The sequence below is a fragment of the Agromyces sp. NPDC056523 genome (assembly GCF_042794545.1).
Classification (GTDB): domain Bacteria; phylum Actinomycetota; class Actinomycetes; order Actinomycetales; family Microbacteriaceae; genus Agromyces.
In genome coordinates this window covers 396,017-452,339 of record NZ_JBHTTM010000003.1, presented here as the reverse complement: position 1 = coordinate 452,339, position 56,323 = coordinate 396,017, and the positions used below count along the sequence as shown (strand labels likewise).

General features: G+C 72.5%; 50 protein-coding genes and 1 pseudogene (2 of these 51 cut by a window edge). 18 read left to right on the top strand and 33 right to left on the bottom strand.

From position 1 onward, the window contains the following. The 4 genes from ACFQ58_RS12950 to ACFQ58_RS12935 form a co-directional block, all read right to left on the bottom strand. A protein-coding gene (locus tag ACFQ58_RS12950; RefSeq protein WP_376951535.1) for an MFS transporter crosses the window boundary here: on the bottom strand, positions 1–1,019 show its 5' portion. Its footprint begins 256 nt before the window's first position; 1,019 of the gene's 1,275 nt are visible here — the first part of the coding sequence; it begins with the start codon at positions 1,017–1,019; its stop codon lies beyond the left edge, outside the window. 83 nt (positions 1,020–1,102) lie between these two features. Next, positions 1,103–1,411, bottom strand: a complete 309-nt coding sequence (locus tag ACFQ58_RS12945) for an MTH1187 family thiamine-binding protein (RefSeq protein ID WP_376951534.1) — start codon at positions 1,409–1,411, stop codon at positions 1,103–1,105. Between the two features lie 33 nt (positions 1,412–1,444). Further along, complete coding sequence (locus ACFQ58_RS12940; protein ID WP_376951533.1) at positions 1,445–2,722, bottom strand: glycosyltransferase 87 family protein; 1,278 nt, start codon at positions 2,720–2,722, stop codon at positions 1,445–1,447. 31 nt (positions 2,723–2,753) lie between these two features. Continuing rightward, the gene (locus tag ACFQ58_RS12935; protein WP_376951532.1) at positions 2,754–3,605 is read right to left on the bottom strand and encodes an NAD(P)H-hydrate dehydratase; all 852 of its coding nucleotides are present in this window, start codon (positions 3,603–3,605) and stop codon (positions 2,754–2,756) included. Positions 3,606–3,628: 23 nt separating this feature from the next. On the opposite strand from ACFQ58_RS12935, the gene ACFQ58_RS12930 reads away from it, so the two are divergent. Both ACFQ58_RS12930 and ACFQ58_RS12925 read left to right on the top strand, forming a co-directional pair. Continuing rightward, positions 3,629–4,264, top strand: a complete 636-nt coding sequence (locus tag ACFQ58_RS12930; RefSeq protein WP_376951531.1) for an HAD family hydrolase — start codon at positions 3,629–3,631, stop codon at positions 4,262–4,264. Between the two features lie 44 nt (positions 4,265–4,308). Beyond that, positions 4,309–5,404 (top strand): annotated as a pseudogene (locus ACFQ58_RS12925) (NADH:flavin oxidoreductase/NADH oxidase). Positions 5,405–5,413: 9 nt separating this feature from the next. Here the strand turns inward: ACFQ58_RS12925 and ACFQ58_RS12920 are convergent. From ACFQ58_RS12920 to ACFQ58_RS12900, 5 genes are all read right to left on the bottom strand, one after another. Further along, positions 5,414–5,836 carry a VOC family protein gene (locus tag ACFQ58_RS12920; protein ID WP_376951530.1) on the bottom strand — a complete coding sequence of 141 codons (423 nt, stop codon included), beginning with the start codon at positions 5,834–5,836 and terminating at the stop codon, positions 5,414–5,416. Between the two features lie 95 nt (positions 5,837–5,931). Then, positions 5,932–6,969 carry a hemolysin family protein gene (locus ACFQ58_RS12915; RefSeq protein ID WP_376951529.1) on the bottom strand — a complete coding sequence of 346 codons (1,038 nt, stop codon included), beginning with the start codon at positions 6,967–6,969 and terminating at the stop codon, positions 5,932–5,934. Next, positions 6,966–8,297, bottom strand: a complete 1,332-nt coding sequence (locus ACFQ58_RS12910; RefSeq protein ID WP_376951528.1) for a hemolysin family protein — start codon at positions 8,295–8,297, stop codon at positions 6,966–6,968. Before ACFQ58_RS12910 ends, ACFQ58_RS12915 begins: the two co-directional genes overlap by 4 nt. Before the next feature lie 528 nt (positions 8,298–8,825). Continuing rightward, the gene (locus tag ACFQ58_RS12905; RefSeq protein WP_376951527.1) at positions 8,826–9,311 is read right to left on the bottom strand and encodes an ArsR/SmtB family transcription factor; all 486 of its coding nucleotides are present in this window, start codon (positions 9,309–9,311) and stop codon (positions 8,826–8,828) included. A gap of 62 nt (positions 9,312–9,373) precedes the next feature. Continuing rightward, positions 9,374–10,813, bottom strand: a complete 1,440-nt coding sequence (locus ACFQ58_RS12900; RefSeq protein ID WP_376951526.1) for a GuaB1 family IMP dehydrogenase-related protein — start codon at positions 10,811–10,813, stop codon at positions 9,374–9,376. 131 nt (positions 10,814–10,944) lie between these two features. Between ACFQ58_RS12900 and ACFQ58_RS12895 the strand changes: the two genes are divergently transcribed. Beyond that, entirely contained in the window at positions 10,945–14,802 is a 3,858-nt protein-coding gene (locus tag ACFQ58_RS12895) for a multifunctional oxoglutarate decarboxylase/oxoglutarate dehydrogenase thiamine pyrophosphate-binding subunit/dihydrolipoyllysine-residue succinyltransferase subunit (RefSeq protein ID WP_376951525.1), read from the top strand. 100 nt (positions 14,803–14,902) lie between these two features. Here the strand turns inward: ACFQ58_RS12895 and ACFQ58_RS12890 are convergent, their stop codons facing one another. From ACFQ58_RS12890 to ACFQ58_RS12880, 3 genes are all read right to left on the bottom strand, one after another. Next, a complete protein-coding gene (locus ACFQ58_RS12890) occupies positions 14,903–17,275 on the bottom strand; it encodes an MMPL family transporter (RefSeq protein WP_376951524.1) in 2,373 nt (790 codons plus the stop codon). A gap of 93 nt (positions 17,276–17,368) precedes the next feature. Beyond that, on the bottom strand, positions 17,369–17,626 hold the full coding sequence (locus ACFQ58_RS12885) for a zf-HC2 domain-containing protein (RefSeq protein WP_376951523.1): 258 nt from the start codon (positions 17,624–17,626) through the stop codon (positions 17,369–17,371). Next, the gene (locus tag ACFQ58_RS12880; protein ID WP_376951522.1) at positions 17,623–18,267 is read right to left on the bottom strand and encodes a sigma-70 family RNA polymerase sigma factor; all 645 of its coding nucleotides are present in this window, start codon (positions 18,265–18,267) and stop codon (positions 17,623–17,625) included. The genes ACFQ58_RS12885 and ACFQ58_RS12880 overlap by 4 nt, the downstream gene beginning before the upstream one ends. Positions 18,268–18,377: 110 nt before the next feature. On the opposite strand from ACFQ58_RS12880, the gene aroA reads away from it, so the two are divergent. Genes aroA through bcp form a run of 3 tightly spaced genes read left to right on the top strand, consistent with a single transcriptional unit; the run spans position 18,378 to position 21,303 of the window. Further along, a complete protein-coding gene (gene aroA / locus ACFQ58_RS12875; RefSeq protein ID WP_376951521.1) occupies positions 18,378–19,748 on the top strand; it encodes a 3-phosphoshikimate 1-carboxyvinyltransferase in 1,371 nt (456 codons plus the stop codon). Beyond that, a complete protein-coding gene (rsgA, locus tag ACFQ58_RS12870; protein WP_376951520.1) occupies positions 19,745–20,782 on the top strand; it encodes a ribosome small subunit-dependent GTPase A in 1,038 nt (345 codons plus the stop codon). Before aroA ends, rsgA begins: the two co-directional genes overlap by 4 nt. A gap of 44 nt (positions 20,783–20,826) precedes the next feature. Continuing rightward, positions 20,827–21,303 carry a thioredoxin-dependent thiol peroxidase gene (gene bcp, locus ACFQ58_RS12865; protein ID WP_376951519.1) on the top strand — a complete coding sequence of 159 codons (477 nt, stop codon included), beginning with the start codon at positions 20,827–20,829 and terminating at the stop codon, positions 21,301–21,303. A 3-nt stretch (positions 21,304–21,306) separates the two neighbouring features. Here bcp and ACFQ58_RS12860 read toward each other — a convergent pair whose 3' ends face one another. Next, positions 21,307–21,768 (bottom strand): hypothetical protein, encoded by a 462-nt coding sequence (locus ACFQ58_RS12860; protein ID WP_376951518.1) that lies wholly within the window; start codon positions 21,766–21,768, stop codon positions 21,307–21,309. Positions 21,769–21,973: 205 nt separating this feature from the next. Between ACFQ58_RS12860 and ACFQ58_RS12855 the strand changes: the two genes are divergently transcribed. Further along, positions 21,974–22,222 (top strand): WhiB family transcriptional regulator, encoded by a 249-nt coding sequence (locus ACFQ58_RS12855; protein ID WP_092671046.1) that lies wholly within the window; start codon positions 21,974–21,976, stop codon positions 22,220–22,222. Between the two features lie 161 nt (positions 22,223–22,383). Here the strand turns inward: ACFQ58_RS12855 and ACFQ58_RS12850 are convergent, their stop codons facing one another. From ACFQ58_RS12850 to ACFQ58_RS12840, 3 genes are all read right to left on the bottom strand, one after another. Further along, on the bottom strand, positions 22,384–23,877 hold the full coding sequence (locus ACFQ58_RS12850; protein WP_376951517.1) for a sensor histidine kinase: 1,494 nt from the start codon (positions 23,875–23,877) through the stop codon (positions 22,384–22,386). A 69-nt stretch (positions 23,878–23,946) separates the two neighbouring features. Next, positions 23,947–25,200 carry a CpaE family protein gene (locus tag ACFQ58_RS12845; RefSeq protein WP_376951516.1) on the bottom strand — a complete coding sequence of 418 codons (1,254 nt, stop codon included), beginning with the start codon at positions 25,198–25,200 and terminating at the stop codon, positions 23,947–23,949. Next, positions 25,200–25,832 carry an SAF domain-containing protein gene (locus tag ACFQ58_RS12840; protein ID WP_376951515.1) on the bottom strand — a complete coding sequence of 211 codons (633 nt, stop codon included), beginning with the start codon at positions 25,830–25,832 and terminating at the stop codon, positions 25,200–25,202. Before ACFQ58_RS12840 ends, ACFQ58_RS12845 begins: the two co-directional genes overlap by 1 nt. 115 nt (positions 25,833–25,947) lie before the next feature. On the opposite strand from ACFQ58_RS12840, the gene ACFQ58_RS12835 reads away from it, so the two are divergent. Then, positions 25,948–26,241, top strand: a complete 294-nt coding sequence (locus ACFQ58_RS12835; RefSeq protein WP_376951513.1) for a helix-turn-helix domain-containing protein — start codon at positions 25,948–25,950, stop codon at positions 26,239–26,241. Positions 26,242–26,248: 7 nt separating this feature from the next. Here ACFQ58_RS12835 and ACFQ58_RS12830 read toward each other — a convergent pair whose 3' ends face one another. Next, positions 26,249–26,908 carry a hypothetical protein gene (locus ACFQ58_RS12830; protein ID WP_376951512.1) on the bottom strand — a complete coding sequence of 220 codons (660 nt, stop codon included), beginning with the start codon at positions 26,906–26,908 and terminating at the stop codon, positions 26,249–26,251. A 173-nt stretch (positions 26,909–27,081) separates the two neighbouring features. Here ACFQ58_RS12830 and ACFQ58_RS12825 point away from each other — a divergent pair, with 173 nt between their 5' ends. Next, complete coding sequence (locus ACFQ58_RS12825; protein WP_376951511.1) at positions 27,082–27,531, top strand: Rv3235 family protein; 450 nt, start codon at positions 27,082–27,084, stop codon at positions 27,529–27,531. Between the two features lie 54 nt (positions 27,532–27,585). Here ACFQ58_RS12825 and secA read toward each other — a convergent pair whose 3' ends face one another. The 6 genes from secA to mtrA all read right to left on the bottom strand — a co-directional run bounded on the left by secA (position 27,586) and on the right by mtrA (position 36,284). Next, entirely contained in the window at positions 27,586–30,402 is a 2,817-nt protein-coding gene (gene secA / locus ACFQ58_RS12820; protein ID WP_376951510.1) for a preprotein translocase subunit SecA, read from the bottom strand. A 193-nt stretch (positions 30,403–30,595) separates the two neighbouring features. Continuing rightward, complete coding sequence (hpf, locus tag ACFQ58_RS12815; protein WP_376951509.1) at positions 30,596–31,306, bottom strand: ribosome hibernation-promoting factor, HPF/YfiA family; 711 nt, start codon at positions 31,304–31,306, stop codon at positions 30,596–30,598. A 105-nt stretch (positions 31,307–31,411) separates the two neighbouring features. Continuing rightward, on the bottom strand, positions 31,412–32,116 hold the full coding sequence (locus ACFQ58_RS12810; protein ID WP_376951508.1) for a ComF family protein: 705 nt from the start codon (positions 32,114–32,116) through the stop codon (positions 31,412–31,414). Between the two features lie 101 nt (positions 32,117–32,217). After that, positions 32,218–33,927, bottom strand: coding sequence for a GerMN domain-containing protein (locus tag ACFQ58_RS12805; protein WP_376951507.1), 1,710 nt, complete (start codon positions 33,925–33,927; stop codon positions 32,218–32,220). After that, positions 33,920–35,590, bottom strand: coding sequence for an MtrAB system histidine kinase MtrB (gene mtrB / locus ACFQ58_RS12800; RefSeq protein ID WP_376951506.1), 1,671 nt, complete (start codon positions 35,588–35,590; stop codon positions 33,920–33,922). The genes ACFQ58_RS12805 and mtrB overlap by 8 nt, the downstream gene beginning before the upstream one ends. A 13-nt stretch (positions 35,591–35,603) precedes the next feature. Continuing rightward, complete coding sequence (gene mtrA, locus ACFQ58_RS12795) at positions 35,604–36,284, bottom strand: MtrAB system response regulator MtrA (RefSeq protein ID WP_376951505.1); 681 nt, start codon at positions 36,282–36,284, stop codon at positions 35,604–35,606. 342 nt (positions 36,285–36,626) lie between these two features. On the opposite strand from mtrA, the gene ACFQ58_RS12790 reads away from it, so the two are divergent. From ACFQ58_RS12790 to ACFQ58_RS12770, 5 genes are read left to right on the top strand one after another with little or no spacing between them, the layout of a single operon-like run. Then, on the top strand, positions 36,627–37,625 hold the full coding sequence (locus ACFQ58_RS12790; protein ID WP_376951504.1) for a hypothetical protein: 999 nt from the start codon (positions 36,627–36,629) through the stop codon (positions 37,623–37,625). Further along, positions 37,616–38,296, top strand: coding sequence for a DUF4129 domain-containing protein (locus ACFQ58_RS12785; protein ID WP_376951503.1), 681 nt, complete (start codon positions 37,616–37,618; stop codon positions 38,294–38,296). The genes ACFQ58_RS12790 and ACFQ58_RS12785 overlap by 10 nt, the downstream gene beginning before the upstream one ends. Beyond that, the gene (locus ACFQ58_RS12780; protein WP_376951502.1) at positions 38,293–39,519 is read left to right on the top strand and encodes a DUF4350 domain-containing protein; all 1,227 of its coding nucleotides are present in this window, start codon (positions 38,293–38,295) and stop codon (positions 39,517–39,519) included. The genes ACFQ58_RS12785 and ACFQ58_RS12780 overlap by 4 nt, the downstream gene beginning before the upstream one ends. Further along, positions 39,516–40,487, top strand: a complete 972-nt coding sequence (locus ACFQ58_RS12775; RefSeq protein ID WP_376951501.1) for an AAA family ATPase — start codon at positions 39,516–39,518, stop codon at positions 40,485–40,487. Before ACFQ58_RS12780 ends, ACFQ58_RS12775 begins: the two co-directional genes overlap by 4 nt. 2 nt (positions 40,488–40,489) lie before the next feature. Further along, positions 40,490–41,824, top strand: coding sequence for a DUF58 domain-containing protein (locus ACFQ58_RS12770; RefSeq protein ID WP_376951500.1), 1,335 nt, complete (start codon positions 40,490–40,492; stop codon positions 41,822–41,824). A gap of 18 nt (positions 41,825–41,842) precedes the next feature. Here ACFQ58_RS12770 and ACFQ58_RS12765 read toward each other — a convergent pair whose 3' ends face one another. After that, positions 41,843–42,838 (bottom strand): stage II sporulation protein M, encoded by a 996-nt coding sequence (locus ACFQ58_RS12765; protein WP_376951499.1) that lies wholly within the window; start codon positions 42,836–42,838, stop codon positions 41,843–41,845. Positions 42,839–42,855: 17 nt separating this feature from the next. Between ACFQ58_RS12765 and ACFQ58_RS12760 the strand changes: the two genes are divergently transcribed. Beyond that, positions 42,856–43,698, top strand: coding sequence for an RDD family protein (locus ACFQ58_RS12760; protein WP_376951497.1), 843 nt, complete (start codon positions 42,856–42,858; stop codon positions 43,696–43,698). A 51-nt stretch (positions 43,699–43,749) separates the two neighbouring features. Here ACFQ58_RS12760 and ahcY read toward each other — a convergent pair whose 3' ends face one another. The 3 genes from ahcY to ACFQ58_RS12745 are packed head-to-tail and all read right to left on the bottom strand — an operon-like array spanning position 43,750 to position 46,919. Then, positions 43,750–45,237 carry an adenosylhomocysteinase gene (gene ahcY / locus ACFQ58_RS12755; protein ID WP_376951496.1) on the bottom strand — a complete coding sequence of 496 codons (1,488 nt, stop codon included), beginning with the start codon at positions 45,235–45,237 and terminating at the stop codon, positions 43,750–43,752. A 36-nt stretch (positions 45,238–45,273) separates the two neighbouring features. Next, positions 45,274–46,707: a phosphomannomutase/phosphoglucomutase gene (locus ACFQ58_RS12750; protein ID WP_376951495.1), complete on the bottom strand. Its 1,434-nt coding sequence runs from the start codon at positions 46,705–46,707 to the stop codon at positions 45,274–45,276. Further along, positions 46,704–46,919, bottom strand: a complete 216-nt coding sequence (locus tag ACFQ58_RS12745) for a DUF3499 family protein (protein WP_376951494.1) — start codon at positions 46,917–46,919, stop codon at positions 46,704–46,706. The genes ACFQ58_RS12750 and ACFQ58_RS12745 overlap by 4 nt, the downstream gene beginning before the upstream one ends. 120 nt (positions 46,920–47,039) lie before the next feature. Between ACFQ58_RS12745 and ACFQ58_RS12740 the strand changes: the two genes are divergently transcribed. Beyond that, complete coding sequence (locus tag ACFQ58_RS12740; RefSeq protein WP_376951493.1) at positions 47,040–47,408, top strand: metallopeptidase family protein; 369 nt, start codon at positions 47,040–47,042, stop codon at positions 47,406–47,408. A 19-nt stretch (positions 47,409–47,427) separates the two neighbouring features. On the opposite strand, the gene ACFQ58_RS12735 is transcribed toward ACFQ58_RS12740, so the two are convergent. The 5 genes from ACFQ58_RS12735 to ACFQ58_RS12715 all read right to left on the bottom strand — a co-directional run bounded on the left by ACFQ58_RS12735 (position 47,428) and on the right by ACFQ58_RS12715 (position 53,687). Next, entirely contained in the window at positions 47,428–48,864 is a 1,437-nt protein-coding gene (locus tag ACFQ58_RS12735) for a DUF5719 family protein (RefSeq protein ID WP_376951492.1), read from the bottom strand. Then, complete coding sequence (locus ACFQ58_RS12730) at positions 48,848–51,913, bottom strand: glycosyltransferase (protein WP_376951491.1); 3,066 nt, start codon at positions 51,911–51,913, stop codon at positions 48,848–48,850. The genes ACFQ58_RS12735 and ACFQ58_RS12730 overlap by 17 nt, the downstream gene beginning before the upstream one ends. Before the next feature lie 92 nt (positions 51,914–52,005). After that, positions 52,006–52,326 (bottom strand): WhiB family transcriptional regulator, encoded by a 321-nt coding sequence (locus tag ACFQ58_RS12725; protein WP_376951490.1) that lies wholly within the window; start codon positions 52,324–52,326, stop codon positions 52,006–52,008. 160 nt (positions 52,327–52,486) lie between these two features. Then, a complete protein-coding gene (gene galE / locus ACFQ58_RS12720; protein ID WP_376951489.1) occupies positions 52,487–53,461 on the bottom strand; it encodes a UDP-glucose 4-epimerase GalE in 975 nt (324 codons plus the stop codon). A 76-nt stretch (positions 53,462–53,537) separates the two neighbouring features. Further along, entirely contained in the window at positions 53,538–53,687 is a 150-nt protein-coding gene (locus tag ACFQ58_RS12715; protein WP_376951487.1) for a hypothetical protein, read from the bottom strand. 102 nt (positions 53,688–53,789) lie between these two features. Here ACFQ58_RS12715 and ACFQ58_RS12710 point away from each other — a divergent pair, with 102 nt between their 5' ends. Further along, complete coding sequence (locus ACFQ58_RS12710; protein WP_376951486.1) at positions 53,790–54,746, top strand: GlxA family transcriptional regulator; 957 nt, start codon at positions 53,790–53,792, stop codon at positions 54,744–54,746. Positions 54,747–54,771: 25 nt separating this feature from the next. Here ACFQ58_RS12710 and manA read toward each other — a convergent pair whose 3' ends face one another. Then, the gene (gene manA / locus ACFQ58_RS12705) at positions 54,772–56,016 is read right to left on the bottom strand and encodes a mannose-6-phosphate isomerase, class I (RefSeq protein ID WP_376951485.1); all 1,245 of its coding nucleotides are present in this window, start codon (positions 56,014–56,016) and stop codon (positions 54,772–54,774) included. Between the two features lie 104 nt (positions 56,017–56,120). Between manA and ACFQ58_RS12700 the strand changes: the two genes are divergently transcribed. Next, positions 56,121–56,323: the 5' portion of an acyl-CoA dehydrogenase family protein gene (locus ACFQ58_RS12700; protein ID WP_376951484.1), read on the top strand. 976 nt of this gene lie beyond the right edge of the window; 203 of the gene's 1,179 nt are visible here — the first part of the coding sequence; its start codon is at positions 56,121–56,123; its stop codon lies off the right edge, out of view.

Here is a 56,323-nt window from a genome sequence, read left to right as displayed (position 1 = left end):
ATGTCCATCAGGCGCGCCTGGATCGTCGGCGAGAGCGCCGCGGCCGACGCCCCGACGAGGAAGACCCCTGCTCCGAGCCCGAGCGGATGCCACGCGGTGAGCGCCGTCAGCACGAGCGAGCCGGCGAGCGTGGCGAAGAACAGGTACATCGAGCGTCGCACGCTCCAGTCGGCGAGGCGCCCGCCGACGAGGTTGCCGATCGTCATGCCGAGGCCGAACACCACGAGCACGACCGGGACGAACGAAGCGGGCAGCCCGGTCACCTCGGTCGCGAGCGGCGCGACGTAGCTGTAGACCGCGAACAGTCCGCCGAACCCGATGGCGCCGATCGCGAGCGCGAACCACGCCTGGACGCGCGTGAAGACCCGGAGCTCGCGCACGATCGTGGCGGACGGGTCGCCGGCCTGCCACGGCACGGCCGCCGCGACGGCGATGAAGGTCGCCACGAAGATGGCCGCGACGGCGACGTAGGCCACGCGCCATCCGGCCTGCTGGCCGAGCCAGGTGATCAGCGGGACGCCGACGACGTTGGAGATCGTGAGGCCCGAGAGGACGAGGGCGACGCCGCGGGCGCGCTTGCCCGGCCCCATGAGACCGGCCGCGACGAGCGACGCGATGCCGAAGTAGGCACCGTGCGGCAGCGCCGCGGCGAACCGCGCGGCGACGACGAGCTCGAAGGTCGGCAGCAGCGCCGAGGCGAGCGTGCCGATGCTGAACGCGGCGAGCAGGACCAGCAGCAATCGCTTGCGCGGCCAGCGGGCGGCCGCGGCGGCGATCGTGGGCGCGCCGACGACCACGCCGAGCGCGTAGGCGGAGATGATCCATCCGGCCGCGGCGTTGGCCGCATCGGTCGAGGTCGCGGCCAGGCCGGGCAGGAGGTCGGCGGCCATCTCGGGCAGCAGGCCCATCGCGACGAACTCGGTCGCGCCGATGCCGAAGCCGCCCATCGCGAGGGCGAGGAGGGCGAAACGGATACGGGCCGGCGACAACGTCGTCGGCCCGTCGGAAGCGTGGGTCACCCGTCGATCATGCCACGGATCGAATCGATTCGACAAACGGGCGGCACGCGCGGACGACCCGCGCCGTCATACGCCGTCGGCCGTCAGCCGTCGTTGTCGATGGCCGCCTCGAGGCGGTCCAGCTTCGCCTCGATCTCGCCGGTGAACCCGGGCCGGATGTCGGCCTTCAGCACCAGCGAGACCCGCGAGCCGTAGTCGGCGACCGCGTCGCACGCGTCGCGGATCACCCGGAAGACCTCGTCCCACTCCCCCTCGATCTCGGTGAACATCGAGGTCGTGCGGTTCGGCAGCCCGGACTCGCGCACGATGCGCACCGCCTCGGCGACCGCATCGTGCACCGAACCGTCGCTGCGGCCGGTGCCGCTCGGAGCGACGGAGAACGCGACGAGCATGGGTCCTCCTCCCACCCGCGCGCCGGCAGCCCCTCAGTCGATGGGGCCAATCGACGGCGCACGCGCGGACCCAGCCTGCCACACCGCTCGCACCGCCCAGACGAGGAGCACGAGCAGGAGCAGCACCTTCACCGTCAGCAGCAGCACGAACCCGGGATTGGCGATGAGGAGCCATCCGTACCAGTACGGGTAGATCACCTGCGTCAGCACCGCGATCGCCGCCGCCAGCGCGGCCGGCACGACGTATCGCGAACCGCCCAGCACGAGGCCGAGCACCACGGGTGCGGCGAGCCACGTGGCGAACTGCGGCGACCCGACCTTGTTCGCGACGATCAGCACGGTCGTGAACGCGACCGCGAGCGGGGGCAGCAGCGCCACGAGCGGGGCGCCGCGCCGCACCGCCCGGATGCCCGCCGCGAGCACGACGGCCACGCCCACCGCCATCAGGGGCGTGGTGAGTGCGGCCGCGACATCCGCCCCCGGACCGGCGATCTGGAACGTCAGGATGTCGCGGTCGTACACGATCGTCGCCTCGGACGTCCCCGCGACGATCCACCACAGCCACGGCACCGCGAACGCCGACTCCACCTGGAGGCCGCGACCCGCCTGCTCGGCGATGAAGCCGAGCGCATTCGGGCCGGAACCGGCGAGCAGGCTCACGCCCAGGATGCCGACCGTGAGCGCCGCCCCGACGATGACGACCTCGCCGCGCCGCCGCACCGCCACGACCAGCGCCGCGACGAGCCCGGCGGGCCACACCTTGATCCACGCGCCGATCGTGAGCATCGCGGCGGCGAGGCGCGGGCGGCCCGCCGCCCACAGCAGCCCGACGATCGCGAACGGCACGGTCACCGCGTCGATGCGACCGAGCGCGATGGGTCCGAGCAGCGCCAGGAACGCGAGCCACCACCACGCGGCCGCGCGCCGCCGTCGGGACAGCGTGCCGACGCCGAGCAGCACCGCGAACGCGATCGCGTCGAGCACAGAGACCATCGCGAGCCACGTGGCGCCGTACCAGTCCGAACCGAACGCGAGCGCCGCCGTCATCGGCGCGAACGCGAGGATCGGGTACACCCACGGCACGTCGATGCCCATCCGGACCCAACCCTGCTGCGCCGTCTCGGCCCACACGCGGTACACGAGCGTCACGTCGCCGAGCGCGTTGCCCACGCCCGACAGGTTGATCGACGCGAGCACGGCGTGCACGACCGCGAAGGCGATCCAGAGCGCCGTCCTCCCGCCGAACCGCCGGCGGAGGATCCCGGGCCGGCGCTCCTCCGCTTCAGCTGCGCCGACGACTCCCTCCGCCATGGCAACCGAGCCTAACGAACGCGGGGATGGGTCAGCCCCGCAGGAGGCTGCCGACCACCGGCGGGATGGCTCCCGCGACATCCATCGCGATCACCGGACCGCCGCCCTGCGCCTCGCTCGCCCGGCGCGCCGCCTCGGAGTGGATGAAGGCGGCGGTCGCCGCGAGGTACGTGATCGCGGTGGCGTCGGACGCGAACCGCTCGTGGTGCGTCGCCGCGAGCGCGCCGACGATGCCGCCGAGCACGTCGCCGGTTCCGGCACTCGCGAGCCAGTGCGTCGACGCCGTCACGGTGAGCCGCGTGCCGTCGGGGTCGCAGACGTGGGTCACGGCGCCCTTGAGCAGCACCGCGACCTGCAGCTCGTGCGCGGCGCGCGCCGCGGAACCGGCGGGGTCGTCCTCGACCTGCTCGACGGAGCCCTCGATGTCGCGATCGGCGAGCAGCCGCGCGAGCTCGCGCGCGTGCGGGGTGATCACGGTCGGCCCGGTGTGGCTGCCGACCAGGTCGAGGCCGCCGGCGTCGAGCACGCTGGGTTCGCCCGAGGCGAGCGCGTGCTGCAGGTCGCCGGCGAGCACGAACGAGCGGCGGTCGGCGTCCATGCCCGACCCGAGCAGCCAGGCCTGCACGCGCCCGGGGACGGCGACGGTCTCGGGCCGCGCCGCGAGGACCGCCTGGCGCACCGCGCGGGGGCCGGTGAACCGGACCATGCCGACACCCGTCCGGTGCGCGGCCTCGACCCCGAGCACGGCGGCGCCGGGGAAGTCGGGCGACCCCGTGATCACGCCGAGTACGCCGCGTCGGTACTTGTCGTCGTCGGCGGTGGGGGCCGTGAGCCATGCGGATGCGTCCTCGGCGGTCCATTCACGCCATGCGCCGGTGGTCATGCCCCAACGATAGGTTGAAGGGCATGCCCCCGACCAATCTCCAGCCGATCAGCCTGGCTCCGCGCGTCGTCGTCTTCGACTACGGCGAGGTGATCTCGCGTGCGCCGTCCGAGGCCGACCGGGCCGCGCTCGTCGCGCGGGCCGACGCCGACGACACCGACTTCTGGCCGGCGTACTGGGAGCACCGCGACGAGCTCGACCGCGGCACCCTGTCGATCGCCGACTACTGGGCGGGCGTCGCCGCCCGCCTCGGCACGTCGTGGTCGGCGGTCGACGTCCACGAGCTCTGGGCGCTCGACCACCGCAGCTGGCTGAGCGTCGATCCCGCGACCCTGGCGGTGCTGCACGCGCTGCACGACGGGGGCACGCGGATGGCGCTGCTCTCCAACGCGGGGGCGGATTTCTCCGGCTGGCTCCGGAACGGGTCGTTCGCGTCCCTGTTCGAGCACGTCTTCGTCAGCGGCGAGCTCGGCATGATCAAGCCGGGCGCCGACATCTACGGCCACGTCATGGCCGAGCTCGGCATCGAGCCGTCCGAGTTGCTGTTCATCGACAACAAGGCGGTCAACGTCGAGGGTGCGCGCGCCGTCGGCGGCGACGGCCTTGTCTTCACGGATGCCGCTGCGCTGGAGTCCTGGCTGCGGGGGCTCGCCGCGTGAGCGCCTCCGGCACCGTCGCGTCCGGCACGGTCCGCGCCGACGACGTGCCCGCGCTCTTCCGGCCCATCCGCATCCGCGGCCTCGAGATCCGCAACCGCGTGTGGGTGCCGCCGCTCTGCCAGTACTCGGTGACCGAGCTCGACGGTGTGCCGCACGACTGGCACCTCGTGCACCTCGGATCGATGGCCGCGGGCGGCGCCGGGCTCGTCCTCGCCGAGGCGACCGCGGTGAGCCCCGAGGGTCGCATCTCCGATCACGACACCGGCATCTGGAACGATGCGCAGGCCGAAGCGTGGGCGCGCGTCACGCGATTCATCCGATCGCAGGGCGCCGCATCCGGCATCCAGCTGGCGCATGCCGGACGCAAGGCGTCGGTGTGGCAGGAGCACCTGCGCAGGTCTGGATCGCAGCCCCCTCGAGGATGGCGGCTGGCAGACGGTCGCGCCGTCGGCGATCGCGTTCGACGGCCTACGGGAGCCGGCCGCACTCGACGAGGCCGGCATCCTCGCGGTGATCGAGGACTTCCGGGCGGCCGCGCGGCGAGCGGTCGAGGCGGGCTTCGACGTGGTCGAGGTGCACGCGGCGCACGGCTACCTCGTGCACCAGTTCCTCTCCCCGCTGTCGAACCTGCGCGAGGACCGATGGGGCGGGTCGCTCGAGAACCGGGCGCGCCTGCTGCTCAAGCTCGTGCGCGCCGTGCGCGCCGAGATCGGCGAGCGGATGCCGTTGTTCGTGCGCTTCTCGGCGACCGACTGGGCGCCCGGCGGATGGGATGAGGAGCAGACGGCGACCGTGGCCGGGTGGGCGGCCGAGGCGGGCGCCGACTTCTTCGACATCTCCACGGGCGGGCTCGTGCGCGACGTACGCATCCCGGTCGGGCCCGCCTACCAGGCGGCCCACGCGGAGTTCGTGGGCGGTCGCGCGGGCGTGTCGGTGTCGGCCGTGGGTCGCATCACGACGGCGGCGCAGGCCGAGGAGCTCGTGGCCTCGGGCGCCGCCGACGCCGTGATGTTCGGCAAGGCCATGATGCGCGACCCGCACTTCGCGCTGCGCGCCGCGTACGAGCTCGGCGCCGGGTGGGCGATGTGGCCGCCGCAGTACCTCCGCGCTCGTGCAGAGGTCAACGACGGCGAGTTCTGACGGGTCGACCTACAGGCGCGCGCCGGCGACGATGGCCCTGGCCTCGTCCATGTTGAACTTCGACGGCTGCGACAGCGCGATGATGTTGCCCTCGCTGTCGTCGAACCACGCGCCGCGCTCGCCGTCCATGTCGACGACGCCGTTCTCCGTCTTGATGCCCGGCATGTCGTACTCATGGAACTCGACGCCCTTGGCGCGGAGCGCGGCCATGTCGCGGTCCAGGTCGTCGGTCAGGAGCGTGAACGCCGTCGCGCGGTTGGTGCCAGCGAACTGCGACTCGTAGACCATCACTCCGACGCCGCCGATGACGTAGAAGTCGCCGCCCATGTCCGTGCGGAGGGGACTGAGCCCGAACACGTCCTTCCAGAACTTCCGGGCGCGCTCCTGGTCGGACGCAGCGAGGACGGCCATTGCGATGGACTTCTCGAACATGAATGCACCTCGGCTCTCGTGACGCGCGAAGTCTACGCCGCGCGTGCCCGGGCCGCGCCTCCCCTCCGGGTGGGTCAGGCCCGGGCGCCGCGATCTCAGCCCCGTCGGGTGGCGTCCTCGACCTCGCCGACGAGCTCCTCGATGATGTCCTCGAGGAAGATCACTCCCGTGGTGGCGCCCTGGTCGTCGAACGCCCTCGCGACGTGCGCGCCCTGGCGCCGCATCGTGGCGAGCGCATCCTCGAGGTCGGTTCCGGCGAAGATCGACACGAGTCGCCGCACGCGCTTGGCCGGCAGCGGATCGTCGAACTCGTCCTCGTCGAGGTCGATCACGTCCTTGAGGTGCACATAGCCGTCGGGCTCCCCGTCGGGACCGGCGAGGACGTACCGCGAGAAGCCGCGACGCGCGACCGCGCGCTCGACGTCGGCCGGCGTGGCCTCCGCCGGCAGGCAGACCAGCTCGGACATCGGCACCGCGACGTCGCTCACCCGCTTCGTCGTGAACTCGAACGCGGCGGAGAGCGTGCCGCTGGCGTCGTGGAGCACGCCCTCGCGGCGGGACTGGTCGACGATCGTCTGCACCTCCTCGAGCGTGTACGTCGAGGTCGCCTCGCTCTTCGGCTCGACGCCGAACAGCCGCAGCACGCCGTTCGCCGTCGCGTTGAGCGCGACGATGACCGGTCGGAAGACGCGCGCGATGAACACGAGCGGCGGCGCGAGCACCAGCACCGCGCGATCGGGCAGCGTGAACGACAGGTTCTTCGGCACCATCTCGCCGAGCACGACGTGCAGGTACGACACGAGCAGCAACGCGACGACGAAGGCGATCGTGGAGACGACCTCCTCGGACCATCCGGTGACCTCGAGCGGGATCTCGAGCAGGTGGTGGATCGCGGGCTCGGAGACGGTGAGGATCAGGAGCGAGCAGATCGTGATGCCGAGCTGGCTCATGGCGAGCATGAGCGTGGCGTGCTCCATCGCCCACAGGGCGGTCTTCGCGCTGCGCCGGCCCTTCTCGGCGAGGGGCTCGATCTGCGAGCGTCGAGCGGAGATGACGGCGAACTCGGCGCCGACGAAGAAGGCGTTGCCGAGCAGCAGCACGAACAGCCAAGCGAGTCCGGCCCAGTCGCTCATCGCTCCACCTCCGTCATGGTGTCGGCATGGGTTCGCGCGGTGGCCGGGGTGAACTGGATGCGGTCGATGCGCCGGCCGTCCATGCGCTGCACGCGGAACCGGCCTCCCTCCACGTCCATCTCGTCGCCGACGACGGGCATGCGGCCGAGGGCGGCCATCACGTAGCCGGCGACGGTCTCGTAGGCGCCGTTCTCGGGCACCCGGATGCCGGTGCGATCGAGCAGCTCGTCGGGCCGCAGGATGCCGGGGAAGCTCACGAACTCACCTCGGCGTACCACGCCCGCACGGGTCCGGTCGTGCTCGTCGGACACCTCGCCGACGAGTTCCTCGACGAGGTCCTCGAGGGTCGTCACGCCGGCGGTGCCGCCGTACTCGTCGACGACGACGGCCATCTGGTACCCGCGGCCGCGGAGCTCGCCGAGGAGCATGTCGAGCTTCATCGTCTCGGGCACGCGGAGCGCCTCGGTCTGGAGCGCCGAGGCGGGCACGTCGCCGCGCTTCTCGCGCGGCACCGCAACCGCCTGCTTGACGTGCACGAGGCCGACGACGTCGTCGAGGTCCTCGTCGTACACCGGGAACCGCGAGAAGCCGGTCTGCCGCGCCAGCTCGATGACGGCCTCGGCCGGCTCGGTGCGTTGCACGGCGGCCACGCGCGGCCGCGGCGTCATCACGTCGGATGCGTCGTGCTCGGAGAAGCGAAGGGTCTTGCCGAGCAGGGTGGCGGTGTCCTCCTCGAGGAGGCCCGCGCTCGCCGACCGGCGCACCAGCGAGGAGAGCTCCTCGGCCGAGCGCGCGCCCGACAGCTCCTCCTTCGGCTCGATGCCGATCAGGCGCAGCAGCCCGTTGGCGCTGCCGTTCAGCACGGCGATGGCCGGGCGGAACACCCACGTGAACGCGGTCTGGAACGGCATCACGATCTTGGCGGTCGCGAGCGGCAGCGCGAGCGCGAAGTTCTTGGGGACGAGTTCGCCGATGATCATCGACAGGAGCGTCGCCACGACCATCGCGGTCGTCGCGCCGACGGGCCGGATGGCTCCCTCGGGAAGTCCGAGCGCACGCAACGGCTCGGCGAGCAGCGACGAGATCGCCGGCTCCATCGTGTACCCCGTGAGCAGCGTGGTCAGGGTGATGCCGAGCTGCGCGCTCGACAGGTGCGTCGAGGTGATCTTGAGCGCCTCGATCGTCATGCCGAGCCGGGTCTCGCCCCTGGCGCGGCGCGCCTCGAGGTCGGATCGGTCGAGGTTCACGAGCGCGAACTCGCTCGCGACGAACAAGCCCGTGCCGATCGTGAGGAGGAGTCCGATGCCGAGGAGGATCCACTCAGACATCCGCACCACCCCGTTCGGTCACGGGCGAGGGTCTATGGCCAGGGGAATTCGCAGAGGGAGGGTCATCCATGGTCGAGCCAGTATATCGACGCCTGCTGCGCCCTCCCCGAGCTGTCATACCCTCGTAACACCGCGCAGTGCTCGCGAAACGCGTGGACCGCGGTACTCGCGCCATCCGCCCTCGAGTGTCACGATTGCCCATCGGCAACCGACGACCGTTTCCAGTCGGCTCATGTCGGCGCAGCCTCACATGAGGCGCGCAGCTCGCATACACCGACGCACACGATCCCAGACCGGTTCCGGGCCATCCGCCATGTCAGCCGGCCTCACATGAGGCGTCGCTCACATTCGCGATCGGGGGCGGTTCCGCGCCATCCGCCATGCCAGCAGGCCTCACATGAGGCGTCGCTCACATTCGCAATCCCGGGCCGGTTCCGCGCCATCCGCCATGTCAGCGCGGCCTCACATGAGGCGAATCCGACATGAGCCATCTGGAAACCATCGTCGGCCGAATTTGGAGCCGACGGGTCAGGCGGGTCGGCCCGAGGCCCGGTCCCGATGCCGCTCCACCGCAGGCGCGGAAGCGCGTCCCCACTCCGCGGCTCGCTCCGTCGCCCGCCGCTCGGCCGAGACGCCGAATCGATGGAGCCGCGCGCCTCGTGATCGCGGCGGGTCGACCAGAGGGGCACGGCGTTCGGATGCCCCATAGCGGTGATCCCAGAGTCGGAAGAGGTGTTCGACCTCATCGTCGAGCCGCGCAAGGAAATCGACGTTCAACCGATAGGTCCGCGATCGCGGCTCGACGGGGTCGACGGCCGACGTCACTGCGCCGTGCCGACGGAGGGTTCGGAGGTGGTGGGCCACGGCCGTCCGCGACACCCCGTGCTCGGAGGAGATGACCTCGCACAGCGTCCCGGCCGAGTGCTCGCCGACCGCGAGGATCTCGACGACGCGTCGGCGAACCGGATCGGCGAGGATCGCGAACGGGTGGGCGGGATGAGGCGCCTTCGTCATGCCCGGAGCGTAGCCAGTCCCACGGTCTCGCCAGGGCAGCCATCCACAGCCGGCGAGGCGCGCTACCAGCTGACCGGGAGCGCCTTGCCCTCCTCGTAGCCGGCGGCCGACTGGATGCCGACCAGGGCGCGCTCGCGGAACTCGGGCACGGAGCGCGCGCCGGCGTAGGTGAAGGAACTCCGCACGCCCGAGGTGATCATGTCGAGCAGGTCCTCGAGCGACGGGCGCAGCGGGTCGAGGTAGATCGCCGACGACGAGATGCCCTCGGCGAACAGCTCCTTGCGCGCGAGCTCGTACGCGGAGAGCCGGCCGAATCGCTCCTTGACGGCCTTGGTCGAGGCCATGCCCCAGCTCTCCTTGAACACGCGGCCGTCGAGGTCGCGCCGCAACGTGCCGGGCGCCTCGATGGTGCCCGCGAACCAGGAGCCGATCATGACGGATGCCGCGCCCGCCGCCAGCGCGAGGGCGACATCCCTCGGGTACCGCACTCCCCCGTCCGCCCAGACCGCCGCGCCTGCCTCGCGCGCGGCCTCCGACGTCTCGAGCACCGCCGAGAACTGGGGACGGCCGACCGCCGTCATCATGCGCGTCGTGCACATCGCGCCCGGGCCCACGCCGACCTTGAGCACGTCGGCGCCGGCCTCGACGAGGTCGCCGACCGCATCCGCGGTGACGATGTTGCCCGCGACGACCGGGATGCCGAGCCCCGCGGCCTTCACGGCGCGCACGGCGGCGATCATGCCCTCCTGGTGGCCGTGCGCGGTGTCGACCACGAGCATGTCGACGCCCGCCGTGGCGAGCGCGCGCGCCTTGGCGGCCACGTCGCCGTTGATGCCGATCGCCGCCGCGACCCGCAGCCGCCCCGAGGCATCCGTGTTCGGCTCGGAGACCGTGCCGCGCAGGGCGCTGCGACGGCTCAGCGTGCCGACCACGCGACCGTGCTCGAGCACCGGCGCGAACTCGATGCCGGCGTCGACCATGAGGTCGAACGCACGACGCGGCGTGTCGACGTCGTCGGCGTCGAGCGACGGGATGGCGCCGTGCACCAGGTCGCCGAGGCGCGCGTCGGGCAGCGCGGTCGCCAGTCGTGCGGCCGGGATCGTGCCCGCGTAGGCGCCGTCGTCGTCGTGCAGCACGATGCCGTGCCCCTCGACCGGCGGCAGGACCTCGAGCGCGTCGGCGGCCGTCTGGTCGGCCGAGAACGCGTACGGCACGTCGAATCGCGACGGTCGCGACTTCACCCAGCGGATCGCCTCGTCGAGGTCCTGCAGCGGGAGGTCCTGCGGGAGCACGCCGATGCCGCCCCGACGCGCCAGCGTCGCGGCCAGGCGGGGGCCGGTGACGGAGTTCATGTTCGCCGAGACGACCGGGATGCTCGCCCCGGATCCGTCGTCGGGCGCCAGCGACACGTCGAGACGGCTCGTCACGCCCGACCGGCTGGGAACCAGGAAGACGTCGGAGTACGTGAGGTCGTGCCGCGGAGTCGTGCGGTAGAACTGCATGTCGTTCACGCTACCCTGCGCGGTGCCGGGGCCCGCCGGAAGGGGTTTAGGCTTGTGTGGGCGCCGCGCGACCAGCTGCGCTTCGCGCCGCCAGGTGAGCGAACATCAACGGAGAGAGTGGGCGAGAGGCTGTGTCGAGCCAATTGACCGGGTCGGGATCCGACGGGACGACGTCGGCAGAGTTCGGAGCCAACGAGTGGCTCGTGGACGAGATGTACGAGCGGTTCCTCGCCGACCCGCAATCGGTCGACGAGACCTGGCGTCCGGTGCTCGAGCACTACCGCCGGATCCGCACGGGTGAGGCCGCCGCACCGGCTCCGCAGGCCCCGGCGTCGATGCCCGACGAGGCCGAGGTGCTGCGTGCCGCCAATGAGAGCGCGGATGGCGCGCCCGCCGCCCCGGCGCAGGCCGCCCCTGCCCCGGCGCAGGCCGCCCCGGCTCCGGCGCAGTCCGCTCCGGCACAGGCGCCCGCGCCCGCGCAGCCCACCCAGCAGCCGGTGACCTCCAGCCCCTCCACCGCGCCGAGCGCGGTGATCGGCCAGGCGCCCGCGGCGCGCACGACGTCCGTCGCCCCGCGCACCGCACCGGTCCCCGCCGACGTGCCCGTCACGAGCCCCCAGCCCAAGGTCGACGGCGGCGCGCGCGAGGACGAGATCCTCCCGCTCAAGGGCCTGCCGAAGACCCTCGCCGCGAACATGGACGCGTCGCTCACGGTGCCCACCGCGACGAGCGTTCGGACCGTGCCGGCCAAGCTCATGATCGACAACCGGATCGTGATCAACAACCACCTGCGTCGCTCGCGCGGCGGCAAGGTGTCGTTCACCCACCTCATCGGCTGGGCGCTCATCCAGGCACTCAAGGAGTTCCCGAGCCAGAACGTCTACTACTCCGAGGTCGACGGGAAGCCGAGCCTCGTCAAGCCCGCGCACATCGGCCTGGGCATCGCGATCGACATCCCGAAGCCCGACGGCACCCGTGCCCTCCTCGTGCCCGCGATCAAGCGCGCCGAGACGATGACCTTCAACGAGTACCTCACCGCCTACGAAGACCTGGTGTCACGCGCGCGGGGCAACAAGCTCACCGCCGACGACTTCAAGGGCGCCACGATCTCGCTGACCAACCCGGGCGGGATCGGCACCGTGCACTCGGTGCCGCGCCTGATGAAGGGCCAGGGATGCATCATCGGCGCGGGCGCCCTCGAGTACCCCGCCGAGTTCCAAGGGGCGAGCGAGAAGACGCTCGCGAACCTCGCGATCGGCAAGACCATCACGCTCACCTCGACCTACGACCACCGCGTGATCCAGGGTGCGGGTTCGGGCGAGTTCCTGAAGAAGGTCCACGAGCTGCTCATCGGCGAGCGCAACTTCTACCAGGACCTCTTCGCGGCGCTGCGGCTGCCGTACGAGCCGATCAAGTGGAACGAGGACATCTCCGTCGACATCGCCAGCGCGATCGACAAGACCGCGCGCGTGCAGGAGCTCATCAACTCCTTCCGCGTGCGCGGCCACATGATGGCCGACATCGACCCGCTCGAGTACGTGCAGCGCTCGCACCCCGACCTCGACATCGAGAGCCACGGCCTGACCTTCTGGGACCTCGACCGCGAGTTCGTCACGGGCGGGTTCGGTGACAAGCGCACGGCGCTGCTGCGCGACATCCTCGGCGTGCTGCGCGACTCGTACTGCCGCACCATCGGCATCGAGTACATGCACATCCAGGACCCGGTGCAGCGCCGCTGGATCCAGCACCAGGTCGAGCGCAAGTACGAGAAGCCCACGCACGACGAGCAGATGCGCATCCTCGCCAAGCTCAACGAGGCCGAGGCGTTCGAGACCTTCCTGCAGACCAAGTACGTCGGCCAGAAGCGCTTCAGCCTCGAGGGCAGCGAGTCGGTGATCCCGCTGCTCGACGAGGTGCTGCAGGGTGCGGCGAAGGAGGGCCTCGACGAGGTCGCCATCGGCATGGCGCACCGCGGCCGGCTCAACGTGCTCACCAACATCGCGGGCAAGACCTACGGCCAGGTGTTCCGCGAGTTCGAGGGCACCCAGGACACGAAGGGCTTCTCGGGCTCGGGCGACGTCAAGTACCACCTCGGCACCGAGGGCACGTTCACCGCCGACGACGGCCAGCAGGTCCCCGTGTCGCTCGCTGCGAACCCCTCGCACCTCGAGGCGGTCGACGGCGTGCTCGAGGGCATCGTCCGCGCCAAGCAGGACCGCAAGCCCATCGGCTCGTTCTCGGTGCTGCCGATCCTCATCCACGGCGACGCCGCGATGGCGGCCCAGGGCGTGGTGTTCGAGACCATGCAGATGTCGCAGCTGCGCGCCTACCGCACCGGCGGCACCATCCACTTGGTCGTCAACAACCAGGTCGGATTCACGACCGTGCCGGGCGACGCACGATCGTCGATCTACGCGACGGATGTCGCGAAGGCCATCCAGGCGCCGATCTTCCATGTGAACGGCGACGACCCCGAGGCGGTCGTCCGCGTCGCCGAGCTCGCGTTCCGCTACCGCCAGGAGTTCAAGCGCGACGTGGTCGTCGACCTCGTCTGCTACCGGCGCCGCGGCCACAACGAGGGCGACGACCCGTCGATGACGCAGCCGCTCATGTACAACCTGATCGAGTCCAAGCGCTCCGTCCGCAAGCTGTACACCGAGGCCCTCGTCGGCCGCGGTGACATCACCGAGGAAGAGTACGAGAACGCGCACCGCGACTTCCAGGACCGCATGGAACGCGCGTTCGCCGAGACGCACGCCGTGCAGACCGGCGCGATCCCGGTCGTGGGGGCGACGGAGACCGTGCGCGAGCCCGAGGTCGTGTCCGGCGAGCTCGAGACGACCGGCGTGTCGACCGAGGTCGTCCACGCGATCGGCGATGCGTTCAACAACAAGCCCGCGGGCTTCACGGTGCACCCGAAGATCCAGCAGCTGCTCGCCAAGCGCGTCGACATGACCCGCAACGGCAAGATCGACTGGGGCTTCGGCGAGCTGCTCGCACTCGGCTCGCTCCTGCTCGAGGGCACCCCCGTGCGCCTCGTCGGCCAGGACGCGCGCCGCGGCACGTTCGTGCAGCGCCACGCCGTGCTGCACGACCGCGTGAACGGCCAGGAGTGGCTGCCGCTGCAGAACCTCTCCGACCAGCAGGCCCGGTTCTGGATCTACGACTCACTGCTCAGCGAGTACGCCGCGATGGGCTTCGAGTACGGCTACTCCGTCGAGCGGGCCGACGCGCTCGTCTTGTGGGAGGCGCAGTTCGGCGACTTCGCCAACGGCGCGCAGACGATCATCGACGAGTTCATCTCGTCGGCCGAGCAGAAGTGGGGCCAGCGCTCGAGCGTCGTGCTGCTGCTGCCGCACGGCTACGAGGGCCAGGGCCCCGACCACTCGAGCGCCCGCATCGAGCGGTACCTCCAGTTGGCCGCCGAGCAGAACATCACGGTCGCGCGTCCGTCGACCCCGGCGTCGTACTTCCACCTGCTGCGCCGTCAGGCCTACGCCCGGCCGCGTCGCCCGCTCGTGGTCTTCACGCCGAAGGCGATGCTGCGCCTCCGCGGCGCGACGAGCGAGGTCGACGACTTCACGAGCGGCCGCTTCGAGCCCGTGATCGACGACGCCCGCATCACCGACAAGCAGGCGGTCAAGCGCGTGGTGTTCCTCTCGGGCAAGTTCTACTACGACCTCATCGCCGAGCTCGAGAAGAACCCGAACCCAGAGGTCGCCGTCGTCCGCGTGGAGCAGTTCTACCCGCTGCCGGGCGACCAGCTGAAGGCCGTCGCCGACGCCTACCCGAACGCCGAGTTCATCTGGGCGCAGGAGGAACCCGAGAACCAGGGTGCCTGGCCGTTCTTCATCATCGAGACGAACAAGCTCGGCCCGCGAGAGGTGCGTGTCGTCGCGCGTCCGGCGGCCGCCTCGCCCGCGACCGGCTCGGCGAAGCGCCACGCGGTCGAGCAGGCCGACCTGGTGCGCCGGGCCCTGACCGTGTAACTCCGGCCGAACCGAGAGCGACGGGCGGATGCCTCCGGGCATCCGCCCGTCGTCGTTCCGGACCGGGCGCGGCGCGGGGGGCTGCGCCGCGCCCGGAGCCTTACGTCGTTGGCACCGGCAATCGGTCCCGATCCGATTCGAGACCGTCGGCATCCGGGAGGGCGTGCGCGACCGGGTCGGACCCGTCCTCCGGTGTCGCAGCGGACGACTCCGCAGCGGCGTGCGCGCCGTGCGCGCGATCGTGTCGCGCGAGCCGGCTCGGCCACCAGATCGCACGTCCGATGTCGTACGCCGCCGCCGGCACGAGGAGCGTGCGCACGAGGAACGTGTCCAGCAGCACCCCGAACGCGACGATGAACGAGATCTGCGCGAGGAAGAGGATGGGTAGCACGCCGAGCGCGGCGAACGTCGCCGCGAGGACGAGTCCGGCGGACGTGATCACCCCGCCCGTCAGCCGCAGCCCGCGCAGGATGCCCTCGCGCGTGCCGTGCGCGACGGACTCCTCCCGCACGCGGGTCATGAGGAAGATGTTGTAGTCGACGCCGAGCGCGACGAGGAACACGAACCCGAACAGCGGCACCGACGGGTCGGCGCCGGGGAACCCCAGCACGTACTCGAACACCAGCGCGGACACCCCGAGCGCGGCCGCGAAGGAGAGCACGACGCTCGCGATGAGCAGCAGTGGCGCGACGATCGACCGCAGCAGCAGCATCAGGATCACGAGGATCGCAAGCAGCACGAGCGGGATGATCAGCCGCTGGTCCGCGACGGCCGCCGCGTTCGTGTCGAGTGCGACGGCGGTCGGCCCGCCGACGAGCACGTCCGTGCCGACCTCGTCGAGGCGCTCGCGCAGGTCGCTCACGGTCGCCTCCGCCTCGGCCGAGTCGGCCGGGTCGTCGAGCGTCGCCTGCAGCACTACGATGCCGTCGACGACGGTCGGATCGGGCGCCGGAGTCCCGGGTGGGCCGAACGCCTGGATGCCGTCCTCCGTCACGGGCGCGCTTCCCGCGGGCGAGTCCGATGCCACCACGGCGACGGAGGCGACCCCGGGCGTCTCGAGCGCGAGGTCCGCCATGGCCTGCAGCTCGTCTTCGGCCCCGACGATCACCGCGGGCGTGCCAGATCCGCCGGGATAGTGCTCGCTCACGAGCGCCTGGCCCTCGCGTGCCTGCGACTCGCCGAGCACGAACTCGCTCGACGGCACGCCGTCGGCGTCGAGTCGGACCAGGCCGAGCGCCATCACGCCGAGCAGGAGCGTCGAGACGATCCACACGATCCGCGGGCGACGGGCGACCAGGCGACCGATCGCACCCCACAGCCCACGCTCTCCCGAGTCGGCGGCGTCGAGCGCGGTGGCGTGCCGGCCGTGTTCGGCCGAGGTCGCCACGGCGTCGGTCGAGACATCCGCTCGGGGCAGTCGGCGCGGCCAGAAGGCGACGCGACCCGCCCAGAGCAGTAGGGCAGGAAGCAACGTCAGCGCCGCGAGCAGCGCGAACGCGATCCCGATCGCCGCGACCGGGCCGAGCACCTTGTTAGAGTTGAGCTGGCTCGCGAGCAGGATGAGCAGCCCCACGATGACAGTGCCCGCCGAGGCGGCGATCGGCTCCCACGCACCGCGCAGCGCGGCCCACGTGGCATCCCACTTGCGCTCGTGCTGCCCGAGGGCCTCGCGGTAGCGCGCGATGTAGAGCAGCGCGTAGTCGGTCGCCGCCCCGATCACGAGGATGAAGAGGATGCCCTGCGTCTGTCCCGAGAGCACCAGGACGCCGGCCTCCGCCAGCTGCACGACCGTGAACACCGAGGCCGTGAGCGCCGTGAGGCTCGTGAACAGCACGATGACCGGCAGGAGCGGCGACCGGTAGACGACGATCAGGATGATGAAGACCGCCGCGAGCGCGACCGCGAGGAGGAGCCCGTCGATGCCGGCGAAGGCCTCGACGAGGTCGGCGGTGAAGCCCGCGGGCCCGGTGACCGCCGCCGTCGTGCCGTCGACCGGCTGGTCGGCGAGCAGCGCGCGCATCGCCTCGACCACCTCGCCCGAGCCGGACTCGCCGTCGCCCGGCGCGATCGACGCGACGAACTGCGCGGCCTCGCCGTCGTCGGACGGGATGAGCGGCGAGGTCTCGTCGGCGACCACGCCGTCGAGCTCGAGCATGCCGTCGCGGAGCGCCTCGATATCGTCGAGTTGCGACTCGCTCAGCTCGGACCCGTCGTCGCTCGCCACGATGACGATCGCCGGCACGTTGTCGGAATCGCGGAAGGCGTCCTGGAGCTCGTCGACCTCGGTCGCCTCGGCCGAGGCCGGGAGGAACGATGCCTGGTCGTTCTGCTGGACGTCGGAGAGCGTGCCGAACGCGGCGCCGCCGGCGCCGAAGAGCGCGAACCAGACGAGGATGAGGACGGTGGGGATCAGGACCCGGAGCCAGGCCGGGACGCGCCCGGTCGCCCGGGCGGAGGGAGCAGTCGTGTTCATCGTCCTCGACGCTACGAGGCGGATGTCACGACGCGCGTCAATCGAAAGTTCGGAACCGCGTCGCGTCGTGCGCCGGCCGCACCGGCGACGAGGTCACTCGACCAGGGCGCCGTGCCCCGACTGGACCGTGCGGATGCGCGTGAGCACGAGCGCGCGCAGCTCTTCAGGCGCGCTCTCGCGGCAGGCGCGCTGCACGACCTCGGTGATCGTGACGCCGACCCGCAGCTCCGCACGGCAGTCCGCGCAGTTCTCGACGTGCTCGCGGATGTCGGCGGCATCCTCGCGGCACAGCTCGTTGTGCAGGTACTCCTCGAGTTCGGCCCTGGCCTTGTCGCAGCCGCAGTCGGTCATTTCGCGCTCCTGGTGGTTCGTGCCCCCGACTGCGCTGCGGCGAAGCCGCGCTCGCGGGCGTAGTCGGCGAGGGACTCGCGCAGCAGTCGCCGGCCACGGTGCAGGCGGCTCATCACGGTCCCGATGGGGGTGTTCATCATGTCGGCGATCTCCTGGTAGGAGAAACCCTCGACGTCGGCGAAGTACACGGCGAGGCGGAAGTCCTCGGGCAGCGCCTGCAGCGCGTCCTTGACGGCGGAGTCGGGCAGGTGGTCGATCGCCTCGGCCTCAGCCGAACGGCTCGAGCTCGCAGTGGTCGACTCGGCACCGCCGAGCTGCCAGTCTTCGAGGTCGTCGATCGTGCCCTGGTACGGCTCGCGCTGCTTCTTGCGGTACGTGTTGATGAAGGTGTTCGTGAGGATGCGGTACAGCCACGCCTTCAGGTTGGTGCCCTGCGTGAACGACGCGAACGCCGCATAGGCCTTCACGAACGTCTCCTGCACGAGGTCCTGCGCGTCGGCCGGGTTCTTCGTCATGCGCAGCGCGGCCGCGTAGAGCTGGTCGATGAACGGCAGCGCCTGCTCCTCGAACAGCGCGCCCAGGTCGCGCGTCTCGTCGTCGGCCGATGCCTCGGTCGGGGTCGCAGTGTCATCGGCGCTCATCACGGGCCATCCTAGATCGTCGGCCTGCAAGCCGGCCGGGCGCTCGAGCACCGCAACGGACACGCGCACCATCTCCTTCTCTGTTCGCCGGACGCTACTGTTGGTAACCGATGCAGGTATCGAGGTATTCCGCGCCCGAGTTCGACCCGTACGGGGACCAGCGCCCCGTCGAGGGCGATGGCGGATGGCACGCGCCCGTCGCCTCCGCGCCACTCGCCGCGCACCTCTCGCTGCCGGGATCCAAGTCCCTGACGAACCGCGAGCTCGTCCTCGCGGCACTCGCCGACGGGCCCTCCGTCCTGCACGCGCCGCTCTGGTCGCGCGACAGCGAGCTCATGGTCGAGGCACTGCGCCAGCTCGGCACGCGGTTCGAGCGGATCCCGGGAGAGGGCGGCTTCGGCGACGACCTGCGGGTGATCCCGGCCGACGAACTCCTCGGATCGACCACGATCGACTGCGGCCTCGCGGGCACGGTCATGCGCTTCCTGCCGCCCGTCGCGGCGCTCGCCCTCGGGCCCACCACGTTCGACGGCGACGAGGCAGCCTACCGCCGACCCATGCGCGGCGTCATCGACGGCCTGCGCGGCGTCGGCGTCGACCTCGACGACGACGGGCGCGGCACCCTGCCGTTCACGGTGCACGGGTTCGGCCGGGTGGAGGGCGGCGAGCTGGCGATCGACGCGTCGGCGTCGAGCCAGTTCGTCTCCGGGCTGCTGCTGTCCGCACCGCGCTTCGAGCGCGGCCTCGACCTGACGCACTCGGGCGAGCGCCTGCCCAGCCTGCCGCACATCGAGATGACGATCGACGCGCTCGCGCTCCGCGGCGTCACGGTCGAGCAGCCCGCCGTCGGCCGCTGGCGCGTCGCCGCCGGCCCGATCGCGGCCCGCGACGTCGACATCGAACCCGACCTGTCGAACGCGGCCCCGTTCCTCGTCGCGGCCCTCGTCGCGGGCGGCTCGGTCACGATCAGCGGATGGCCCGCCGAGACCACGCAGGTGGGCGCGCAGCTGGCCGAGCTCCTCCCCCGCTTCGGCGCCCTGGTGGATCGCGACGGCGACCGGCTCACCGTGCACGCGCCCGCCGCCGCAGCGGACGGCGGCCGCGGCATCCGCGGTGCCGACCTCGACCTGTCGGAGGCCGGCGAGCTCGTTCCCAACCTGGTGGCGCTTGCGGCGTTCGCCGACGGCCCCAGCGAGTTCACGGGCATCGGGCACATCCGCCATCACGAGACCGACCGGCTCGCGGCGCTCGCGGCCGAGCTGAACGGCCTCGGCGGGCGCGTCACCGAGCTCGAGGACGGCCTGCGGATCGAACCGGCACCCCTGCACGGCGGCGAGTGGAAGGCGTATGCCGATCACCGCATGGCCACGACCGGTGCCATCGTCGGCCTCGCGGTCGAGGGGGTCGTCGTCGACGACATCGGTTCGACCTCCAAGACCCTGCCGCAGTTCACCGAGCTCTGGGAGCAGATGCTCGGATGAGCTGGTGGGAGACGGACGACGACGAGGACGAGCCCGACTACGACGAGTCCGACGTCCGCGTCCGTCCCAACCGGCGCGGCAGCCGCCCGCGCACCAAGGTGCGTCCCGAGCATGCCGATGCCGTCATGGGCATCGTGCTCGGCGTCGACCGTGGTCGCTACACCGTCATCGTCGACGAGGGCGGGCCCGACGAGCGCGAGATCACCGCCGCCCGCGCGAGCGAGCTGCGCCGGAAATCGGTGGTCACCGGCGATCGCGTCGACCTCGTCGGCGACACCTCCGGCGACGAGGGCTCGCTCGCGCGCATCGTCCGGATCCGGGAGCGCACGACCCTCCTGCGGAGGAGCGCCGACGACACCGACGCCGTCGAACGCGTGATCGTGGCCAATGCCGACCAGATGCTCATCGTGATCGCCGCGGCGAACCCCGAGCCGCGCGTGCGGCTCGTCGACCGCTACCTCGTCGCCGCCTACGACGCCGGCATCGCGCCCCTCGTGTGCGTCACCAAGACCGACCTCGCCGACCCGGCACCGTTCCTGGCCAACTTCGCCGGGCTCGACCTGCCGGTGATCCTCAGCCGAGCCGACGACATGCCCCTCGCCGAGATCACCGACCGGCTCGTCGGCCACCGCACCGTGTTCGTCGGGCACTCGGGCGTGGGCAAGTCCACGCTCGTGAACGCGATCGTGCCCGACGCGAACCGGGCCACCGGCCACGTCAACGTGGTCACCGGACGCGGACGGCACACCTCCTCGTCGACCGTGTCGCTACGCCTCGGCGACGGCGACCGCACGGGCTGGGTCATCGACACGCCGGGCGTGCGCTCGTTCGGGCTCGGCCACGTGGATCCGGCGAACATCCTCGGCGCGTTCGCGGACCTCGCGCGCGTGGCCGAGGACTGCCCGCGCGGCTGCACGCACCTGCCCGACTCGCCCGACTGCGCGATCATCGAGGCGGTCGAGGCGGGCGAGCTCGGCGAGGCGGGGCGCGTGCGGCTCGACTCGCTGCAGCGGCTCCTCGCGACGTTCGCGTGAGCGCGCGCGGCGTCCACCGCGCTGCGCCCGTCTACGATCGAGGGATGACCGACGCTCGACTCGCCGCCGGCGAACTCGCCCCCGACTTCACCCTCCCCGACCAGGACGGCAACCCCGTGACGCTCTCGTCGCTGCGCGGGCACAAGGTGGTGCTGTACTTCTACCCCGAGGCCATGACGCCGGGCTGTACGACCGAGGCGTGCGACTTCCGCGACAGCCTCAACTCGTTCGCCTCCGCCGGCGTGCGCGTGGTCGGCGTCTCCAAGGACGACACCGCCAAGCTGAAGACGTTCGCCGAGCGCGACCAGCTCAACTTCCCGCTGCTCTCCGATACCGACCTCGCGGTCCAGCACGCCTACGGCGCGTGGGGCGAGAAGACCCTCTACGGCAAGACCGTCACCGGCTCCATCCGCTCGACCTTCGTCATCGACGAGCACGGCCGGATCGAGAAGCCCATGTACAACGTCAAGGCCACCGGCCACGTCGCCCGCATCCGCAAGGAACTCGGGCTGGAGGAGTAGGGCTCAGCCCTGCCGGTCCTCGGGGTGCGAGAACGCCTCGCGGACCGGCCGCCAGAGCAGGAGCCCGATCACCGTCACGGCGGGGATGAGCAGCGCCCATCCGAGATCGGGTCGCGCGAACAGGCCCTGGAACGCGCCGACGGCGATCGACAACTGCAGCACCTGCCACACGATGGCCGCGGCCCGCGACCACGGTGCGCGACGAGCGGATGCCACGGCGATCGCACTCACCCAGGCGGCGCCGATCGCGACCAGCACGATCAGCGCGACCGCCATGGCGAACGACGACGGCCGCAGCACCAGCAGGTCGACGAGCAGCCAGACGAAGACCGCGACGAGGGCGCCCGCCTCGGCGAACAGCAGCGCCGTGACGGTGACGAGCGCCGCACGGACACCGCCGCGGACGGGCGCGTCACGGGGCCCGTCGACGGTCTCGCCCGGACCCGTTCCGGGCCGTTGATTCACAGGGTTCTCCCGAAGTGCACTCTTGATTCGCTTCCATGCCTATGCGACCATTTACGAGGCCGAATTGATGCTCACAGGGACGTGAGCCGATCGCTCCCACGATCCTACTTCCCGAGATTCGGCTTTCCCCCTGCAGCACCCGCCGGTTCCCGGCGGCGGCGCACGCGTGCGTCCGCTGCGAACCGACAACACAAGGAGCATCTCCATGGATTGGCGCGACAAAGCCGCCTGCCTCACCGCCGACCCCGAACTGTTCTTCCCGGTCGGCAACACCGGTCCGGCCGTCGACCAGATCGAGAAGGCCAAGGCGGTCTGCGCCCGATGCACCGTCACCGAGCTCTGCCTCCAGTACGCCCTCGAGACCGGACAGGACTCGGGCGTCTGGGGTGGCCTCAGCGAGGACGAGCGACGCGCCCTGAAGCGCCGTGCCGCTCGCGCCCGTCGCGCCGGCTGAGCTCACGCGAACCGCGCGCCGCGACTCCGGCGGCCACACCGGCCGGGCCAGACCGCCCGGAGGCACCCCGGACGGCGCGTCACTCCCCGCAGCACCCGAACGGAAACGGCACCCGCGCTCGCGCGCGGGTGCCGTTCTCTCGTGTGCGGCGGGAGCGACCCTCAGGCTGCGGTGATCCAGCGCAGCGGCACCTCGATGGTGACCTCGGTGCCGCTGCCCATCACGGTGTGCCAGTCGATGGTGCCGCCCAGCTCGCCCTGGATGAGCGTGCGCACGATCTGCGTGCCGAGTCCCTCGCCGACGCGTCCCTCGGGCAGGCCCGACCCGGTGTCGCGCACCTGCACCGTCAGCATCGTGTCGGTCCGTCCTGCGATCACCTCGACGTCGCCCTCCTGGCCCGCGAGGCCGTGCTCGACGGCGTTCGTCACCAGCTCGGTGAGCGCGAGGGCGAGCGGCGTGGCGTACTCGCTCGGGAGGACCCCGAACATCCCCGACTTCTTCGGGTGCGCCGTCGTGTTGTGCGCCGCCGCGACCTCGGCGACGAGCAGCAGCGCGCGATCGAACACCTGGTCGAAGTCGACGTTCTGGCTGAGGCCCTCCGAGAGCGTGTCGTGCACGACCGCGATCGCGCCGACGCGCCGCATCGCCTGCGTCAGCGCCTCGCGCGCCTCGTCGGAGTGCGTGCGCCGCGCCTGGATGCGCAGCAGCGAGGCGACGGTCTGCAGGTTGTTCTTCACCCGGTGGTGGATCTCGCGGATCGTCGCGTCCTTCGTGATGAGCTCCTGCTCCTGGTGGCGGAGCTCAGTCACGTCGCGGGTGAGCACCATCGCGCCGATCCGCTCGCCGCGGCGACGGATCGGGATGGCGCGCAACGTCACGGTGACGCCGCGCGACTCGACGTCGGTGCGCCACGGCGCGCGGCCGGTCACCACGAGCGGCAGGGACTCGTCGACGACGAGCTTGCCCGAGAGCAGTCGGCTCGCGACATCCGCCAGCGACTGGCCCTCGAGCTCGTCGTCGAAGCCCATGCGGTTGAAGGCCGAGAGCGCGTTCGGGCTCGCGAACGTGGTGACCCCGTCGACGTCGAGGCGGATGAGTCCGTCGGAGGCGCGGGGGGCGCCCCGGCGCGGCCCGGTGGGCGCGCCGAGGTCGGGGAAGTCGCCCGACGCGATCATCTGGAACAGCTCACCGGCGCAGTCGTTGAACGTCAGTTCCTGGCGACTCGGCGTGCGCGTGGAGCCCAGGTTGGTGTGCCGCGTGATGACCGCGACGGGCTCGGGCGCGAGCTCGGTGCCGGTCACCGAGAGGCGCCGCATCACCGGCACGGCGCGCACGCGCGTGGGCATCTCCTCGTACCAGTCGGGCGCAGAGGAGTCGACGATGTCGCCGGTCGAGACCGCCTGCGCGACGAGCCCCTTCCATTCCGAGCGGATGGCCTGGCCCACGAAGTCGCGATAGAAGAGCGTGGCCGCGCTCGACGGCCGCGAGTGCGCGACCGCGACGAAGTCGTCGTCGCCGGATGGCACCCACAGCACGATGTCGGCGAAGGCGAGATCGGCGAGCAGCTGCAGGTCGCCGACGAGCATGTGCAGCCAGTCCACGTCGGCCTGGCTGCTGCGCCCCTGGGCGAGGACGAGGTCACTGAGGGTTGACACCCGTCCAGCGTAGCGACCCGAGTGCGCGCCCTTCCGCACGGTTGCGGGCCGCGGCGCACCCCGCCGGGCTCAGGCGGTGGCGGGCCGACGCCGCCATGCGGCGAGCGCCGCACCACGCCGGCGCGGCTCGGGCTCGGGGAGCAGGCGCCCGTCGACGTAGGAGCGGAATGCCGCGCGCAGGGGTGAGCGCGGCGCCGCGTCGCGCAGCGTGCGCGCGGTGAGGATCGCGGCATCCGTCGCCCTGCCGTCGTGCGGGAGCAGCGTCGCGTCGGCGAGGCCGGCGAAGCGACGCAGGGTCTGCCTGACCTGGGCGTGCGCGTCGATGCCGAGGGCGCTGGTGCGGACCCGGTTGACCACGACGTCGATGCGCTCGGGGTCGACCAGCTCGAGCAGCTCGGCGTGACCCCGCAGGAGCCGGGCGAGGCCGACGGGGTCGCCGAGTCCGATCGCGAGCACGCGGTCGGCGGCGGCCAGGGCCGCGAACGTCGCGGCGTTGCGGCGCGGTGCGAAGGCGTCGCTCGTGAGCTCCTCGTCGCGCTCGAGGCTGAACCCGGCGTCCACCACGACGAACTCGAACCGCGCGCGCATCGCCTGCAGCGCGCCGGTGACCCGGTCGTGCGCGAGTTCGGGCCATCGGCTCGGGCCGACGAGCCCGGTGAACACGTCGAACGAGGCGCGCGCCGACGAGTAGCGCTGGGCGATCCGCTCGAGCTCGGCGCGGTCGAGCGCACCCGAGCCGGCGAGCCGGCAGGCCGAGGCGAAGCCCGGGGCCTCGTCGAGCAGTCCCAGCGCCGGCGCGATCGCTCCGCCGTAGGGGTCGGCGTCGACCAGGGCGACCGAGTGGCCGGATGCCGCGAGCTCGGCGGCCACGTTCACCGCCGCCGTCGTGCGCCCCGGCGCGCCGGCCGGACCCCAGACCGCGATCACGCCGTTCGCACCGACGGCCGGTCGCGCCGGATCGCCCTCGCCGACGCGCGACGGCACCGGGACGCCGCCCGAGACCAGCTCCTCGAGCTCGCGCACCTCGACGCGGGCGTCGAGCACCTCGTGCAGCCCGAGCCCGGTGGCCTGGGCTCGGTCATGGTCGGAGTCGGCGAGCGCGATCACGCGGATCCCGCGCTGGTCGCAGGCCGTGAGCAGGTCGGATGTCAGGGTCGAACGCCCGGCGCCGACGATCACGACGTCGGGGGCGAGGGCGTCGAGGCCGTCGAGCACGTCACGCCACCCGACCAGGCGCGCGACGATCGTGTGCCCCGCCTCGACGAGGTCGGCGAGGATGCGGTCCTCGACGGCGGGATCGAGGGCGAAGGCGAGCCGCGCCATCAGTCGTCGACGGAGGGTCGGGCGGGGACCAGGTCGATCACGTCGCCGGCGGCGAGCGCCTCGAGCACGGCGGCGGTCTTCTCGCGCGGGATGAGCAGCTCGACGCTCGGACCCGCCGAGGACATCATGCCGTCGGCCTCGACCACGGCGGCGACCTCGGCCCCGGAGACCAGCACCGCCGGCGGCTCGACCGCCCCGCGCTCGGGTTCGCCGGCGGCCCACACGTCGACGAGAGCGCCCGGCGCGATGTCGCCGGCGAGGGGTCCGCGGCCGGGGATCACCACGGTCGCCAGGCCGGTTTCGTCGCGTTCGGCGACGGATGCCGCGGGCACCAGCTCGCCGGCATGGACGGTGCGCACCACGACCAGTCCGCCATCGGGCACGTCGGAGGGCCGCACGTAGCCGCCCGCCACGGTGCCGAGGCGGACGGACTCGACCCGCAGGTCGTCGACGTCGACGCGGGACCCCGGCGTCAGGGTCTCGGATGCGACGACCACGTCGGTCGTGTCGTCGAGCGCCTCGACGAGTGCCCAGACGCCGAGCGCGGATCCGGCGACCAGGACGACCCCGATGACCAGGCGCGGATCGATCCGCGCTGCTCCGCGCTCGCGCCGCGTGCTTCGAACCGCCATCGCTCGTCTCCTCTCGAGGCCATCGCCGCGAACCATCGTGGCGCGACTCCGGGAGGACGCCGTGAAGTTATCCACACCGCTCCCCCCGCCCGACGGTCGGGCCGATAATCGAGTGATGATCCAACACGGTCCGGGCGATTCGATCGGCCGCTTCCTGAGCGTCGCCGACGCGGCAGAGGTGCTCGCCGTCGACGTCGAGGCCGTGCACGACCTGATCCAGTCGGGCGAGCTGCCGGCCATCCGCGTGGGCGAACGCGGGCCGTGGCGCATCGAGCGCACGCAGCTCGAGGTCTGGATCGACGACCAGTACGAGGCCACGCGTCGGTACTCGGTCTGGCACCAGGGCGAGTTCGCGAACGTCGTCGAGCTCTCCGGAGCCCGGAGCCGCGGCATCCGCCCGGTCGACTGACCGAACGTCAGCAGAAGGCTACGAGCAGCACGCGTTCGAACGGCACCATGCGATAGCCGTGCACGTCGCGCTCCCGACGTGGAACGCCGGGTTCGTGGAGCGCGAGGTCGAAGTGGTCGCGCGCCACGCGATCGATCGTGCCGTGGTGACGACCGTCCGTCGTGGTGACCTCGACCCCCATTCGGCGGCGGGCCAGGTCGCGCAGCAGGAACGCCAGGCCGATCCGCTCGGCGAGCCGCGCGGCGGACTCGGGCTGCGGCGCGAGGCTCGCCTCGAGCTGGTGGCGGCCCGGGAGCACCGCGGCGACCGCATGCAGGGGGATGACGCACTGGGTCGGTGGTGCGGACGTCGGTGCGCCGACGGGGGCACCCGAGCCGCTCCCGCCGAATGGACCGAGTGCACCGAGTTCGCCGGATGCGCCGAGATGGCCGCTCAGCCAGTCGCGGCCGAACACCGCAGGGCGCACCTGCAGCACACGCCCGCCGACGAGCTCGAGCCGGATCGCGGCACCGGGACCGCCCTCGGCCGACAGCGCGGCGAGCCGATCGCGCAAGCCGAGTCGCCCGATGCGCAGGCGTTCGCCCTCGAGCTCGAGGGCGCGTTCCTCGGCCCGCTGCTCGTGGTCGAGCTGCGACGCGAGGTCGTCGAACAGCCGGTCCCAGCGCATGCGCCGACGCTACCGGTCCGACGGTGCGACGCCGAGGTTCTCCACAGGCGCGCAATTTCCTTGACACCCCGTCGTCACCGCCCGTACGGTTCAGTCAGGACCCCGCACACCCCCGAACAGGGGGTACATCGTCGTCGGCGCGCCGGCGAACGCCCCACCCTACTGGAGCCGTCATGACCGCACGCCAGGCCGGCGCGCTTCCGACCGCCATCGTCGGAACGAGCGCACGCCGACTCGACCTCGACGACGACGAGTTCGCTCGCCGGCGATCCGGCCGGGCCGAGCTGCCCGACCCCGAGCCGATCCTGCGCAACCTCACGCACTGCGTCATCGAGGTGCTCGCCGGCGCGCGCGACCTCGAGCAGCTCGCCCGCTGGGTCACCGACGACGTCTACCGCAACCTCGGCAAGCGCGTGGTGCTGGCCGCGCGGGCACGACGCGTCAAGGGGCTCGTCCCGCAGCGACCGGCGTTCTCCGTCGGCCGGGTCGTGATCGGCGAGCCCGCCGACGGCGTGGTCGAGGCGGTCGTGATGGTGCACCAGCGCGCGCGTTCGCGCGCCGTCGCCATCCGGCTCGAGGGCCTCGACCAGCGCTGGCGGGCCAGCGTCATCAGCGTGCTGTGAGCCGACGACGAACGGCCCGGGCGATGCCCGGGCCGTTCCGTCGTTCAGGGTCGGTCAGCGCCTGCGGTCCTGCGCGCGGCGCTCGGCGCGGTTCGCGGGTGCCGGCGCGCCGTCTTCGGTCCGCTGGCCGAACGCCCCGCGGGCGGCCGGCTGCTGCGGCTGAGCCTGCTGGGGCTGAGCCTGCTGGGGCTGCTGGGCCTGGGCGACCGCGCGGCGCGCGCGCTGGGTCGCGGCCTGCTGGAGCTGGCCGCGCTGGTTGCGCACCTCGACACCGCCCGAGTCGCTCGGCGCGGTGTAGCTGAGCTTCTCGGCCGGGGCGGTGGGACGCTGGAGTCCCTTCGCCTCGATGCGCGGTCCGCCGACGCCGGCCTGCGGGGCGACCTCGACCTCGAGGTTGAAGAGGAACCCGATGGTCTCCTCGCGGATCGAGCCCATCATCTGCTGGAACATGCCGTAGCCCTCGCGCTGGTACTCGACCAGCGGGTCGCGCTGCGCCATGGCCCGCAGGCCGATGCCGTCCTTGAGGTAGTCCATCTCGTACAGGTGGTCACGCCAGCGGCGGTCGATCACCGAGAGGACGACGCGACGCTCGAGCTCGCGCATCGCAGGGCTGCCGAGCTGCTCCTCGCGCCGCTGGTACGCCAGCTTCGCGTCGGAGAGGATCTCGCGGCGGACGAAGTCGCGGTTGATACGTCCCTTCTCGCCCGCTTCGGCCACGACCTCGTCGATCGTGATGCCGATCGGGTACAGGGTCTTGAGCTCGGCCCACAGCGCGTCGAAGTCCCACTCGTCGGGGTTGCCGTCGGCGGTGTGCTCGTCGAGGACCTCGTCGATGACCTGCTCGAGGAACGTCTGGACGCGGTCGTGCAGGTCGTCGCCCTCGAGGATGTGGCGGCGGTCGGAGTAGATCGCCTCGCGCTGGCGATTGAGGACGTCGTCGTACTTCAGCACGTTCTTGCGGATCTCGGCGTTGCGCGCCTCGACCTGCGACTGCGCCGAGCGGATGGCGCGCGTGACGACCTTCGACTCGATGGCCACGTCGTCGGGCACGCCGCGCGACATCAGGCTCTCGGCGGCCCCGGCGTTGAAGAGCCGCATGAGGTCGTCGGTGAGCGAGAGGTAGAACCGGCTCTCGCCGGGGTCGCCCTGACGACCGGAGCGGCCGCGCAACTGGTTGTCGATGCGTCGCGACTCGTGCCGTTCGGTGCCGAGCACGTACAGGCCGCCTGCGGCGAGCACCTTCTCGCCCTCCTTCGCCGTCTCGGCCTTCGTCTGGTCGAAGACGGCGTCCCACGCCGCCTCATACTCCTCGGGAGTGTCGACGGGGCTGAGGCCGCGCTCGTGCATGCGCTGCACGGCGATGAACTCGGCGTTGCCGCCGAGCATGATGTCGGTGCCTCGGCCGGCCATGTTGGTCGCCACCGTCACCGCGCCGAATCGCCCCGCCTGGGCGACGATCGCGGCCTCGCGGGCGTGGTTCTTGGCGTTCAGGACCTCGTGCCGCACGCCCTTCTTGGCGAGCAGGCGCGAGAGGTACTCGCTCTTCTCGACGCTCGTGGTGCCGACGAGCACGGGCTGGCCGTTCTTGTGGCGGTCGACGATGTCTTCCACGACCTGCGCGAACTTCGCCTCCTCGTTCTTGTAGACGAGGTCGGGCTGGTCGCGGCGGACCATGGGCCGGTTCGTCGGGATGGCCACGACGCCGAGCTTGTAGGTCGACATGAACTCGGCCGCCTCGGTCTCGGCGGTGCCGGTCATGCCGGAGAGCTTGTCGTAGAGGCGGAAGTAGTTCTGCAGCGTGACGGTCGCGAGCGTCTGGTTCTCGGCCTTGACCTGCACGCCCTCCTTCGCCTCGATGGCCTGGTGGATGCCCTCGTTGTAGCGGCGACCCACGAGGATGCGGCCGGTGTGCTCGTCGACGATGAGCACCTCGCCGTTCATCACGACGTAGTCCTTGTCGCGCTTGAAGAGCGCCTTGGCCTTGATCGAGTTGTTCAGGAACGAGATGAGCGGGGTGTTCGCCGACTCGTAGAGGTTCTCGATGCCGAGGTAGTCCTCGACCTTCTCGATGCCGGGCTCGAGCACGCCGACCGTGCGCTTCTTCTCGTCGACCTCGTAGTCGTCGCCGGACACGAGGCGCGTGGCGAGGCTCGCGAACTCGGTGAACCAGCGGTTCGCCTCGCCGGAGGCCGGGCCGGAGATGATCAGCGGCGTGCGCGCCTCGTCGATGAGGATCGAGTCGACCTCGTCGACGATCGCGAAGTAGTGGCCGCGCTGCACCATGTCGGCCGCCTGCCAGGCCATGTTGTCGCGGAGGTAGTCGAAGCCGAACTCGTTGTTCGTGCCGTAGGTGATGTCGGCGGCGTACTGCTCGCGGCGGACCGCGGGCGTCTGGCCGGCCACGATGCATCCGGTCGTCATGCCGAGCGCGCGGAACACGCGGCCCATGAGCTCGGACTGGTAGCTCGCGAGGAAGTCGTTCACGGTGACGACGTGCACGCCGCGGCTCGTGAGCGCGTTGAGGTAGGCCGCCGTGGTGGCGACGAGCGTCTTGCCTTCACCCGTCTTCATCTCGGCGATGTTGCCGAGGTGCAGCGCGGCGCCGCCCATGAGCTGGACGTCGAAGTGGCGCAGGCCGAGCGTGCGACGGCTCGCCTCGCGGACCGCCGCGAACGCCTCGGGCAGCAGGTCGTCGAGCGACTCGCCGTTGCCGTAGCGCTCGCGGAGCTCGACGGTCTCGTGCTTGAGCTCGTCGTCGGACAACGCCCGGAAGTCGTCTTCGAGGGCGTTGATCGCGGCGGCGTAGTTCTCGAGCCGCTTGAGTGTGCGACCCTCGCCGACGCGCAGGACCTTTTCCAGAATCGAAGCCACGAACTTGCTCTCCCGTTGTCATTCAGGCGTGCGACGTCGGGGTGGGGCACCCGCGCACGCCGGAGGATCCGCCTTGCAGACGGTCATCATAGCCATGCTAGTAGGCAGCGGTCTGGGCATCGGCTCCGGGGATGGCACGGCATCGGCCGCGGACGGGCAGGACGCCCGACCGGGGCCGACGGGTCGGAACGGATCAGGATGCGGTGCCGGCCAGCGACGCCGCCGCCGCGGTCTCGGACGTGGCGTCGGCGACGCCGTGCTCGTCGAGCCCGATGAGGCCGTAGTCCCAGCCCTTGCGGCGGTAGACCACGCTCGGGCGGTGCGATTCGGCATCGATGAAGAGGTAGAAGTCGTGGCCGACGAGCTCCATGTGGTACAGGGCGTCGTCGACGGTCATGGGGGTCGCGGCGAAGACCTTGCGGCGGATGACGACCGGCGAGTACGCCTCGTCCTCCTCCTGCTCCGACGTCTCGGTCACGATGGGGATGTTGCCCGTGCGGACCTTCTCGAGGATCTCGACGTCGGCCGCCTGCACGCCCACGTCGCTGAACCCGGCGTCGGTCGCCTCGCGGAGCGAGGTCTGGCGCCGGCTGCCGCCGCGGTGCACCTTGCGGCGATCCTTCGCGCGGCGGATGCGCTCGACGAGTCGTCCGAGCGCGACGTCGAACGCCGCGTACTTGTCGGCCCCGTCGGCCTCGGCGCGGACCACCGGGCCCTTGCCGACGAGGGTGAGCTCGACCCGGTCGAGCCCGGAGTTGCCGTTCTTCTCGTTGTGCCGGCTGACCTTCACATCGAGCGAGATGGCACGGTCGGACAGGTTGGAGACCTTCTCGGCTTTCTCGGCCGCGTAGGCGCGGAATCGATCGGTCACTTCCAGGTTGCGTCCGACGATGTTCAGTTCCATGAGGACCTCCATCCAACCGGCGTGTCACCCGGATCGGAAGGGTGGTTCGACCACGCCTGTCCTGACACCGTAGCCCCCGCGGTGTCGGATGTCACGAGCCGTTCGTCAGTCGTTCAGGTGATCCACGGGAATCCGCAGCGGGGTGTGCGCGAGGACCGCGACGGCGTCGACCGAACCGCCGGCCGAGCGGATGGCGCGGACCGCCGCGGCGAGCGTGGAACCCGTCGTCACGACGTCGTCGACGAGTACGAACCGGCGCCCGTCGAGGCGGCGGACGGGCGCGAACGCCCCGTCGGCGTTCACGCGTCTCGCCGACCGGTCGAGCCCCGCCTGGTCGGCCCGCTCGCGCGCGCGCAGCACCCGGGTCGGCCGGAAGCCGGCGTGGCGCACGAGCAGCGCGACCGGCTCGTAGCCGCGCTGGCGGCGTGCCGTCGCCGTGGAGGGCACCGCCGCGAGTTCGAGTCCGGCGGTGCGGCCGGACGAGGCGCAGGCGGAGGCCAGGGCGGCTCGCAGCGCAGGTGCGAGGGCGGGAGCGGCATCCGTGCGCCCCTCGTCCTTGAACGAGCGGATGGCGCGTGCCGCGACTCCGGCGTACGCGAGCCCCGCCCACGACTCGACCTCGGGGCGCGGGGCGCGCACGGGCACCGGCGCGAGGGCGGCCCGGCATGCGGCGCAGACGGCGCGGTCGGGCGCGCCGCATCCTGCGCACGAGACGGGGACGAGCAGGCCGACCGCGTCCAAGAGCGCGTCGCGGACGAGCTGGACGACGGTGCGGCTCGAACACGGGTCGGGGCGATGGACGATCGGCACCGTCCCACGCTGCCCTGCCGCAGCGGGATCGTGGCGCGTTCGGTCCGAGCCGTCGGATCCGGGCGGCCGTCCCGGGTCGTGGAGGAGGGGTGGCGACCCGGTCAGTCGGTCTGCTGCGTGGCGAGGAAGACGACGTCGCGCGATTGGACCTGCCAGCCCACGCCAGCGCGCGTCGCGATATCGCCGTCGGACGTGAGCACCCGCAGGTCGCGGATGCTGTTCGCGCCGTCCACCTGGACGGCACCGGCTGGCCCCTCCCCCGGGTCGGACGGTGCGCCGAGCTCCTGCAGGGCGAGGCGCGGCTCTCCGCCGGCGGACTGCGTGAGCGTCCCCACGGTCCCGGGGTCGAGCCAGGCGACGTCGATCGGCGCGGCGGCGGTCCCGGCGAGTTCGAGCGCGACGGGCCCGAGGCCGAGCGGGCGCCCCGCCTCGTCGCGCTGGATCGAGGCGGCCACGACCCGTGTCCGCGAGCCCTCGGCCAGCAGCGCGACGAGCCGCGTGCCGTCGCGGGACACCTGGAGGGAGACGATCCTCGATGCCGTCCACGGCACGCCGATCTGGTTGCCCTCGCCGCCGTCGGACGCGAACCACGCGAGTTGGTCGGGCGCGTCGGCGGGGACCGACCACACGATCCCGTCGACGTCGAGCGCCGGCACGATGAGCCCGGCACGGGGATCGAGCAGCTCCTGCTCCGCGTCCTCTCGCACGAGCCACACGCCGTCGGCCGCCCGGACGGCCGCGGCCGTGCCGTCGGGGCCGAGTGCCGCACCGGTCGGGGCGAGCCCGACGACCTGGTCGGAGATGCCCCCGATCGGCGAGACCTCGGCTCCCGTCGCCGCGAGGTGGCCGAAGGCCTGGCCGTCGTAGACGACGGGGCGCGGATCGACGCGCGGCGAGCGCTCGGGTCGATCCGTGAGCTCCGGAGAGCTCTGCACCACGCCGTTCAGGGAGAGCTGCACGTCGTCGACGTTGCGGACCGACTGCAGGCTCTGCTCCAGCTGGTACTGCATGAGCTGGACGGTGCGCAGGTTGTCGAACGCGGCGCCCGCGAGCGACACCTCGGCGACGCCGTTGCTCACCGGGACCGTTCCGGGATCGAGCGTGAGGTCTTCGGGGAACGCGGACACGACACCGGGCGCGAGCCACTCGGCCGGGCCGGCGAGCAGCGCGCGCACGATGCTCGTCTGGGCGGAGTCCCGGCCGGCGAAGAACCGGACATCCGGCACGACGAACCGGAACTGCGGGTCGAAGAAGGCGAGCGTGTAGTCCCGGTACACGAGCTGGAAGTTCGTCTCGTCCATGAGCACTCCGCTCGGCGCGCTCGAGATGCGCCATTCCCCGTCGACCTGCTGGAAGCGGTACTCGAGCTGCAACGGCGCGCCGGCGAGCGACTCGAGGTACTGCCCGTTCGGCGCGAGGCTCGCAGCAGGCACCGCCTGCGCACGGATGACGTCGGTCGACACGGGCGTGAAGGACCGGTCGGCGAGCACGTCGATGGTCACGCCCGTGTCCGCCTCCCACACGTCGGAGAACTCCTCCGTCAGGAACTGCCGTGCGATCTCGTAGTTCCCGCTCGGGCTCGCGGCGGCGTCGATGAAGCCGTCGAGGATCTGCTGCTGCGTGGCGCCCGGCTGCGGGCCTCGGGCGAACACGTCGAGGTCGACCGGCTGGTCGGGAGCCTCGGCCAGGCCCGGGTTCACGGACCCGCTCGTGGGAATCGACACGCAGGCCGTCGTGAGCGCGAGCAACGCGGTCGCGAGGGCCGCGAGCGCCGCCCGGAGCGCTCGGGGATGCCGCACCCGATCACGCATCGTGCACCTCCTCGATGACCGACGTGTCGGTGGGAACCGACCGGATCGCGGCCGGCCCCGTCGCGGCGGGGTCGTCGGGCTCGAGCGCCAGCGGCGAGACGATCGTGGCGGGGTCGGCGCCGCCCTGCCGCGGCAGGGTCAGCCGGAACACCGTGCCGCGTCCGCGTTCGGACCACACGTCGAGCGTGCCGCCGTGCGCGACGGTGTCCTCGAGCGAGATGGCGAGGCCGAGGCCCGTGCCGCCGAGGGTGCGGCGACGGCTCGGATCGGCACGCCAGAACCGGTCGAACACGCGCTCCGCCTCATCATCGGACATGCCGAGCCCGTAGTCGCGGACCGCGATCGCCACCGCGCCGGCGTTGCTGTCGACCGAGACGACGATGGGCCGCCCCTCGCCGTGCTCGATGGCGTTGCCGACGAGGTTGCGGACGATGCGTCGGATCCGGCGAGGGTCGACGTCGGCGTCCAGGTGCCCGCCCGGTGCATCGAGCCGGAGCTCGCTCCCTCGCTCGAGCGCGAGCGAGTGCATCGACTCGACCGTCTCGCCGGCGAGGTGCACGAGGTTCGTCGGCTCGGTCTCGAGCTCGACCGAACCGGCGTCGTAGCGGCTGATCTCGAGCAGGTCGGCGAGCAGGTTCTCGAACCGCTCGGTCTGCGTGCGGAGCAGCTCGACCGTCCGGGCCGTCGCGGGCGGGAAGTCCTCGCGCTGCCCGTACAGGACGTCGCCGGCGAGCCGGATCGTGGTCAGCGGTGTGCGCAGCTCGTGCGAGACGTCGGAGACGAACCGCTGCTGCATGACCGAGAGCTCGGCCAGTTCGCCGATGCGGGCCTGCAGGGTGTCGGCCATCCCGTTGAAGGACTCCGCGAGCGCCGCGAGCTCGTCCTCGCCGCGCACCGGCAGGCGCACTCCGAGGTCGCCGGCAGCGAGCCGGCGGCTCGTCGCGGCGACGGCCTGGATCGGCTCGATCACCCAGCGGACCACGATGAGCGTGATGGCGCTCAGCATGGCGATGAGCGCGACGGCGCCGATCACGCCCGTGAGCTGCATGAACGACAGGGTCCGGTCCGCCTCGGCGAGGTCGTACCCGATGTACACCTCGTAGCGGCCGGCGCCGGGGATCTCGAGATCGCTGCCCACCACGATCCCGGGCACCGGGTCGCCGTCATCCTCGAGCTCGACCGACTGCCAGAACTGGTCGCCGGGATTCTCCTGCACGCGCTCGCGCAGCTCGGGCGAGATCTTGCCGGCGAGGTCGGGGCTCAGGAAATCGGGCGGGGCGATGCTCGACGGCGCGGTGTCGGGGGTGCGGAACACGGCGATGTCCGCGCTGCCCGACACGCTGATGATGGTGCGGATCGCCGAGTTCGTGACCGCCTGCACGGACGCACGGTCTGCGGCATCCGAGGCGAAGATGGCGGCCTGCGCCGCAGCGTCGGCCGTCGCCGACGACGCGAGAACGCGCTCGACCTGCGCCTGGAACAGGTTCGACGCGACGGTGAACGAGATCGTGAAGCCGATCACGAGGATGGCGAGGGTCGACAGTCCGAGCGTGATGAGCACGGTCCGGAACTGCAGTGAGCGACGCCACGCGGTGCCGAGCCGGCGGCCCCGGTCACGCGCCCATCGCGCGACCGCCGCCGCCGGGTTCGCCGCCGCCGACATCCCGCGGCCCGCCTCAGGTGGTCGCGCCGGCGCGGTACCCGACGCCGCGCACGGTCATCACGATGCGCGGGTTGTCGGGGTCGTGCTCGACCTTGGCCCGCAGGCGCTGCACGTGCACGTTCACGAGGCGCGTGTCGGCCTTGTAGTGGTACCCCCACACCTGCTCGAGGAGCATCTCGCGCGTGAACACCTGCTGCGGCTTGGACGCCAGCGTGAGCAGGAGGTCGAACTCGAGCGGGGTCAGGTTGATGCGCTCGTCGCCCCGGCGCACCTCGTGGCCGGCGGCGTCGATCTCGAGATCGCCGATCGCGATGGTCTCGACGACGGACTCGGGCGCCGGGCGCAGGCGCGTGCGGATCCGGGCGACGAGCTCCTTGGGGTTGAAGGGCTTGACCATGTAGTCGTCGGCGCCCGACTCGAGCCCCCGCACGACATCGGCGGTGTCGCCCTTGGCCGTGAGCATGATGATCGGCGTCCCCGACTCCGCGCGGATGCGAGCGCACACCTCGATGCCGTCCATGCCGGGCAGCATGAGGTCGAGCAGGACCAGGTCGGGCCTGGTCTCGCGGAACGCGGCGAGCGCGCCGGCGCCGTCCGCGCAGAAGGCCGGATCGAACCCCTCGGTTCGCAGCACGATCCCGATCATCTCGGCGAGGGCCGTGTCGTCGTCGACGACGAGTACGCGTTGCGTCATGCGTCCGTTCTCCGTCGGGCCCGCCGCGCGAGGCGTCGGACCGGAAACCAGTGCCCACCAGCACAGTCGGTCCATCCCGGCAGACCGCCGTGGGCGGGCTGTGGCAGCATTGGTGGCATCCCGGAAGGAGCGCAGCAGGTGTCCGATCACGACTGGGCGCAGCCCGTCCCGCCGCCGCCTCCGCCGGGCGCCCCCGTTCCCCCGCCGTACGTGCCGCCTGGTGCGACGTCGGCGTCCGCTCCGACGGGGTACGGCCCGCCGCCGCCGGGTGCCTGGCCTCCCCCGTCCGGCCCGCAGGCATGGACCCCGCCGCCCCGGCCCGGCCTCCTCCCGCTGCGCCCGATGGGCTTCGGCACCCTGCTGTGGGCGCCGTTCCGCACGCTGCGGCGCAATCCCGCTCCGGTCTTCGGTACCGGGCTCGTGGTCCAGCTCGTCTCGGCCGTGGCCACCGCCGTCGTGTTCGTCCCCCTGTTCGTCTGGATCTTCGGCCGCGTCGAGACCGCGAGCGCGGCCGACGTCGACGCCATCCTGTCGGGCGCGGTCGGATGGATCATCCTGCTCTCGCTCGTGCCCATCGCGATCTCCGTGGTCGCCGGCGCCTTCCTCCAGGGGGTCATGGTCGTCGAGGTGGCCAGCGGCACGCTCGGCGAGCGCCTCTCGTTCGGCGCGCTGTGGCGGCGCGCCGCCGCGCGGATCTGGCCACTCATCGGGTGGACGCTGATCGTCGGCGCGGTCGTCGGCGGCGTGTTCGCGCTCGTGGTCGGCGGCGTGATCGCCGTCGCGGTCATCTTCCCCGACCCCGCGACCGTCCTCGTGGTCGTCCTCCTCGCGTTGGCCGCGCTGCTCGGCCTGGCTGTCCTCGGCGCGTGGCTGGGCACCAAGCTGGCGCTCGTCCCGAGCGTGATCGTGCTCGAGCGGGCCGGCGTCGCCACCGCGGTCCGTCGGTCCTGGACCCTGACGAACGGCAACTTCTGGCGCACGTTCGGCCTCATCCTCCTGGTCGGGGTGATCCTGTCGTTCGCCGCGCAGGTCGTGGTGCAACCGGTCTCGTTGCTCGGCACCATCCTCGCCATCCTCATCGACCCGACGGCGGGTGAGACCTACCTGGCGATCTCCATCGGCACCACCGTCGCCACACTCGTGCTGTCGGTGCTGATCGGCGCGATCACCGCGGTCGTGCAGGCCGCCCTGATCGCGGTGATCTACATCGACCTGCGGATGCGCACCGAAGGGCTCGACCTCGAGCTCGAGCGCCACGTCGAGGCGCGCGACGCGGGCCGACCGGTCGACGACCCCTACCTGCCCCCGTCGGAGCACGATCCGGTCACGACGTGGTCCTGATCCACGCGGCGCGACTCGACCCGCCGCTCGAACCCGATGCGGACGAGGCGCGTCGATGGGTCCTCGACGAGCTCGCCCGGCCCGAGTACCGCGCCGCCGAGCCGACGGCGTTCGACCTGGCCGCCCAGGCGATCCGCGACTGGATCGCCGACCTGTTCTCCGGTGCGGGCGGGCTCCCGCTGCCCGCGCTCTGGCTCGTCCTCGTGACGCTCGCCGTGGTGCTGGTCGTGGTCGGGCTGCTCGTGTTCGGGCTGCCGCGACTGCGGCGCCGGGCGAGCGGTGCCGTGCCCCTCTTCGACGACGGCGACGTGCGGGATGCCGCGACGCTGAGATCGGCCGCCGACGCCGCGGCCCGGGCGGGCGACTGGCCGCTCGCGATCGAGGAGCGCTTCCGCGCGCTCGTGCGCGGGCTCGTCGAACGCGAGCTCGTGCGCGTCCATCCGGGCACGACGGCGCACGGCATGGCGGCGGCCGCGGCCGTCCCGTTCCCCGAGCACGCGGTGCGGCTCGAGGCCGCGGCCGCCGACTTCGACGACGTCCGCTACCTCGCCCGTGCCGGGTCGGCGGCAGCGTACGAGCAGATCGCCGAGCTCGATCGCGAGCTCGCGGCATCCGTGCCCGAACTGGAGCGCGAGCTCGCGGAGACGGCGGCGAACGGAGTGCGCGAGTGACGGAGGCGGCCGCCAGCCCCGTCGTCACGCCGGGCCTGCGCTCACTGGTGCGACGACGACGCGCGTGGATCGTGATCGCGGTCGCGCTCGTGCTCGGCGCCCTCGTCCTCGCGTTCGTGCAGGGCCTCGTCCGGCCGCCGGGCACGCCCCTCGCCACCGACAATCCCGCACCCGGCGGCGCCCAGGCCCTGGCGCGCGTGCTCGCGAGCCAGGGCGTCGACGTGCAAGCCGTGCGATCGCTGGCCGAGGCCCGAAGCGCCGCCGAGGGAGCCACCGTGTTCCTGTACGACGAGGCCGGGCTGCTCGGCCGCGACGACGTGGCTGCGCTGGCGGGTGCAGCCGACGAGCTCGTGATCGCCAGGCCCGACTTCGCGGCGCTCGAGGTGCTCGCGCCGGGCGTGAGGCTCGCGGGGTCGGCCGACGGCGCGATCGACGAGGTCGCGTGCGAGCTGCCGGCCGCCCGGCGCGCCGGCGAGCTCTCCGAGGGCCAGCAGTTGCTGACGATCGACGACGACGCCGCGATATCCGGATTCGCGGGCTGCTTCGCCGACGGCGAGGGATTCGCCGTCGTGACGGGCCCCTCGCCCGACGGGGCACAGGTGGCGCTGGTCGGCTCCGGGGCCGTCTTCGCCAACGAGACCGTCGACGAGGCGGGCAACGCCGCGCTCGCGATCGGCCTGCTCGGCAGCCGCGACGAGCTCGTCTGGTACCTTCCCGGCCCGGCCGACGTCGACGGCGCGACCGCGCCGACCCTGGAGGAGCTGACTCCGGGTTGGGTCAGTCCGGTCGCGGTGCTGCTCGCCCTCGTCACCCTCGCGGCCGGCATCTGGCGCGGTCGCCGCTTCGGTCCCCTCGTGGTCGAGGACCTGCCGGTGCACGTGCCGGCCGCCGAGACCGGCGAGGGACGCGCGCGGTTGTACGCTCGCTCGTCGGCGCGCGTGCACGCGCTCGACCAGCTCCGCGTCGGGACGATCCGGCGCCTCGCCGAGCTGCTCCGGCTGCCGCGGAACGCACCGGTCGATGCGGTCGTCGCCGGCGTGTCCGAGGCGATCGGCCGCCCCGCGCCATCCGTTCGGGCCACCCTGGTCGGCGCGCTGCCCGCGGGCGACCGCGAATTCGTCGACCTGGCCCGCGACCTCGACGACCTCGAGAGGTCCGTGCGCACCGCGATGCGCCCGGCCGACGATCACGACGCATCCGATCCGACAGGAAGGCGACCATGACCGACCCGAATCCCGACGACGCCGAGCTCCGCTCCGCACTCGACCGCGTGCGCACCGAGGTGGGCAAGGCCGTCGTCGGACAGGACGGCGCCGTGACGGGCCTGATCATCGCGCTGCTCGCGAACGGGCACGTGCTGCTCGAGGGCGTGCCCGGCGTGGCGAAGACGCTGCTCGTGCGCACGCTGAGCCGCACGCTCCGCCTCGAGACGCGACGGGTGCAGTTCACGCCCGACCTCATGCCGGGCGACGTGACGGGCTCACTCGCCTACGACCCGCGCAACGGCGAGTTCGCCTTCCGCGAGGGGCCCGTGTTCACCAACCTGCTCCTCGCCGACGAGATCAACCGCACGCCGCCGAAGACGCAGTCGGCGCTCCTCGAGGCCATGGAGGAACGCCAGGTCTCGGTCGACGGCGTCACCCGGCCCCTGCCCGACCCGTTCCTCGTCGCGGCCACCCAGAACCCGATCGAGTACGAGGGCACGTACGCGCTGCCCGAGGCGCAGCTCGACCGGTTCCTGCTCAAGCTCGTGCTCGACGTCCCCGAGCGCGACGCCGAGGTCCGGATGCTGCGGCGGCACGCCGACGGGTTCGATCCGCACGATCTCGAGGCCGCCGGCGTCGCACCCGTGCTCGGCGCGGCGGAACTCGCGTCGGCCCGCGCCGCGGCCGGCCGCGTGGGCGTCGCCGACGACGTGCTCGCGTACGTCGTCGACCTCGCGCGGGCGACGCGACGGAGTCCCTCGATGCGTCTCGGCGTGAGCCCGCGCGCCGCGGCCGGCCTGCTCGCCGCCTCCAAGGCATGGGCCTGGCTGACCGGGTTCGAGAAGGTCACGCCCGACCACGTCCAGGCCATGCTCCTGCCGGCGTGGCGCCACCGCGTCCAGCTCCGCCCCGAGGCCGAGCTCGAGGGCGTGTCCGTCGACCAGGTGCTCCGCTCGGTCGTGCAGCAGGTGCAGGTGCCGCTCTAGCGATGACCATCACCGGCCGCTTCACGCTCCTCCTCGCGCTGGGCGCGGTGCCCGTCGTGCTCTTCGGCGGTGCAGCGGATGCCGCGTGGGCCGTCCTGCTCGGCTGGCTCGTCCTCCTCGTGGTGCTCGGGGCGGTCGACCTCGCGCTGGCCGCCTCGCCCCGCCGCGTCGCGCTCTCCCGTGAGCTGCCCGGCCGGCTGCGGCTCGGCGAGACGGCGACGTCCGAGCTGGTCGTGCGCAACCTCGGCGCCCGACGGCTGCGCGCCGTCGTCCGTGACGGCTGGACGCCGTCCGCCGGCGTGCAGGGTGCCAACCGCACCCGTGTGGACGTCCCGCCGCGCGAGGCACGGCGCGTCTCCCTCCGCCTGACGCCGACGCGACGTGGTGAACGGCGCACCGAGCAGGTGACGCTGCGCTCCTTCGGCCCCCTGCGCGTGTGGGCGCGCCAGGCAACGCTCGCCGCGCCGGGCAGGCTGCGCGTGCTCCCCCCGTTCCACTCGCGCGCTCACCTGCCATCGCGACTGACACGACTCCGCGAGCTCGACGGACGCACGCCGCTCCTGATCCGCGGCCAGGGAACCGAGTTCGATTCGATCCGCGAGTACGTGCGCGGCGACGACGTGCGCTCGATCGACTGGCGTGCGACCGCCCGCCGTGCCGACCCCGAGTCGCGCGGCACGACGCGGCTCATGGTCCGCACGTGGCGCCCCGAACGCGACCGGCGCATCGTCATCGTGGTCGACACCTCACGCGCGGCCGCGGCGCGGATCGGCGACGAGCCGCGCCTGGACACCGCGTTCGAGAGCGCGCTGCTGCTGGCGGCCCTCGCCTCGCACGCGGGCGACCGGGTGGACTTCCTCGCGTGGGACCGCCGGCTGAGGGGTCGCGTGCACGGCGCCGGCGGCGCCGAGCTGCTCGCCCGCATGGTCGACTCGATGGCCGACATCGATGCCGAGCTGATCGAAGCGGACTGGACCGCGGTTCCCGCGCAGGTGCGCCGCGTGACGAGCCGGCACGCGCTCGTCGTCCTGCTGACGGCGGCGGACTCCCCCGGGACCGCCAGGGGCCTGCTGTCGGTGCTGCCGCAGCTCACCGCGGGCCACACCGTGATCGTGGCGTCGGTCGCCGACCCCGACCTCGTCGGCGCGAGCCGCGAGCGCGGATCGCTCGACGAGGCCTACCGGGCGGCCGGCGCGGAGCGGGGCCTGCTCGACGGTGAACGCGTGGTGGCGGCGATCCGTCGGCTCGGCGGCCTGACCGTGACCGCACCGCCCCACGAACTGCCGCCGGCGCTGGCCGACCGCTACCTCGAGCTCAAGGCCGCCGGGCAGCTCTGACGCCCGGCGCTCCCGAGGTCAGCCGGAGACGACCCGTCGCGCGCCGGCATCGAACGCGGCGAGGTCCCCGGTCTCGCCGGCACGGCTCGCCCGACGGCCGAGCACGAGCATGGTCACGAGCAGCCAGGCCAGGGCGAGCGCGCCGATGCCGATCTTGACCGGCCACGGCCAGGGCGCCGGCGTGACGAACCCCTCGATGAGGCCAGCGATGAGGAGGAAGAACACGAGGCCGATCGCGACCGAGAACAGCGCCCGCGCGTCCTCGGCGAGCGCCGCGCCGCGCGTCCTCGGCCCCGGCGCGACCCATGCCCAGAAGATCCGGAGGCCGGCGGCCGCGGCGACGAACACGCACGTGAGCTCGAGCAGCCCGTGCGGCGCGATGTAGAGGAAGAAGGTGTCGGCCTCGTCGTACGCGAACATGACCGCCGCCGTCAGCCCGAGGTTCTGCGCGTTCTGGAGCACGACGTACGGCACCCAGACGCCGGTGATGCCGAATGCCACGCACTGCGCTGCGATCCAGGCGTTGTTGGTCCACACCGAGCCGGCGAACGACGCCGCCGGGTTCTCGGAGTAGTACGCGACGAAGCCCTCCTCGGCGAGCGCCCGCAGCTCCTCCTCGGACCCGAGGTTCGCGAGCACGCGCGGGTCGCCGGCCACCCAGAGGGCGTACAGCGCGGCGACGACGAACGTCGCGAGCGCCACGGCGAGCGTCAGCCACCTGACGCGGTACAGCGCGGCGGGCAGGCCGACGAGCGAGAAGTGCGCCAGCTGCCGCAGCGGATTCTCGGGCGCGCCGGTGAAGCGCAGCCGGGCCCGGGCGAGCGAGACGGAGAGGCGGTCGCCGAGCGCCGTCGAGCCGGCGGTGGCCTGGACGAGCGACAGGTCGGATGCCGCAGCCTGGTATCGCTCGATCAGCTCGTCGGCGGCCGGGCCGTCGATCCGCGCCTTCCGTGAGAGCGCGTCGAGGCGCTCCCAGTCGTCGTGTCGGGCGGTCGCGAGGGCGTCGAGGTCCATCTGCTTGAATACTAACCATGGCCGACGCGTCCGCCTCCGTCCGAGCCGCCGGTCGCGTCGACGACGAGGCGCTCGTCACGGGCGAGGCCGTCGCGCTCGACGTTCGACCGGCGAGCGCGGTGATGCGCGCGGGGGGCGCGGCGATCGACGTCATCGCGACGCTCATCGTGGGCCTCGCCGCCTTCCTCGCGATCGCCGGGCTCGACCTCGACGAGGCCGCCCTCCGAGCCGTCGGCATCTCGCTCGTGGTCGCCTGCATCGTGGTGCTGCCAACCACGGTCGAGACGGCGTCGCGCGGTCGCTCGCTCGGCAAGCTCGCGCTCGGCCTCCGCGTCGTGCGCGACGACGGCGGGGCGACCGGCCTGCGCCACGCGTTCATCCGCGCGCTCGTCGGCGTGCTCGAGATCTGGATGACCTTCGGCGGCCTGGCGGTGCTCGTCGGCTTCCTGAACCCCGACTCGAAGCGACTCGGCGACCTGCTCGCCGGCACCCACGCCCAGGTCGAGCGCGTGCCGCGCTACACGCCGCAGGGGTTCGGGGTGCCCGCCCCCCTCGCGGCGTGGGCGACGATCGCCGACGTCGGACGCCTGCCCGATCCAGTCGCGCGGCGCGTCGCGGCGTTCTTCCACAACGCGCCGCACCTCGCGCCGGCCAGCCGGCGACGCGTGGCCGAGCGGTTGGCCGTCGAGGTCGCGCCGTACGTGTCGCCGGTGCCCTCGGGCGACCCCGAGCTCATGCTCGCCGGCGTCGCGGCGCTGCGCCGCGAACGCGACCTGGCCGCGCTCGCGCTCGAGTCGCGCCGCATGTCCGCGCTCGAGCCGGTGCTCGACGCCCGGCCGCTCGGCTTTCCCGAGCGGTGAGCGCCGGATGCCGCGTGGCGACGCTCGCCCGCGGCATCCGCATGCCTCGGCTCAGTACCGGTAGTGGTCGACCTTGTACGGCCCGTCGACCGGCACGCCGATGTACGCGGCCTGCTCGGGCGTGAGCACGGTGAGCTCGACGCCGAGCGCGTCGAGGTGCAGGCGCGCGACCTTCTCGTCGAGGTGCTTGGGCAGCACGTAGACGCCGATCGGGTACGCCTCGGGCCGCGTCCAGAGCTCGAGCTGCGCGAGCACCTGGTTGGCGAACGAGTTGGACATGACGAACGACGGGTGCCCGGTCGCGTTGCCGAGGTTCATGAGGCGGCCCTCGGAGAGCACGAGCACGCTGCGGCCGTTGGGCAGGCGCCACTCGTGCACCTGCGGCTTGATCTCGACCCGCTCGGCGCCCTCGAGCGACTCGAGGCCGGCCATGTCGATCTCGTTGTCGAAGTGGCCCACGTTGGCGACGATCGCGAGGTGCTTGAGGCCGAGCAGGTGCTCGACGCGCACGACGTCCTTGTTGCCGGTGCCCGTGACGAGGATGTCGACCTCGCCGATCACCGACTCGAGGCGCGACACCTGGTAGCCGTCCATCGCGGCCTGCAGCGCGTTGATGGGGTCGACCTCGGAGACGATGACGCGCGCACCCTGGCCGCGAAGCGCCTCGGCGGCGCCCTTGCCCACGTCGCCGTAACCGGCGACGAAGGCCACCTTGCCGCCCATGAGCACGTCGGTCGCCCGGTTCAGCCCGTCGGGCAGCGAGTGGCGGATGCCGTACTTGTTGTCGAACTTCGACTTCGTCACCGAGTCGTTGACGTTGATCGCGGGGAAGAGCAGCTCGCCGGCGGCGTGCAGCTCGTAGAGGCGGTGCACGCCCGTGGTGGTCTCCTCGGTGACGCCGCGGATCTCGGCGGCGATCCGCGTCCACCGGTCGGGCGAGAGCTCGATCGAGCGGCGGAGGGTGTCGAGCACGACCCGGTACTCGGCGCTCGCGGCGTCTCCTGCGGCCGGCACGGCCCCGGCGGCCTCGAACTCGCGGCCGCGGTGGACGAGGAGCGTGGCGTCGCCGCCGTCGTCGAGGATCATGTTCGGGCCGATCCAGTCGGCGCCGGCCGCCTCGGCCTCGGCCGACCAGTCGAAGATCCGGTCGGTGCACCACCAGTACTCCTCGAGCGTCTCGCCCTTCCAGGCGAACACGGGCACGCCCGACGGCGCGTCGACCGTGCCCTCGGGGCCGACGACGACCGCGGCGGCCGCCTCATCCTGCGTCGAGAAGATGTTGCAGCTCGCCCAGCGCACGTGCGCGCCGAGCGCCACGAGCGTCTCGATGAGCACCGCCGTCTGCACCGTCATGTGCAGGCTGCCCGCGATCCGCGCGCCCGCGAGCGGCTTGGCCTCGCCGAACTCGGCGCGCAGCGCCATGAGGCCCGGCATCTCGTTCTCGGCGAGGCGGAGCTGGTGGCGCCCCGACTCGGCGAGCGAGAGGTCGGCGACCTTGAAGGGCAGAGCGGATGTCGCGGTGGAGCCGGCGAGGGTCATGCCGTCCATTCTCGCATCCGGCCTCGGCGCCGGGCGCTAGGCCCGGATGAGGGCGAGCACCTCGTCGCGCACGGCCGCCATGGTCGCGGCATCCTCGCCCTCGACGTTCAGGCGCAGGAGCGGCTCGGTGTTCGACGGGCGCACGTTGAACCACCAGAAGGGCTCGTCGCCGGAGGTGATGCCGGTGGCGGTGAGGCCGTCGAGCTCGTCGAACTCCGCACGCCCGGCGAACGTCTCGACGATGCGCGTGTAGGCCGCCGGGACGTCCTCGACGGTGGAGTTGATCTCGCCCGAGAGCATGTACGGCGTGAACCGCGCGGCGAGCCGCGAGAGCGGCACGGGCTGCGAGCCGAACTCGGCGAGAACGTGCATCGCCGCGAGCATGCCGTTGTCGGCGCCCCAGAAGTCGCGGAAGTAGTAGTGCGCGGAGTGCTCGCCGCCGAAGACCGCTCCGGTCTCGGCCATCCGGTCCTTGATGAGCGAGTGGCCGACGCGCGTGCGGACGGCGATCGCCCCGGCCGCCTCGATCGTCTCGGGCACGAAGCGCGAGGTGATGAGGTTGTGGATCACGGTCGGCTCATCCTCGCCGAGCGCGCGCACGCGCGCGATCTCGCGCAGCGCGACGATCGCGGCGACCGCCGACGGGTCGACGGCCACGCCGCGCTCGTCGACGACGAAGCAGCGGTCGGCGTCGCCGTCGAACGCGAGGCCGAGGTCGGCGCCGTGCTCGACGACCGCACGCTGCAGGTCGACCAGGTTCGCAGGGTCGAGCGGGTTGGCCTCGTGGTTCGGGAAGGTGCCGTCGAGCTCGAAGTAGAGCGGGACGATCTCGAGCGGCAGGGCCGGCAGGCCGGCCGCCTCGCCGAGCACCGCGGGCACGGTGAGCCCGCCCATGCCGTTGCCGGCGTCGACGACGACCTTCAGCGGGCGGATGCCCGTGAGGTCGACCAGTGAGCGGAGGTGACGCGCGTAGTCGGCGAGCACGTCGGCGCGCTCGACCCGGCCCTGCTCGGCGACGGGCGGGATGCCCGCGTCGAGGAAGTCGCCCGCGCGCTCGCGGATGGCGGCGAGGCCGGTGTCGAGCGAGATGCCCTGCGCGCCCGCGCGCGAGAACTTGATGCCGTTGTAGGTCGCCGGGTTGTGGCTCGCGGTGAACATCGCCGCGGGGGCCTGCATCGAACCCGATGCGAAGTAGGTCTGGTCGGTCGAGCAGAGCCCGATCGCGACGACGTCGGCGCCGCGTGCCGTGGCACCGCGGGCGAACGCCTCGGCGAAGCCCGGCGAGGAGTCGCGCATGTCGTGGCCGACGACCATCCGCCCGGCGCCCGCACCGACCTCGTCGGCGAATGCCGCACCGAGCGCCTCGACGACCTCGTCGGTGAGCGCGTCCCCCACGATCCCCCGGACGTCGTAGGCCTTGACGATCGTTTCGAGGCGCGCGCGAGCGCCCGGAGAGGCGGGGGGATTCATGCGCTGAACCCTACCTCACCGAGGGTGACGTGCCGAATGATCTGCCAGCCGCGCGGCGCGGACGTTCGCTCGGCATGGCGCGCGCACAGGTCGTACGAATGGGGCTCGCGTGCGAAGGACAGCGGCCCGAGCACGGCCATCGAATCGGCGTAGTCGAACGTGAGCGTCGCGACCGCCTCAGCGGTGCATGCGGTGCGCGAACAACGTCTCATGGCCACCCCAGACTAGCGATGCGGGGCGCCGCTACAGTGGAGGTCATGCCCCGTTCTCGTCGTGTCGGCGCGACGCCCGCCTCGCCGAGGCGCCTCGCACGCGATCGCCACGGTCGGGGCATGCGCTCGGCCGTCACCGGACCGCACCTCGAACCGCTCCGGACCCGCGTCGAGGAGTTCGACGTGACGGTCGCCTCCACGGCCGCCTACCTGCGCGGCCTCTGGCCCGACCTCGCGGGCGTCACCTTCCAGGTCGCCGACGCGCCCGCCGAGGCGATCCACGACGATCACGTCGACCGCTGGAAGGTGTACCACGACGAGCGCCGCATCGTCTTCTACAGGCTGCCCATCGTGCGGTTCCTGCGCACGCAGGAGGGCGAGGAGAAGGACGAGAAGCTGCTCGTCGAGAGCTGCGTCTTCCGCGCGGTCGCCGACTTCCTCGGGCGCGATCCGTGGGAGCTCGCGCCCGGCCGCTACCGGCACTTCTGAGCCGTCGGGTCCCGGCGCCCTACTGCGGATAGACGCGCACGGGGGCGTCGAGCGGTCCCGGCGGGGAGACCGGCATCGACGAGAGCTCGGCGTCGCCGCTGAACGACACCGTCGCGTGCAGGCCCTCGACGCCCGTGAGCACGACGCGGGCGTCCGGTGCGAGGTCGACGGATGCCGCGCCGCCGGCGGGCACGGTGACCTCCCGCTCCGCGCCGTCGACCTGCACCGTGACCGTCGCGTCGCCGTCGCCGGGATTGGCGACGTGCAGGACGGGGTCGGGTCCGGGCGGGACCGCCACGGTCGCGCCGTCCAGGAGCGGAGCCGTCGACGTCGTCCACGAGAGGTCGGCGACGATCGCGTCCTCGCCGTCGCCGAGGACCGTGGCCCGCGCGGCGGCGACCACCGGCGCGTCGGCGGTCACGAGCACCGTGTACGAGCCGGGATCGACGGTGCCGAGCGGCACGTCGAGCGTGCGACCGGCGACCAGCTCGGCCTCGATGGCGGACTCGACCGCGCCGTCCTCGCCGATCAGCTCGATGGTCGCCACCGTGTCGAGGTCGGGTGCGAGGAGCCGGACCGCCGGATGGTCGTCGCCCTCCGCGTGATCCTCCTGCGGGGCGACCCCGCGGCGGTCCACGATGACGACGCCGGGGATGACCTGCGCCGTCGCGGGCGTCGCGGCGGGTCCGGAGAGCTCGACGCCGGCCGGTTCGAGGCCCAGCACGACCGAGTGCTGGAGGGCGGCCGCAACGGGTCCACCGGTGCTCGTGACGTGCACGACCGTCGACCGCACGTTCGGCGCCAGGCCGGCGAGTGAGATCACGCGCTGCGTGCCCGGCGGCACGACCACGCCGACCGCGCCGGGCGCGTCGATCGGGCCCGCCTCGCCGAGCACGCGAACGTCGACGGTCGAGGAGACCGCGCCCGGGTTGGCGATGAGGACGAGGCCCGAACGGCCGACGTCCGTCGCTCCGGCGACGAGCCACGACTCGGACGCCGGCTCGGTGCACGAGGCGGCCGCGAATCCGCGGATGGAGGTCGTGTCAGCCGCCTGCGACTGCGCGCCGGCGAGCAGGCCGGCATCCACCGCGCCGGGCTCGGCGGCGATCGAGATGGGACCGCCGTCGGTCGCGGACGCGGGATTGTCGGGCGCCTCGACGGGCGCCTGCTCGACGAGCGCGTCAGCCGGGTCGGCCGCGATGGCGACCGGGGCGGCGCCGAACGAGCTCGCCGTCGTGGCGTCGGCCGCGTCCTCGGCGAGTTCGAGCAGCGGTCCCGGGCAGACCCGGAGCTGACGGCTCTCCGCGGGCTGCACGACCACGGACGGCGCCTCGGCCTCCACGACGGGCAGCTGCGCCACGACGGCGGCGGCCACCACGCCGGCGGCGATCGCGACGGCGCCGACCACGGCCGCTCCGCGTCCGAGGCCGACGAGCAATTCACGCCTGATGCGCATCGCGGTCACCTCCGGTCGAGTCGGTGCCGACGCCGGCGTCGGCGGTGGATGTCGCGGGCTCCGGGGACGGCTCGGGATCCGGTCCCGTTCCGGGGCCCGGGTCGGGCACGTGTTCGGCCTCGATCGCCGGCTCCGGCTCGGGCGGTCGCCCCGAGTCCGGCTCGGCGGCGGACGCCTCCGCGTTCACCGGCACCGCCGCCGCAGCCGGAGCTGCGGGGGTGCGGCGCGGCCACCTCGGACGACGCCGCACGCGCTGCGACGGCGGGCGCCGATCGGGCTCGCGGCCGCCTCCGGTCGGGATCGACAGCAGCACCGCCGATCCGATCACGACCAGCTGGCCCGCGACGACCCATCCCGCCGCCGGATCCGCGGCCGGGATCTGTGCTCCCGGCGCGTCCGGCTGCGCGTCCACGAAGCGCCACAGCGGGCCGAACCCGGTGACGCCGGAGGGCGTCACCTGGGCATTGCCGTCGAGCGCGACCGTCGCCCGCTGCTCGACGGCGGCCGCTCCCGGGTCGTCATCGGCCGGCCCCAGCAGCACGTACGACAGGCCGAAACGCTCGACGGCGGCGGTCGCGTCGTATCCGCTGCGCGAGGCGAGGTTCCCCGCCAGGTCCGCGATCGCCTCGGTGGTGTCGGTGAGCTCGCGCTGCGTGGCCGCGAGCGTGGACTGGATGTCGAGCGTCGCGCCCGTGCCGCGCTCGATCGTGGCACGGAGGCCTCCGCCCGTCGTCGGGTCGATCCGCAGCGTGCCCACCCGCGGATCGGTCGCGGCCTCGGCCTCGACGAACGCGGGCAGGGTGCGTGCGGGAGCCGGTCCGACCGGCGTGCGCCCGAGCGCGAGGAGCACCAGCGCGGGCGCGACGGCGATGAGTGAGAAAACGGTCACCAGCGCCGCGACGACGGCCGCCCCGCGGCGGAGCCCGTCGAGGGCGAGCACGGCGGCACCGCCGAGGCCGAGCCACATGAGGCTGATGCCGGCCCCCGCCCAGAGCGGGATCGCCAGGTCGCCCGCGACCGCGACCGCGAGGCCGCTCGCGAGCACGGCGGTCGCGTAGCCCGCCGCGGCGATGCCGAGCGCGAGGAGTCCGGCGCGGAACCGCGGCGTCGCCACGACGGCGAGCGCGACGAGCAGGAGCGGGGCGAGCAGGACCGCGAGCACCAGGGGCAGGGGCACGATCTCGGCGAGCGCCCCCTCGAACAGGTCCTCCCACCGGGCCCAGCCGTCCGAGGACTGAGCGAGCGCGGCCTGGACCGGGGTCGGCGCGGCCGACCATTGCGGCACCCCGGGGTCGGCGAACACCGCGAGGGGCGTGCCGCGCATCCACTGCTGCACGAGGAGCGGCAGGAAGAGCGCGAGGGCCGGGATGGGGATGCCGACGAGGCGCACCGCGGCCCGCCGGCTGAGCGGCAGTGCGACGAGCCAGGCGAGGATGAGCGCCGGCGCGAGCGTCGGCGCGCAGGCGATGATCGCGGCGAACACGAGGGATGCGCCGGCCGCGGCCGCCCACGAGGCGCCCGCAGCGAACATCAGCACGACCAGCCAGGGCAGCAGGACATGCGCGAGCACGGGGCCGGGTCGGCCCTCTGCGAGCGCTTCGAGCAGCGGCGGTGCCGCGGCCCACAGGATGCCGCCGAGCACGCGCAGGGAGGCGCGCTCGGTCAGCCGGGACGCGGCGAACCATCCGCCCAGCGCGGAGATCGGGATGGCGACCAGCCACAGCGCGAGCAGTGCACCGGACGGATTCCAGAACGAGACGGAGCCGAGGACCGCGAGCACGCCGGTGAACGGATCGGCCGCGCCCATGAAGCCGCCGCCGATGTCGCGCCATCCGGCGGCGGCGTTGCGCCAGAGGCTCGCCACGTCGGGCGAGAGCGGCAGGAGGCCGCCTCCGACGATGCCGCCCCCCGCAGCGAGGGGAGCGAACAGCACGACCGACGCGACGATGCCCGCGAGCAGGACCCAGCCGCCGCCGGTCTGCAGGAAGCGCAGCTCGTCGGCCCGGCCCCGCGCGCGCTGGCGGCGTGCCTCAGCCGCCTGCTGCCGACGGAGCCGCACCTCGTCGGCGCGGATGCGCAGGGGTGCGAGCGCCGACCACTTGGTGGTTCGCGCGCCGGCGAGCTGCCGTCGGGCGCGGAGGACGCGCGGCGGCGTGACCATGGCCTCGACGGCGGCTCGGAACTCCCCCGGGATGCTCCCGGGCGACTTGACGAGCAGGTGCCGGACGGACCGGAGGACCGCGATGGGCAGCAGCGCGAGCCAGTGCAGCGGGGCCAGCACCGCCGGGGCGTACACGAGCCGACGGTGCAGCTGCGCGCCGCGTGCCTCGCGCGCACGCCGCCGTGCGGCCCGCCCGCCGCGAGCAGAACCCTGTCCCGCGGTGCCGCTGTCCGCGTAGCGGATTCGGGCTGCGGGCACGGCCACGACCCGGTGGCCGGCGAGTCGCGCCCGGACTCCCAGGTCGAGGCCGTCGTCGACGGTCGGCAGTGCGGGGTCCGAACCGCCGAGCCGGCGCCAGACGGCGTGCCGGACGAGCAGCCCGACGGGGTCGGCGCCGAGCACGTCGGAGAGGTCGTCGTGCTGGCCCTGGTCGAGCTCGTCGTCGACGACCGCGAGGCTGCGGCCGGATCGCGTCATCGACCGCCCGAACCGGAGGATGCGCGCTGGCACCTCCCAGTCCACGAGCTTGGGCACGGCGATCGCCGCCGATCGGGCCGTCGCGAGTTCGGCCATGAGCGCCTCGAGCGCACCGGGCTCGGGCGCGGCGTCCTCGGTGAGCAGCCAGATCGCCTCCTCGTCAGTCGACGGCGCGGGAAGCGTCGACTCGACGGCGCGCAGGGCCTCGCCGAAGGGCAGGACGGACTCCAGCTGGACGACATGCTCCGGCTCCGCCGCCTCGACGGCGGCCCGAGTCGCGTCGTCGCTGCGCATGAGCACGACGGCGAGGGCGTCGGCCGGGCGTCGCTGCGCGCGGAGGGCGGCGAGCGTCGCGGCGAGGCGGTCGCCGCCATGCTGCACGACGAGGACGGCGGTGACCTTAGGGAACATCGGGGACAGCATAGGCGGCGGTCCCAGCCCCATCGGTCATGTTGCGGGCGTGCCTCGAATCACGCCCGGCACCGCTCGGGCCTCGAGTCGGCTCAGCCGGCCTGGCGGCGCAGCTTGCGCCGCTCGCGCTCGGAGAGCCCGCCCCAGATGCCGAACCGCTCGTCGTTGGCGAGTGCGTACTCGAGGCACTCGGCGCGGACCTCGCAGCCCGTGCAGATGCGCTTGGCGTCGCGAGTGGAGCCGCCCTTCTCGGGGAAGAACGCCTCCGGATCGGTCTGCGCGCACAGCGCGTCGGTCTGCCACGCCAGCTGGTTGTCGTCGTCTGCGACCCCGCGAACCCCTGGAACGCCGAGCCGCACGGGGTCGACGAACCAATCCTCAGGTACCCCAGAACGATATTCAGGCCTGCTCATATCGTCTCCCACCCAGTTGTACCGACATCCCCGAGGGGTGTGTCATGAACAATTACATCGGTGTAATTCGGTGGAAGTCAAGTCGCGAATCGTAAACCCTCGATCGCCTGTCGAGGCTTCAGACGGGCCGCGACACGCTGACCGCGTGTCCGAGTCGTGATCACGGGTTGACGACGGATGCCGCGCGCCGGGCCGACCACGCGCTGGCGACCATCTCGGCCAGGCCGTGGCGCATGCGCCAGTCGAGGTCGCGCGCGGCCAGCTCGCCGGACGCGACGATGCGCGCCGGATCGCCCGCGCGCCGAGGAGCCGCCTCGGGTTCGAACGCGATCCCCGTGACGTTCGCGACCTCCCGCATGATCTCGCCGACCGAGACCCCGTCACCCGAGCCGAGGTTGTACACCGCCTCGATCGGATCGCCCGCGTCGAGGCGGCGCGCCGCGGCGACGTGCGCATCGGCGAGATCGGCGACGTGGATGTAGTCGCGCACGCACGTGCCGTCGGGAGTCGGGTAGTCGGTTCCGTTGATGCGGGGCGTGCGGCCGTCGAGGAGGGCATCGAACACCAGCGGGAACAGGTTGTGCGGGCTCGGGTCGTAGACATCGTCGGTGCCGGAGCCCACGACGTTGAAGTACCGCAGCGACGTGTGGCGCAGGCCCGTGGCACGGCCCTGGTCGGCGAGCAGCCATTCGCCCACGAGCTTGGACTCGCCGTAGGGCGACTCCGGGTGCTTGGGGGTCGCCTCGGTGACGAGGTCGACATCGGGCGTGCCGTACACGGCCGCGCTCGACGAGAAGACGATGCGGTCCACGCGGCGCGCCTCCATTGCGCCGAGCAGCGTGGCCGTGCCGGTGACGTTCTGCCGGTAGGTGTGCAGGGGCTGCTGCACCGAGACGCCCGCGTACTTGAAGCCCGCGAGGTGCACGACGCCGACGACGCCGTGCTCGTCCATGGCCCGCTCGAGCAGCGCGCCATCGAGGATCGATCCCTCGACGAAGGGCACGCCGCGGGGCACGAATCCGCGCTGTCCGGATGAGAGGTCGTCGACGACGACCGTGTCGATGCCCTGGGACCGGAACGCGCGCACGACGTGCGCTCCGATGTACCCGGCTCCCCCGGTGACCAGCCAGCTCATGTCCGCCTTCCGCCGCCGGTGCCTCCGGCGTCGTGACGATGCTAGCGGTCAGCCCCGAGGGGCGGATGGCGCGGCGTCAGGCCCGGCGCAGCGGCAGGTTCTCGACGTGCCGGTTGCGGTCGCGGATCTCGGGACGGCCGTAGCCGTCGGTGTCGAGCCGGAGCAGCGTCGCAACGACGCCCCACACGGCGAGGCCGGCGATGATCAGCATCACGATGGTGTCCATGGCAGTAATTATGCTCCTTGCAATATCCTGCCGGAAGTGGCAGACTCGCCATAGATCGACACATTCCTGCCAGCCTGCTGGCGGCAGCCACGGGAGGCCGACGTGCTCCAGACCATCGCCTGCATCGCCGTCCCGCAGATGGCGCCCTTCGAGTTCGGGGTCATCTGCGAGGTGTTCGGCATCGACCGCGCCGAGCACGGCGGCCCCACGTTCGACTTCCATGTTGTGGCCGCCGAACCGGGTCCCATCCCGACCAAGCTCGGGTTCGACATCGTCGTGCACGAGGGCCTCGCGGCCGCCGAGACGGCCGACCTCGTCGCCGTGCCCGCGTCCCTCATCGACGAGCCCGCGCATCCCGAGGTGCTCCGGGTCATCCGCGAGGCGGTCGATCGCGGCGCGTGGGTGCTCAGCGTCTGCTCGGGCGCGTTCACGCTCGGCCGGGCCGGCGTGCTCGCCGGCCGACGCGCCACCACGCACTGGATGTACACCGACCGACTCGCCGACGAGTTCCCCGACACCGAGGTCGACCCCGACGTCCTGTTCGTGCAGGACGGCAGGGTCGTCACCGGCGCCGGCACCGCCGCCGGCATCGACGCCGCGCTCCACATCGTCCGTACCGAGCTCGGCGCGAGCGCCGCCAACATCGTCGCGCGCCGCATGGTCGTGCCGCCCCAGCGCGACGGCGGCCAGTCCCAGTTCATCCAGACGCCCGTCGCCGAGGTCCGCACCGATTCGTTCGCGCGCGTCACCGAGTGGATGCTCGAGCACCTCGACGAGGACCTCACCGTCGACCGGCTCGCGCGCACCGCGCTCATGTCGCCGCGCACGTTCGCGCGCAAGTTCCGGGCCGAGACCGGTACGACGCCGAACGCCTGGCTCAACCGCCAGCGCCTGCTGCGGGCGCAGCAGCTGCTCGAGCAGACCGACCTCACGCTCGAGGAGATCGCACGCGAGACCGGCTTCGGCGCGGCCGCCGTGATGCGGCACCACTTCGTCAAGGTGCTGCAGACGACGCCGACGCAATACCGGCGGGTGTTCGGCCCGCGTCAGGTCGGCTGAGCGCCCGCGCGCGAGCCGCGTCGCACTAGCTTCGGATCGCGCCGGTCGTGGCGATCCACGCGACCCCGTCGCCGCGCACCTCGAGCATCCGCTCGTCGGGCGAGGCGAACACCGCCTCACCGCGCTCGACCCGGACGCCGCCTCCGGCGCCCGTCACGTCGACGGCGCCCCCTTCGGCGATCACGATCGCCGGTCCGCCGAGGGGCAGGCGCGCCGCATCCGTCGCCTTCTCGACGCGGAACAGCGTGAAGTCGGCCACGGGCGGGCGATACTCGACCACGCCGGGCGACACTTGCACGGCGGGCAGCACCGGAGGCGGGATCGGGGTGAAGTCGAGCACCTCGAGCAGTTCCGCGACATCGACGTGCTTGGACGTCAGGCCGCCCCGCAGCACGTTGTCGCTCGCGGTCATGAGCTCGATGCCCAGGCCGTCGAGGTAGGCGTGGATGTTGCCCGCGTCGAGGAACAGCGCCTCGCCGCGACGGAGCGTGACGCGGTTCAGCAGGAGCGAGATCACGATCCCCGGGTCGCCCGGGTACTCCGACGCCAACTGTCCGACCGTGCGGAACGACGCGGCGAACGGCGACATGAGCGCGATCTCGGAGGCCGCCAGCTCGGTCACCCGCTCGACGACCCACGCGGCCTCGCCGGTGTCGCCGCCGCGGCCGTCCTGCAGCAGCCAGGCCACGGCGTCACGCAGGGGCTCGGCGGTCTCGAGCCGGGCGGCGAGGAGGTCGAGCGCCCCGGACTGGGGTTCGTCGGACGCCACGTCGGCGGCGCGCAGGACCCGCAGGATCCCGGCGACCTCCTCGAGCGGGCGGAAGCCGGAGAGCGCCTCGAACGCGTCGCTCAGCGCGACGATCAGCTCGGGCTTGGCGAACGGATCGCGGTAGTTGCGATCGAACGCGTCGAGCGGCACGCCCTCGGCCTCCTCGCGCGCGAATCCCGCGCGAGCCTGTTCCGGATCGGGGTGCGCCTGCAGCGAGAGCGGCCGCCCGGCCGCGAGCAGCTTGAGCAGGAACGGCAGCCGGGACCCCTCACGCGCCAGGTCGGGCCCGAGTGCTGCGGCCGGGTTCCCCGACACGAGCTCGGCGAGGTCGGCGGCGCCGACGGATGCCGCGTCCACCACGTGCGCGGGCGATCCCGCGTGCGCGCCGAGCCACAGCTCGGCCTCGGGCCCGCCGCTCGGTTGCACTCCTCGGAACTCCGCGATCGCCGTGTGGGATCCCCACGCATAGTCGCGGGGATGATTGCGGATGGCGACAAACATGCGGGACCGCGTCCTTTCTCGGTTTGGCTCCAAACTACCAACGGCTGCGGATCGTCGATGGGCCGTGCCTAGGCTCGGCGCGTCCACGAGGAGGAAGGTCCGACATGTCCTACGAGCCGCTCGCGAGCGACTTCTATTCGTACGGGTCGCTGCTGACGGAACGCGAGCAGGAGGCGCTCGCCGCCCTCCGCGCCTGGCTCGAGCGCGACGTCCGGCCCATCGTCAACGACCACTGGGAGCGTGCCGAGTTCCCGATGGAGGTCGTGAAGCCCCTCGCCGAGCTCGGCGTCCTCTCCTACGCCTGGGA

Bases quoted from the DNA above. Each gene is read 5' to 3' on its own strand.
- ACFQ58_RS12920 (WP_376951530.1), bottom strand. From the start codon at position 5,836: ATGTTCGAGAAGTCCATCGCAATGGCCGTCCTCGCTGCGTCCGACCAG.
- ACFQ58_RS12890 (WP_376951524.1), bottom strand. From the start codon at position 17,275: ATGAACACGACTGCTCCCTCCGCCCGGGCGACCGGGCGCGTCCCGGCC.
- ACFQ58_RS12930 (WP_376951531.1), top strand. From the start codon at position 3,629: ATGCCCCCGACCAATCTCCAGCCGATCAGCCTGGCTCCGCGCGTCGTC.
- ACFQ58_RS12915 (WP_376951529.1), bottom strand. From the start codon at position 6,969: ATGAGCGACTGGGCCGGACTCGCTTGGCTGTTCGTGCTGCTGCTCGGC.
- ACFQ58_RS12945 (WP_376951534.1), bottom strand. From the start codon at position 1,411: ATGCTCGTCGCGTTCTCCGTCGCTCCGAGCGGCACCGGCCGCAGCGAC.
- ahcY (WP_376951496.1), bottom strand. From the start codon at position 45,237: ATGACCCTCGCCGGCTCCACCGCGACATCCGCTCTGCCCTTCAAGGTC.
- ACFQ58_RS12730 (WP_376951491.1), bottom strand. From the start codon at position 51,913: ATGTTCCCTAAGGTCACCGCCGTCCTCGTCGTGCAGCATGGCGGCGAC.
- ACFQ58_RS12775 (WP_376951501.1), top strand. From the start codon at position 39,516: ATGACCGACCCGAATCCCGACGACGCCGAGCTCCGCTCCGCACTCGAC.
- ACFQ58_RS12880 (WP_376951522.1), bottom strand. From the start codon at position 18,267: ATGAGCGCCGATGACACTGCGACCCCGACCGAGGCATCGGCCGACGAC.
- manA (WP_376951485.1), bottom strand. From the start codon at position 56,016: ATGTTTGTCGCCATCCGCAATCATCCCCGCGACTATGCGTGGGGATCC.
- ACFQ58_RS12760 (WP_376951497.1), top strand. From the start codon at position 42,856: ATGGCCGACGCGTCCGCCTCCGTCCGAGCCGCCGGTCGCGTCGACGAC.
- hpf (WP_376951509.1), bottom strand. From the start codon at position 31,306: ATGGAACTGAACATCGTCGGACGCAACCTGGAAGTGACCGATCGATTC.
- ACFQ58_RS12725 (WP_376951490.1), bottom strand. From the start codon at position 52,326: ATGAGCAGGCCTGAATATCGTTCTGGGGTACCTGAGGATTGGTTCGTC.
- mtrB (WP_376951506.1), bottom strand. From the start codon at position 35,590: ATGTCGGCGGCGGCGAACCCGGCGGCGGCGGTCGCGCGATGGGCGCGT.
- ACFQ58_RS12765 (WP_376951499.1), bottom strand. From the start codon at position 42,838: ATGGACCTCGACGCCCTCGCGACCGCCCGACACGACGACTGGGAGCGC.
- ACFQ58_RS12750 (WP_376951495.1), bottom strand. From the start codon at position 46,707: ATGAATCCCCCCGCCTCTCCGGGCGCTCGCGCGCGCCTCGAAACGATC.
- ACFQ58_RS12885 (WP_376951523.1), bottom strand. From the start codon at position 17,626: ATGACCGACTGCGGCTGCGACAAGGCCAGGGCCGAACTCGAGGAGTAC.
- ACFQ58_RS12740 (WP_376951493.1), top strand. From the start codon at position 47,040: ATGCGCTCGGCCGTCACCGGACCGCACCTCGAACCGCTCCGGACCCGC.
- galE (WP_376951489.1), bottom strand. From the start codon at position 53,461: ATGAGCTGGCTGGTCACCGGGGGAGCCGGGTACATCGGAGCGCACGTC.
- ACFQ58_RS12900 (WP_376951526.1), bottom strand. From the start codon at position 10,813: ATGCAGTTCTACCGCACGACTCCGCGGCACGACCTCACGTACTCCGAC.
- ACFQ58_RS12835 (WP_376951513.1), top strand. From the start codon at position 25,948: ATGATCCAACACGGTCCGGGCGATTCGATCGGCCGCTTCCTGAGCGTC.
- ACFQ58_RS12935 (WP_376951532.1), bottom strand. From the start codon at position 3,605: ATGACCACCGGCGCATGGCGTGAATGGACCGCCGAGGACGCATCCGCA.
- bcp (WP_376951519.1), top strand. From the start codon at position 20,827: ATGACCGACGCTCGACTCGCCGCCGGCGAACTCGCCCCCGACTTCACC.
- ACFQ58_RS12840 (WP_376951515.1), bottom strand. From the start codon at position 25,832: ATGGCGGTTCGAAGCACGCGGCGCGAGCGCGGAGCAGCGCGGATCGAT.
- rsgA (WP_376951520.1), top strand. From the start codon at position 19,745: ATGAGCTGGTGGGAGACGGACGACGACGAGGACGAGCCCGACTACGAC.
- ACFQ58_RS12770 (WP_376951500.1), top strand. From the start codon at position 40,490: ATGACCATCACCGGCCGCTTCACGCTCCTCCTCGCGCTGGGCGCGGTG.
- ACFQ58_RS12805 (WP_376951507.1), bottom strand. From the start codon at position 33,927: ATGCGTGATCGGGTGCGGCATCCCCGAGCGCTCCGGGCGGCGCTCGCG.
- ACFQ58_RS12715 (WP_376951487.1), bottom strand. From the start codon at position 53,687: ATGGACACCATCGTGATGCTGATCATCGCCGGCCTCGCCGTGTGGGGC.
- mtrA (WP_376951505.1), bottom strand. From the start codon at position 36,284: ATGACGCAACGCGTACTCGTCGTCGACGACGACACGGCCCTCGCCGAG.
- ACFQ58_RS12940 (WP_376951533.1), bottom strand. From the start codon at position 2,722: ATGGCGGAGGGAGTCGTCGGCGCAGCTGAAGCGGAGGAGCGCCGGCCC.
- ACFQ58_RS12745 (WP_376951494.1), bottom strand. From the start codon at position 46,919: ATGAGACGTTGTTCGCGCACCGCATGCACCGCTGAGGCGGTCGCGACG.
- ACFQ58_RS12830 (WP_376951512.1), bottom strand. From the start codon at position 26,908: ATGCGCTGGGACCGGCTGTTCGACGACCTCGCGTCGCAGCTCGACCAC.
- ACFQ58_RS12825 (WP_376951511.1), top strand. From the start codon at position 27,082: ATGACCGCACGCCAGGCCGGCGCGCTTCCGACCGCCATCGTCGGAACG.
- ACFQ58_RS12910 (WP_376951528.1), bottom strand. From the start codon at position 8,297: ATGTCTGAGTGGATCCTCCTCGGCATCGGACTCCTCCTCACGATCGGC.
- aroA (WP_376951521.1), top strand. From the start codon at position 18,378: ATGCAGGTATCGAGGTATTCCGCGCCCGAGTTCGACCCGTACGGGGAC.
- ACFQ58_RS12905 (WP_376951527.1), bottom strand. From the start codon at position 9,311: ATGACGAAGGCGCCTCATCCCGCCCACCCGTTCGCGATCCTCGCCGAT.
- ACFQ58_RS12735 (WP_376951492.1), bottom strand. From the start codon at position 48,864: ATGCGCATCAGGCGTGAATTGCTCGTCGGCCTCGGACGCGGAGCGGCC.
- ACFQ58_RS12855 (WP_092671046.1), top strand. From the start codon at position 21,974: ATGGATTGGCGCGACAAAGCCGCCTGCCTCACCGCCGACCCCGAACTG.
- ACFQ58_RS12790 (WP_376951504.1), top strand. From the start codon at position 36,627: ATGGGCTTCGGCACCCTGCTGTGGGCGCCGTTCCGCACGCTGCGGCGC.
- ACFQ58_RS12845 (WP_376951516.1), bottom strand. From the start codon at position 25,200: ATGGCGCGGCTCGCCTTCGCCCTCGATCCCGCCGTCGAGGACCGCATC.